Here is a 42,152-nt window from a genome sequence, read left to right as displayed (position 1 = left end):
CCCCCCCCAGCCGATCGGCTGACCGGCTCGGCCGGCCGACGCAGGGCCGGCGTGCGCAGGGCTGACGGCCGCAGGGCTGACGCGTGCAGCAGACCGGGCCGGACCGCGACCGCGGGCCGATCGCGGTCGCCGGTGCCATGATCGGGTCATGCTGCAGCTCGTCGGGGAGTGGCACGTGAGCGTGCGGACGCCCACGACCGCCGCGGACGCGTCCACGCCAGAGCCCGCTGCCGAGACCGAGCGGACCGCCTCGCTGACGTTCGACGGCGACGGGCAGGTCTTCGGCACGGGCGGTGTGAACCGGCTGCGGGGGACCTGGTCGGTCGACGGCGACGAGCTGAGGTTCGGGCCGATGGCCTCGACGCTCATGGCCGGACCGCCCGCCGCGATGCGGCAGGAGGCCGAGCTCCTGCGCCTGCTTGCCGAGCCGCTCGAGCTGCGCGCGGCCGACGGCGCCGCGCTGAGCGCCGCGGACCCGCTGCTCGAGCGGACGGAGGAGGACTCGCCCGCGGCGGTGGTCGAGCTCGTCGCACCGGCGGGGGACGGGTTGGTCCTCACCCGCGCGGACGCCCCGGCGCCGACCGCCTGACGACGGCGGCCGACGCCCCTGCCCGTCAGGGGTAGAGGCCGCGGATCTGGTGCGCCTCCGCGACGCGTCGCACCCCGATCGCGAGCGCGGCGTCGCGCAGCGAGAGCGACTGGTCGCGCGCGGTCTCAGACACGCTCGCGTACGCGGCGTGCATCCGCTGCGCGAGCCGATCAGCGATCTCCTCGGCGGTCCACCAGTACGCCTGGTTGGCCTGCACCCACTCGAAGTACGAGACCACGACGCCGCCCGCGTTCGCGAGGATGTCCGGGACGACGACGATGCCGCGGTCGGCGAGCACGCGGTCGCCCTCGGGCGTCGTGGGCCCGTTGGCTCCCTCGACGACCCACCGCGCCTTGACGCTCGACGCGGTGTCGGCGTCGAGCACGCCCTCGACGGCGGCCGGGATCAGCAGGTCCACGTCGAGGCCGAAGATCTCGTCGTTCGACACCGCGGAGCCGCCCTCGAACGTGCTGACCGGTGCGCCGGTCGCGACGTGCGCGAGCAGCGCCGCGACGTCGAGCCCGTCGTCGTTGCGCGTCCCGCCGTCGACGTCGGTCACCGCGACGACTCGCGTGCCCGCCTCGTGCAGCCAGTGCGCCGCGTGCGAACCGACCTTGCCGAAGCCCTGGACGGCGGCGCGGACCTCGGACAGGTCGACACCGTCGTCGGCGAGCGCGGCGGCCGCAGCGTGCACCACGCCGCGTCCGGTCGCGGTGGCGCGCCCGAGCGAGCCGCCGACGGGCAGCGGCTTGCCGGTGGTGACGCCCGGGATCGTGTAGCCCTGGTTGACCGAGTAGGTGTCCATGACCCAGGCCATCGTCTGCTCGTCGGTGCCGATGTCGGGTGCCATGATGTCCCGCTCGGGGCCGATGATCGGCATGATCTCCGAGGTGTAGCGACGCGTCACCCGTTCGAGCTCGGCGCTCGAGTACTCCCGGGGGTCGATCGCGACCCCGCCCTTCGCACCGCCGTACGGCACGTCGACCACGGCGCACTTCCAGGTCATCCACATCGCGAGTGCGCGGACCTCGTCGATGTCGACCCCCGCGGCGTAGCGCAGACCGCCCTTGCCGGGGCCGCGCGAGATGTTGTGCTGCACGCGGTAGCCGCGGTGCAGCACGATCTCGCCCGAGTCCCGCCGCAGAGGCACGGCGACGTGCATCTCACGACGAGGCGTGGCGAGGATCTCGTGCAGGCCGGGGGAGTAGCCGAGGATCTCGACGGCGGAGGAGAGCTGGGCGAGGGCTGTGGTCAACGGCGACGTCACGCGGGCCACTCTGCCACCGTCACGCCGGGTGGCGCAGATGCACGGCACCGTGGGCGCGTCGCGCACGACCCCCTGCGTCGTGCGTGACGGGGCGCCCTGAGCGGCCCGGGTGGGCGGCTCACGGCCGGGCGTGCGGGCCGCGACGGTCAGGCCGAGGCGCGTACGACGAGCTCGGGGGCGAAGATCAGCGGCTCGCGGGGAAGCTGCTCGCCGTGCAGCTGTGCGAGCAGGCGGTTGCCCGCCGCGCGGGCCATGGACACGACAGGCTGGACGATCGTCGTGAGCGGAGGCGTCGTCGACGTGGCGACGCCGATGTTGTCGTAACCGACCACGGCGATGTCGCCCGGGACTTCCTTGCCGAGCTCCGCGAATGCGGCCAGCGCACCGGCGGCCATGAGGTCCGACGCGATGAAGACGCCGTCGACATCGGGGTACCGCTCCACGAGCTCGTGGGCGAGCCGGGCGCCCGAGGCCAGCGTGAAGTCGCCGTGCAGGACCGCGTCGTCGGACATGCCGGCCCTCCGCACCGCGGAGCGCCAGCCCGTGAGCCGGTCGACGCCTGCGGACATGTCCTGCGGGCCGGCGATGGTCGCGATGCGCGTGACGCCGCGCTCGATCAGGTGGCGTGCGGCCATCTCGCCACCCGCGACGTTGTCGGTGTCGACGAAGTGCACCTCGCGCGGGTCGACGGACAGCGGGCGCCCGACGAAGACGTTCGGGACGCGCGACGACAGCAGCACGCGGTCGAGGTCGTCGGTGCGGTGGTGCGAGACGACGATCGCGCCGTCGACGTGCCCGTTGCGCAGGTAGCGCACCGTGCGCTCGGACTCGCCAGGGCGGGCGATCACGAGCACGACCTGGATGTCGGAGTCGGCGAGCGCCGTGCTGAGACCGTTGAGGGTCCCCGCGAAGAACGGGTCCGACAGGACGCGCTCGTCCGGCTCGGGCACGACGAGTGCGATCGAGTCGGTGCGCTTCGTCACGAGTGAGCGAGCGGCACGGTTGGGGGTGTACCCGAGCTCGGCGACTGCGGCTTCGACTGCGGCCAGCGCGTCCGGGGAGACCCGGAGCCCGCCGTTGATCGCGCGCGAGGCCGTCGACCGGGACACGCCCGCGCGCTCGGCGACCTGCTCGAGTGTCGGCGCAGACGGACGGTCGCCATCGAGGGCGAGGGGTGAGTTCTCGACCACCATCGGTCAGTTCCCTTTCGTGTGCCAGACAGTCGTCCGGGGCCAGGCGCGAGATCGGCGCTCGGGGGCCCCGGGGTCGGGCCGGCAACGCTGCCGGCCCGACCGTCGGCGATCAGCCCTTGACTGCTCCGGCCATGATGCCCGCCACCAGCTGGCGACCGGCGAACGCGAACAGGATGAGCAGCGGCAGGGTCATCAGGAAGACGCCCGCCATGATCAGCGAGTAGTCCACGAAGTAGTTCTGCTGCAGCAGGCGGATCGCCAGTGGCAGCGTCGGGTTCTGGTTGTTGAGCACGATCGACGGCCAGAAGAAGTTGACCCACTGGGCGACGAACGTGAACAGCGCGAGCATCGCGGCTGCCGGCCGGGCGGCGGGCATGGCGATCGACCAGAACGTGCGGAACATCGACGCACCGTCGACGCGGGCTGCCTCGATGAGCTCGTACGGAAGAGCCTCCTCGAGGTACTGCGTCATCCAGAACACACCGAAGGCGCCCACGAGCGACGGCACGATGACCGCCTGCAGGTGCCCGATCCAGTTCAGCTTCGTCATGATGATGTACAGCGGCACCACGCCGAGCTGCGTCGGGATCGCCATCGTCGCGATGACGAAGATCAGCAAGCCCTTACGGCCGGGGAAGCGCAGCTTGGCGAACGCGAACCCGGCGAGCGTCGACAGGAGCACCGTGGACGCCGAGACGACGACCGCGATGATCAGCGAGTTGCCGACGGCCTGCCAGAAGCTGAACGCCTGAGCGTTGATCACGTTCTTGAAGTTCGTGAACAGGCTCGCGTCCGGGAAGAGCTGCGGGAGCGGCTTCTGCGCGATCGACACCGTGTCGGACGAGCCGATCACCAGCGTGTAGTAGATCGGCAGCACGCCGATCACGACGACGAGCGCGAGAAGGATGTAGTTGAACACCCGAGGGCGGCGGTCGTAGCCGCCGACCTTGCGTCCTGACTTGCGGGCGGCGGCGCGCGCAGCACCGCGACCGGCGACCTGCTCGATGGCGGGGATGGAGTTCATCAGGAGTTCCTCTGCGCTTCGTATCGCTTCTGCGCGGCCTTGATCTTCTTCTTCGACGGCGAGGCGTCTCCGGTGGCGATCTTCTTGGTCACGAAGAAGTTGGCCATGCCGATCGCGAGGATCAGCAGGAACAGCAGCCAGGCGATCGCTGCCGCGCGGCCCAGGTTGTACTGGCCGCTCCAGCCCGTGTTGTACAGGTACAGGGTCGTCGTCAGCCACTGACGCGACGCACCACCTGCGCCGGCGGGGTCGAACACGCGCGGCTCGTCGAAGATCTGCAGGCCACCGATGGTCGAGGTGATGACGACGAAGATGACGGTCGCGCGGATCTGCGGGATGGTCACGGAGAAGAACTGACGCGCACGCCCGGCACCGTCGATGATCGCGGCCTCGTACAGCTCGCGCGGGACGGCCTGCATCGCGGCGAGGAAGATCAGCGCGTTGTAGCCCGTCCATCTGAAGTTCACCATGGTGGCGATCGCGATGTGGCTCGAGAGCGGATCGACGTGCCACTGGACCGGGTCGATCCCGATCACGCCCAGCCAGCTGTTGATGAGGCCGGACTGGTCGGCGAACAGCCGGCCGAAGATGAGGCCGACGGCGACGGGGGCGACGACGTACGGCAGCAGCACGCCCATGCGCCAGAAGGTCTTGGCGCGCAGGTTCTGGTCCAGCAGGGCGGCGATGAGGATCGCGGCGATCACCTGGGGGACGGACGAGATCACGAAGATCGAGAGCGTGTTGCGCAGGGACAGCCAGAAGTCCTTCTGCTTGAACACGTCGGCGAAGTTGTCGAAGCCGACGAAGTCACCCTGGCCCTGGAGCAGGTGCCACTTGTGCACGGAGACGTAGCCCGTGTACAGGATCGGGAACAGACCCGTGATGAAGAACAGGATGAAGAACGGGGAGATGTACAGGTAGGGCGAGACCTTGACGTCCCAGCGGCTGAGCGTCTGGGAGAAGCCCACGCGGCGCGGCTGCCGCGGAGCCGGCGCGAGATCGCTCTCGGGCTCGACGGGTGACTGGACGGACATGACCACCTCATGACGGCGTGAGTGGACGCGGCGCCCGGTAAGTGCCGTGCTCCCACGAGGGGAGGGCACCTACCGGGCGCCGCTCGGATCCGGGGCCGACCAGCGTCAGTCGGCCTCTCGGCTGGTCGGGGTCAGGCGCCGGAGCGCCCGACCCCGACCGGGGTCACAGACCCAGCGCGTTGTACGCGTCGAGCGCGCCCTGCCATGCGGCAGCCTGGTCCGCCGACTTGTCGACGTCGACCTTCGTGATCGCGTCAGCGACGGTCGTGTGGATCGAGAAGTAGTTCGGGCCCTTGAACGGGGTGACCTTGATCGCCTGGTAGCGGTTGCCGAAGATCGTGCCGACGGGGGCGTTGTTGAAGAAGTCGTTCGTCGCCGCCGTCAGGGCCGGGTCGGTGAGCGCCTCGGTCTGGCTCGGGAACGTGCCAGCGTTGAGGAACGCCTTGATCTGCGTGGCGGGCGAGGTGAGCCACGCCGCGAGCTCCTTGGCAGCCTCGGCGTTCTTGCCGGCCGCGGGGACCGTCAGGTACGAGCCGCCCCAGTTGCCGCCGCCGCCGGGGAAGACGTCAGCGACGTTCCAACCGGTGATGCCGCCGGCGCGCTCCTCGATCGGGCCCGTCATCCAGGCCGGGCAGAGCATGGTCGCGAAGCCGTTGTTCTGGAACGCGGCGTCCCAGTCACCGGACCACTGGCCGAGGTGGGCCGAGAGCGCCTGGACGTCGGCACCCGTGACCGTCTCGAACAGGCCCTTGACGGCCGAGTTGTCCGCGAGCGGGATCGGCGTGCCGTCGGTGTTCTCGTACGCGGCCTCGAGCTGGTTGACCATGCCCTGGTAGATGGCGTTGGCCGAGTCGAACCACGCGCTGTCCGACTTGTCGGTGAACTGCTTGCCGACCTCGAAGTACTTGTCCCAGGTGGCGCCGTCGCCACCGAGCAGCTCCTTGACCGCCTCAGGCGTGCTCTCGAGGCCGGCAGCCTCGAAGAGGTCCTGGCGGTAGCAGATCGCCTCGGGGCCGACGTCGGTGCCGTAGCCGATGAGCGCGCCGCTGGCCGTCGTGGCCGGCTTCGTCTTGAACTCGGGCCAGCGACCCTCGACGTCCGCCGAGTTGAGGTCGAGGAACTTGTCACCCGACTGCACGAGCTCGGGCAGCCAGTCGATCTCGATGGCCTCGACGTCCGCGAGACCCGCGCCACCGGCGGCGAGCTTCGTCGTGAGGTTGGTACGCGCGTCCTCGGACTTGGCAGCGATCGTCTGCTTCACCGTGACGTTGGGGTGGTCCTTCGAGTACTCGGCGAGCAGCTCGTCCGTGTAGCCGAAGTTGTTGAACGTCGCGACGGTGAGCGTGATGGGCGTCGTGTCGTCGCCCTTCTTGGTCTCGCCGCTCGTCGGGGTGCCGCTGCCGCCGTTGTCGTCGGAGCAAGCGGTCGCCAGGAGGGCGATGCTCGCGACCCCGGCCGTGACGGCCAGGAACTTTCGAGTGGTCTTGCGCACTGTGACTCCCTTGTCAGTCGGACGGCAGCCATGCCGTACCTCACCTGTCGCCTCGGGGCCCGGACATGCACCCGGAACCACGTCGGCGTGGGTCTGAGAGACCCCGCTTGGAAGCGCTCCCCTCCGCAGTCTGCGGGAGCGTTCCCACGCGCTGGGTCACACTGTCGTCGGGCGGCCGCGGGGTGTCAAGGAGGTCGGTGTCCGAGTTGGGCGTGGTAGCGATCCCACACGAGTATCACCGCAGGTCAGGGGTTACTTCCACAGTTCCCACGTTACCGAATCGTTACGGCGCGGAACCGCTTCCGTGACCATCGCCCGACGACGCCCGTGACTCTCCCGGGTGACCGGGAGTGGTCCATCGTGTCGAGCGGGCTGATGGCGCGGCCCGCGTCCAGTCACGCGAGCCGGCGCTGCGCGACCTGTGCCTCCGCCGCGAGCGCCGCGCGGATCGCCCCGGCCGTCGCCTCCTCGACCGCCGCGCCGAACAGCGGGACGCCGGCGCGCAGCTCGCCCTCGTACCGGATCGCGGTCGCGGCGGGTCCGTGGGCGACGAGCGTGACCCGCCCGGCGAGGCGTACGGGCGCGCCGGACACCTCGACGACGACCGTCCCCACGCGGGCGTCCTCGTCGTCCGGTGCTTCCCACGCCTCGACCTGACGCACCTCGATGCGGTCGCCGACGAACGCCCGTACCTGCGGGGGGATCTGCTCGGTGGGCAGCAGGCGCCGGGAGGTGACGGTGAAGGCACCCGGCGCCGCGTGGGGCGCAGCGCCGTGGGGTGCCGCTTCGTCGGGTGCCGTGTCGTCGGGTGCCATGTCGTCGTGCGTGACGTCGACCTGCTCGCACGTCGCGCCGCTGGCGACGACCTTCTCGCGGACGTAGTCCGGGTCGGCGAGCAGGCGCGCGGCCGTGCGCGGGTCGGTCGGCAGGACGAGCATCTCGGACAGGTGCACGGGCGGCCCCCTCGGGTTCCTCGCCGCGGTTCGCGGCGCGGTCGAGCCTAGTAGGGCCACATAGGCTGGGCGGGTGTCCACCCTGAGCGTGCTCGTCGAGCGTCACGGCCCCCTGCCCCCGGCGGACCTCGAGTGGCTGCACCTGCTCGTCGGCGACTGGCAGGTCGTGTCCGACCTCGCGTTCGCCGACCTGGTCCTGTGGCTGCCGACCACCGACGGCGACTTCGTCGCGATCGCGCAGTGCCGCCCGTCGACGGGCGCGACCGTCCACTACGACGACGTCGTCGGGTCCCGCGCACCCGAGGGGCAGCGACCCCAGCTCCAGCGCTCGCTCGACGAGTCGCGCCAGCTGCGCTCGCGCGAGCCCCGGTGGTTCGGGTCGTACGCGGTGCGTGAGGAGGCGATCCCGGTCGTGCGCGACGGGCGACCGATCGCCGTGATCGCCCGGCAGACCAACCTCGGCGGGGCTCGCACGCCCAGCCGGCTCGAGCTGAACTACGTCGAGGCGGCCGACGACGTCTTCGGCATGATCGCGACCGGCGACTTCCCGGCGCCCGACGCGCCCACGGGCCCTCGTCGCGGCGCGCCGCGCGTGGGCGACGGGCTCGTGCGCCTCAACTCCGAGGGGGAGGTGATGTACGCGAGCCCCAACGCGCTGTCGTGCTTCCACCGCCTCGGCGCGCTCGGCGACCTCGTCGGGCGCTCGCTCGTCGAGGTCACGGCCGACCTCATCCCGGAGCAGCGCGCGACGGTCGACGAGTCGATGCCGCTGGTCCTCATGGGCCGCGCGCCGTGGCGCACGGACGTCGAGGTGGGCGGGGTGGCGCTGTCGCTGCGCGCGGTGCCCTTGACCGAGCAGGGCTCGCGCATCGGCGCGGTGCTGCTGTGCCGCGACGTCTCCGAGCTGCGTCGCCGTGAGCGCGAGCTCATCACCAAGGACGCGACGATCCGCGAGATCCACCACCGCGTGAAGAACAACCTGCAGACCGTGGCCGCACTCCTGCGCCTGCAGTCGCGCCGGATGACCTCGCCCGAGGCGCGCGACGCGCTCACCGAGGCGATGCGCCGCGTCGCGACGATCGCCCTCGTGCACGACTCGTTGTCCCAGACGATCGACGAGAGCGTGCCGTTCGACGACCTGGTCGGGCGCAGCCTGCGGCTGGCGGCCGACGCGGCGTCGGCGGGGGCGCACGTGCGCACCACGGTCTCGGGGACGTTCGGCTCGGTGCGTGCCGAGGACGCGACCGCGCTCGCCCTGGTGCTCACCGAGCTCGTGACCAACGCGGTCGAGCACGGCTTCGCGGGACGGGAGTCCGGTGAGGTCCAGGTGATCGTCGAGCGCGACGGCGACGACCTGAGCGTGACGGTGGCCGACAACGGCTCGGGCGTGCCGGAGGGCCGCGGGGCGGGCACGGGGCTGGGCACGCAGATCGTCCAGACGCTCGTCACCAACGAGCTGCGGGGGAGCATCGACTGGCGGCTGCGGCCCGAGGGTGGCACCGCGGTCGTCGTCGAGGTCCAGCTGCGCACGTCGCGCGACGCCGCCCAGGTCGGCTGATGCCCGGACCGGTCTGGCGCCTCGGCCGCGACGAGCGGCTGCGGGAACGACGAAGGGCCGGCCTCGTGGCCGGCCCTTCGTCGAGAGTGCTGTGCGTCAGTCGGTCAGCTCGCGCGGCGCTGGCGCGCGGTGCGGCGCTTGAGGGCGCGGCGCTCGTCCTCCGACAGCCCGCCCCAGACGCCCGCGTCCTGACCCGTCTCGATGGCCCACTTGAGGCACGTGTCGACGACGTCGCAACGACGGCACACGGCCTTGGCCTCCTCGATCTGGAGGAGCGCAGGGCCCGTGTTGCCGATCGGGAAGAACAGCTCGGGGTCCTCGTCGAGACATGCTGCGCGGTGGCGCCAATCCATGCGAACTCTCCTTGGGCGCACGACGACCACGGCACCCTGGTGAGGGCGCGCGCGACGTCGCGGACGTTTCGTTGGGGGGGCTGGGCTGAAGACCTGCTGCATCAAGAGTCACACCCGTTTCCCCATCGCACAAGGGGTTACGAGATGGTTTCGACTCCGTTACGGATGAGGCGTTGATCACACTCGTTCGAGCGTGATCCGCACGTCGTGGATCGATTCGGGCGCTTGTCATGACCGAATTGAGCGGCTCGATGTCATTGGCACCCCTGCCAACGTGGTATGGGTCACGCTGCACCGTCTCGACTGCCGCCGCGGCCGGTCGACGCTGCCCCGCGGGCGGCCGGCCGGGGTGGGCGCCGTAGGCTCGGCCCGTGAGCGCTTCCTCCCCGTCCTCGCCCGCCGCCGGGCGCCCCGCCGCGCTCGTCGTGGTGTGCCTCCTGACGCTCCTGGAGGCTGCGACCGCGGCCGGCCTGGCCGTGGCCTGGGCCGTGGACCTGGTGCGCGGGGTGTCCGTGCGGCCCGCGGCGAGCGTCTTCCTCATCGTGTTCGGGCTCGCGATCGCGTTCGTCCTCGCGGCCGGCGCGCGCGGGCTGTGGCGCGGGCGTCGCTGGGCGCGCTCGCCCGTGATGACCTGGCAGATCATGCTCGTCGTGCTGTCGATCGGGTGGCTCGGTGTCGAGTCGAGCGTGTGGGCGTGGGGCGTGCTCCTGGCGGCCGTCGTCGTGGGCGTCGGCCTGCTGCTGCCCGCGGTCGTCGCGGTGACGACCGGGGCCGCGTCGCGGGCAGACGCCAGCGGCGCCTCGGGTACCCCCTCCGGTACTCCGAAGCGCCGCTGAACGTCTGGCCGCGGCGGCCGGTCAGTCCACCGCGAGCGCCGCGACGGGCGACGTCCGCACGGCCGACCTGGCCGGCAGGACCGAGGCGAGGAGCCCCGCACCGAGCGCGACCGCGATGATCACGCCCACGTCGCCCCACGGCACCGCGAGCCGCGAGTCACCCATCGCACCGAACGCGATCGCCGAGCCGGCCCAGCCGTAGAGCACCCCGAGGATCACGCCCAGCACGGCACCGACACCCGCGATGAGCATGCCCTCGGTCGCGAGGGTCAGCCGCAGGCGCCGCTTGGTCAGGCCGATGGCGCGCAGCGTCGCCGACTCGCGTCGACGCTCGATGACCGACAGCGACAGCGTGTTCGCCACACCGACCAGCGCGATCACGACCGCGACCGCGAGCAGGCCGACGACGATCGCCAGCAGCGTGTCGATGAGCTGCTCGTACTGCGCGCGCAGCGAGATGGGCGACTCGATCACGACGGACTCGTCGGCCAGCGAGTTGCGCACCGCCTCGACCACGGCGACCGCGTCCGCGTCGGATGCGATCCGCGCCCACACGGTGGTCGTCGGCACCTCGCCGACGATCGTGTCGAACGTCGCGGGGGTCAGGTACGCGTAGCCGGGGCGGCCGGTGTCGACCATGACCGGCTCGAGGGTCGAGGGCGTGCCGCCGTCCACCGGCTGTCCCGTGAACTCGTCGATGTGCGTGACCGGCGCGTCAGGTTCGGTCACGTCAGTCGCCACGACGATCCGGTCGTCGCGCGCCGCGGCGGCGATCCGGTCGTCCCGGAGCACGGCCTCGACCTCCGGCGTCAGGGCCCGCGCGGTGAGCCACGCGTCGCCCATGGACACCTCGGCGGTGGGCACGTCGACGGCGCTCTCGATGCCCGGGACCGCCGCGACCGTGCGCGCCACGTCGGCGGGCAGGGGCTCGACGCCGCCGGACGCGCTCGTGACCTCGACGTCGACGTTGTAGTGGGCGTCGAGCTCCGCCGCGAGCGACGCGCGTGCGCTGGCGGCACCCGTGGACATGAGCGCGACGAGCGTCACGCCGATGAGCAGCGCGGTGCTGGTCGCGGCGGTCCGCCGCGGGTTGCGGACCGTGTTCGCGGCCGCCAGTCGCGCCGCCGGACCCGCCTTGCCGAGCAGGCGGCCGACGAGCGCGACCATCAACGGGACCCAGAACACCGCCCCGACGAGGACGCCGACGAACGACACGGCGCCGCCGAGGATGCCGAGGCCGAGCCAGACGATCGCCTCGTCGGGCTTGCCGACCGACCCGAGGAGCGCCATCGCGAGCACGCCGGCCCCGCCGACGGCGAGCGTGAGTGCGAACCCGAGCCGGAGCTTGCCGGCTCGCGAGGCGACGTCGGGCGCGTCGATCGGCCGCAGCGCGGCGACCGGGCTGACCTGCGTGGCGGCGCGAGCCGGCACCAGGGCGGCGAGGACCGTCACCAGGACGCCCACGAGCACCGGCACGAGCAGCACCGAGGGCGTCAGCGTGACGTAGGCGGGCAGGGGCATGTCGTCCTGCATGCGACGCAGCACGGACAGCGCCCCCTGCGCGACGCCCGTGCCGAGCAGCACACCGAGCGCCGAGGCGCCGAGCCCGAGGATCGCGGCTTCGAGCAGCACCGACCGGCGCAGCTGGCCGCGCAGCGCACCGACGCACCGCAGGAGCGCGAGCGTGCGGGCCCGCTGGGCCACGATGACCTGGAACGTGTTCGAGATGACGAGCGCGGCCACGATCAGCGCGACCGCCGCGAACCCGAGGATCGCCGCGACGACGAAGTTGTTGCCGTCGCCCGTCTCCTCGATCTGCGCCTCGGCGGCCTCGTCACGCGTCTTCACGGTGACCGGCACGGCGGACTCGCGGTCGGCCGTCGCCTTCTCCAGCATCGCCGCGACGGCGGCGTGCACCGCGGCCGTGTTCTTCGGGGCGCTGATCAGCGCGCCCTCCGACCCGACCGTCTCCGGGTCGAGGTTGGTCCACTCGAGCATCGAGTCGCGGGTCGCGAGCGTCGCACCGCCGAAGCCGGTCCAGGCGCCGCCCGGGTCGGAGGTGAGGCCCGTGACGTTCGCGTCGGTGGTGTGGTACTCGGGCTCGGCGTTCTCGGGCCACGTGGTCCACGCGACCTCGACGGTCCCGCCCACCTCGACGTCCAGCCGCTTCGCGACGGAGGCCGGCAGGGCGATCTCGTCGGACGCCTCCGGCGCGCGGCCCTCGGTGACCGTCAGGGACGACAGCGAGGGGTCGGAGGCGACCGGCAGCACGAGCTGCCACGAGCGCGCGGCGCCCTTGCTGATCTCGGTGCCGCTGACCAGCACCGGGTCGACCGCGGCGACGCCGGGCACGTCGCGGATCTCGTCGATGAGCCCGGTGACGTCGCCGTCGACCACGAGGTCGGCCTTGGCGAACGACGCGGTCACCGAGTCGTAGCTCGTGCGCTTGATCACGCCGCCGGTGAGCAGCGTCGCCGCGACGAAGGCGGTGCCGATCGCGATCGCGATCGCGGCTGCCGTGAGCCGGCCCAGGCTGCGGCGCATCTGGGCGAGAGTGAGGCGGAGCATCAGGCGTTCACCCCGTCGGCGATGGGCGCCTCGAGCGTGCGCAGGGCCTCGAGGCCGGCGAGCACCGACTCGGGCGTGGGCTCGGCGATGTCCCCGGCGATCCGGCCGTCCGCGAGCAGCACGACGCGGTCGGCGTAGGCGGCGGCGGTCGGGTCGTGCGTGACCATGATGACCGTGCGGCCGAGCTCGCGGACCGAGCGGCGCAGGAACGAGAGCACCTCGGCGCCCGAGCGCGAGTCGAGGTTGCCCGTGGGCTCGTCGGCGAACACGACGTCGGGGCGGGTGACGAGCGCGCGTGCGATCGCGACGCGCTGCTGCTGGCCGCCCGACAGCTCGCTGGGCCGGTGCGTCAGGCGCCCCGTCAGCCCGAGCGTCACGGTGAGCAGGTCGAGCCACTCGCGGTCGACCCGCGTGCCGGCGAGCTCGAGCGGCAGCGTGATGTTCTGCTCCGCGGTGAACATCGGCAGCAGGTTGAACGACTGGAAGACGAACCCGATCCGGTCGCGACGCAGGTGCGTGAGCGCGTCGTCGTCGAGGGCGGTCAGCTCGGTCTCACCGAGGCGCACGGACCCGGACGTCGCGAGGTCGAGCCCCGCGAGCAGGTGCATGAGGGTGGACTTGCCGGACCCGGAGGGGCCCATGATCGCGGTGAAGGCCCCCGCGGCGAAGTCGACGTCGACACCGTCGAGCGCGCGGACCGCAGCGGCCCCCGACCCATAGGTCTTGGTCAGGCCGCGCGCCGACGAGGCGGGGACCGCTCCGGGCGTGCCGGGGGGAACGGCTGCGGGCGTGGAAGAAGACACGGTGCTCCTCGGGTGGGACGGGATCGGTACGTGACCAGGCTAGGAAGAGCGCCGACGCCGCCTCGTCGGCCCGCGGTCTCGTCGTTCCGGCCGCCCGTCATCCCGTGGCATGACGGGCGCTCAGCCCGGGGACCGGTCAGCTGCCCGGTCGGACGAGACCCGCCTCGTACGCGGTGACGACGGCCTGGACCCGGTCGCGCGCGGAGAGCTTGGCCAGGATCCGGCCGACGTGCGCCTTGACGGTCGCCTCGGCGACGAACAGGTCGCGGCCGATCTCGGTGTTCGACCGGCCGCGGGCCATGAGGAGCAGCACCTCGCGCTCGCGCTCGGTGAGCTCGGCGACCATCGCCTGCGCGGGGTTGGGCGTGCCGTCCTCGGACTCGGGCTCGGGCAGCGCCGTGACGAGGTGCTCGATGAGCCGGCGGGTCGACGAGGGCGCGATGACCGCGTCGCCGTGGTGGACCGTGCGGATCGCCGCGAGCATCTCCTCGGGCGGGGCGTCCTTGAGCAGGAAGCCGCTCGCGCCCGCCCGGATGGCCGCGAGCACGTACTCGTCGAGGTCGAACGTCGTCAGCACGATCACGCGCGGGGCGGGGTGCTCGGGCGTGCCGCGCGCGATGATCTGCGCGGTCGCCTCGAGGCCGTCCATGGTCGGCATGCGCACGTCCATCAGGACCACGTCGACGCGGCCGAGCGCGGCCAGCGCGGCCGGCTCGAGCGCGCGCACGGCCTGGGCGCCGTCGCCTGCCTCGAGCACGACCTCGAGGTCGGGCTGGGAGTCGATCACCATGCGGAAGCCCGCGCGCACCAGCTGCTGGTCGTCGACGAGGGCGACCCGGACGACGTGGTCCGCGGTGCTCGACGGGGCGGCGCCGCTCGGCTGCTCGGTCATCGGCTGTGCTCCTGAGTGCTCGGGTCGGGCGTGGAGGTGGTCGTGGGCGCTGCGCCGGCCGCGGTCCCGCCGGCAGGCGTGCTCGCGCCGGCGGGTCCGGTCTCGTCGTCGGGCGCCGTCTCGTCGTCGGGTGCGGCGGGCGTCATCGGTGGGGGCGCGCCGGCCGCACGGCTCGGACCGTAGCCGGAGCGGGTCGGGAACGGCAGCCGGGCGCGCACACGGAACCCGCCGCCCTTGCGCGGCCCGGCGGTGACCTCGCCGCCGAACATCGCGGCCCGCTCGTGCATGCCGCGCAGACCCTGGCCGAGTCCGTCGGAGCCGGCCGACGCGCCGCGTCCGTCGTCGGCGACGTCCAGCTCGATCGCGTCGCGCAGCCACTGCACGACGACGGTCACGCGCGGTGCCGGTCCGGCGTGCTTGAGCACGTTGGTGAGCGACTCCTGCGTGATGCGGTAGACCGCCAGGCCGACGCCGGGCGGCAGCGGGTGGGGCTCGCCCAGGCGCACGAGCGACACGTGCGCGCCGCTGAGCCGGACCTGCTCGACCAGGCGGTTGATGTCGGCCTCGCCCGGCTGGGGCGTGGTCTGGGCCGGTGCGGGCTCGGGCAGCACGCCGGGGCCGTCCGCGGTGGCGCGCAGCCGCCCGTCCTCGGTGCGCAGCACGCCCAGGAGGCGGCGCATGTCGGTCAGGGCCGCACGGCCCGTCTCGGCGATCGTCTCCAGCGCGCGGGTCGCGGCCGGTGGGTCGACCTGGGCGGCGTAGCGTCCGCCGTCCGCCTGGGCGATCACGACGGACAGCGAGTGCGCGACGATGTCGTGCATCTCGCGTGCGATGCGCGCGCGCTCGGCCGACGTGGCGATCTGCGCCTGCTGGTCCCGCTCCTTCTCGAGCCGCTCCGCGCGGTCGACGAGCGCCTCGAGCGTCTCGCGCCGCGAGCGCCGCACGAGGCCGAAGGCCCACACGGTCAGCGAGCTCGAGGCGACGAGCATGCAGATCACGACGACCGCGGACGCGTAGTAGTCGGCCACGAGCTGCAGCGGCAGCACCACGCTCGCGAAGAGCGCCCCGCCGATCGCGACGCGGTGCGCCCAGCGCGGGCCGTGCACCGTGACCGAGTACAGCGCGACGAGCACCGCGAGGTCGGCGGGCAGCACCCCGGGCACCGTGACGAGCTGGACCAGCGCGACGACGTACACGGCGGCGGCCGAGGCCGTGGGCCGGACCCGGCGCCACGCGAGCGGGCCGATGAGCAGCGCGGCCCACAGCAGGAGCGCGGGCTCGCCCAGGGTTGTCCCGGACCCGACCATGGTGAGCGGACCGAGCACGAAGAACAGCAGGAAGGCGCCGGTCGCGTCCACGACGAACCGGTGCGAGTCCTCCCAGCGCACGAGGCGGTCCCAGACGCTCATGCCGCGAGCCTAGGGCGGCGCGGCGGGCGCGTCGTGCGCCCCAGGTCGGACCACGGGCGCCCCGCGCGTGCGACCGTGGGCGCGGACCGGGCACGCCAGCCGGAGCAACCTCACACCCGCGGTGCGGCGCGAGTCCTGGCTGCGGATACCAGCGCGTGACCTAGCATGGGCGAATGACCCAGGTGCTTCTGGCGGAAGACGATCCCGCTATTGCCGAGCCTTTGGCGCGGGCGCTCGGACGTGAAGGCTATGACGTGAGCGTGCAAGGTACCGGTCAAGGGGCGATCGACGGGGCGGCCGCGGCCGATCTCGTCGTGCTCGACCTGGGCCTGCCGGACATGGACGGGCTCGACGTCGCCCGCGCCATCCGGAACCTCGGCCTGACCACGCCGGTGCTGGTGCTGACCGCCCGCGCGGACGAGGTCGACCTGGTCGTCGGGCTCGACGCGGGCGCCGACGACTACGTCACCAAGCCGTTCCGGCTCGCCGAGCTGCTGGCCCGGGTCCGCGCGCTGCTGCGCCGCACCGCGGTCGAGGCGGGCGACGAGGACGAGCTGCACGCGCAGAACGTGCGTGTCGACGTCGCGGCGCACCGCGCGTTCCAGGGTGACCGCGAGCTGCACCTGACGGCCAAGGAGTTCGACCTGCTGCGGGTGCTCGTCGCCTCGGCCGGCAACGTCGTCGCACGCGAGACCCTCATGCGTGAGGTGTGGGACTCGGACCCGACGGGCTCGACCAAGACGCTCGACATGCACGTGTCGTGGCTGCGGCGCAAGCTCGGCGACGACGCGAACGCCCCGCGCTACATCTCGACCGTGCGCGGCATGGGCTTCCGGTTCGAGACCGGCCCCGTGCCCGCGGGGCTGTAGGGGTCGGCGGCGCGTGCGTCGTCGCGTTCTCCAGGCGACCATCGCGGCGGTGACCGTCGCGGTGGTCCTGCTCGGCTTCCCGCTCGCGTTCCTCGGTGCTCAGCTGGTGCGCGAGAACGAGCTGCAGCGGCTCGAGACCCGGGCGCAGTCCGCCGCGCGTGCGGTCGACTTCCGCCTCGGCCTCGGGATCGAGCTGAACGACCAGATGTTCGAGCCGTTCGCCGACGGCTCCGACGGTGAGGTGCCCGCGTCCGTCGTCGTGCACGCGCCCGACGGCACGGTCTACCAGGCCGGGCAGCGGGTCGACGGGCGCAGCCAGTCGGTCGAGGCAGTCTCCGACCAGGGCGCGATGGTCGTGCTGTACGTCTCCTGGTGGGAGGTGTTCTGGCTCAGCGCGCGCGTGATCGCGCTCGTCGTGATCGCGGCGGTCGTCGCGTTCGCCGCGGGCATCGCCATGGCCATCTGGCAGGCGAACCGGCTCGCGGCGCCGCTCGTGTACCTCGCGGCGTCCGCGGAGCAGCTCGGGTCCGGCCAGGTGCGCCCCCAGCTGGAGCCGTCGGGCGTCGAGGAGATCGACCTCGTGGCGTCCGAGCTCGCGCGCAGCGCCGACCGGATGGCGGGCCGCCTCGCGGCCGAGCGCAAGTTCGCCTCCGACGCGTCCCACCAGCTGCGCACCCCGCTCACGGCGCTGTCGATGCGGCTCGAGGAGATCATGCTCGCGTCCGACGACCCGCAGGTGCGCGAGGAGGCGCGGATCAGCCTCGAGCAGGTCGAACGGCTCGTGCGCGTGGTCGACGACCTGCTGATGTCCTCGCGTCGCGCGCAGGGCGGCACGACCGAGGCCGTGCGGCTGCTCGAGGTCGTGCACCAGCAGGAGGAGGAGTGGGAGGCCACGTTCGAGGCGGTCGGTCGGCGCCTCGTCGTCGAGGTCGAGCCCACGACCCAGGTGCTCGCCACGCCCGGAGCCCTCGCGCAGGTGCTCGCGACGCTCATCGAGAACTCGCTGCGGCACGGCGCGGGCACGACGACCGTGCGTTCGCGCTCGGGCGGCGCATCCGGCACGGTCGTGGTCGAGGTGGCCGACGAGGGTGACGGCGTGCCCGACGAGCTCGCCGGCAGGATCTTCGAGCGGGACGTGACGTCGGGCAAGGGGACCGGGCTCGGCCTGGCCCTCGCGCGTGACCTGGCGTCCGCCGACGGTGGCCGCCTCGAGCTCGCCCAGCGCCGGCCCGCCGTCTTCGCGCTCTTCCTGTCCGGCGTGCCCGCCTCCTTGCGGCCCGACGTGGTGCTGCCGCTCGGGGCCGTCGTGTCCTCCCGCCCCGACCGTCGGCGGCGCTGAAACGCTCAGGGCCGCACCCGCCGCACCCGCCCGCTCGGTACTGTGGGCGCTCGCGACGAGCCCGGAAGGACGTGCATGTACCGCCTCGAACCCGCACTCCAGCACTACGCCTGGGGCTCGACGGACGCGATCCCCGGTCTGCTCGGGCTGCCCGCCGACGACCGCCCGGTGTCCGAGGCCTGGTTCGGCGCGCACCCCCTGGCGCCCGCGCGACTGACGGGGGCGAGCGCACCGACGCTGGACGCCTTCGTGAGCCAGGACCCCCGCGCCGTGCTCGGCGACGACGTCGTCGCGCGGTTCGGCCGCGAGCTGCCCTACCTGCTCAAGCTCATCGCCGCGGCCTCGCCGCTCTCGCTGCAGGTGCACCCCTCGCGCGCGCGGGCCAGGGCCGGGTTCGAGCGCGAGGTCCGCGCCGGGGTGGCGCTCGACGCCCCCGAGCGCAGCTACCGCGACGCCAACCACAAGCCCGAGCTCGTGTTCGCGCTGTCGCAGCTCGATGCGATGGTCGGCTTCCGTGCGCCGCGGCGTGCGGCCGAGCTCCTCGTCGGCCTCGAGTCGTCGCTCGCCGAGCAGCTCCAGAAGCTCCTGACGCGTGACCCGTCGCCCGAGGGCGTCCGGGCGGCGTTCGAGTGGCTCCTCGCGCCCGCGACGCGGCCGCACCCCGACGAGGTCGCGGCGCTCGCACGCGCGTGCCAGCGTCGCCTCGACGCGGGTTCGCCGTCCCCGCGCACCGACCGCACGGTGATCCGCCTGAACGCGCAGTACCCGGGCGACCCCGGTGCCGTCACGTCCGTGCTGCTGAACCCGGTCACGCTGCAGCCGGGCGAGGCGCTCTTCGTGCCCGCGGGCGCGGTCCACGCCTACCTCGAGGGGTTCGCGGTCGAGCTCATGGCCAACTCGGACAACGTGCTGCGCGCCGGCCTGACGACCAAGCACGTGGACGTGCCCGAGCTGCTCGACAACCTGGACACGGTGGCCGCGCCCCCGATCCGCATCGCCCCCGAGCACGTGTTCACGGCGACTGACGTGTTCTACGCGCCGGTCGACGACTTCGAGCTCTCGGTCACGCAGCTGCAGGACGAGGTCGGGGAGGTCCGGCTGCCGGGCCGCGGGCCCCGCGTGCTGCTGTGCCTCGACGGCGCGGCGGACCTGCGCGGTGAGGGGGACGGCGCGCTGCGGCTCGAGGCCGGTCAGGCGGCGTTCGTGCCGGCCTCGGACGGGCTGCTCACGGGTCGCGGGTTCGGCCGCGTGGTCCAGGCCGGGGTGCCCTGAGCCGCACCCGCGGCGGAGCCGTCAGTGGCTCTCGTGCTCGTGCTGGTGCTGCTCGTGCAGCTCGTCGGCCGCGACCACCGCACCGAACGGCACGACCGGCTGCACGGCGAGCGCCACCGCGGCCTCGTCGGCCGCGCGCTCGTCGGGCGAGGCGACCTCGTCCTGCTCGCCCGTGAACACCCAGCGTTTGTAGCCCACGTACCGCAGGGCCGTGCCGAGCGCGATGCCGACGAGGTTCGCGATGTTGTCAGGCACCGGGCCGTCGAGGTGCAGCACGTACTGCGAGAACGCCAGGGGAGCGGCGCCCACCGCGAGCCCGAGGCCGTTGACGACCACGAACAGCAGCAGCTCGCGACCGCGGTGCTGCGTGCGGTGCTGCGAGAACGTCCACAGCCGGTTCCCGACCCACGAGACCAGCGTCGCGACGAGCGTCGAGACCACCTTGGCGGTGATCGGCTTCTCCGCGAGCAGCTCGCCCGGGCCGAACCGCAGCAGGTTGAACAGGCCCATGTCGACGACGAAGGCCACGCCCCCCACGGACAGGAAGCGCGCCAGCTCGGCCAGGCGGGCCCGGTGGTCGGGACCCAGCAGGCGGGTCAGCACAGCCGTCGTCACGTTTGCGAGGATAGCCCGCGTCTCCCGCGGACGGGCCGCAGGAGGTCCTGGCTACTCGGTTAGGGTGGGCGCCCGTGAACGCACCTGTGGTGGCCGTGGTCGGAGGCGGGCAGCTCGCCCGCATGATGGTGCCTGCGGCGACCGCCCTGGGGATCCACCTGCGCGTGCTCGTCGAGAGCCCCACGGGGTCCGCGGCACAGGTCGTCGTGGACGCCCCCGTGGGGCAGGCGTCCGACGAGGCCGCGATCTCGGCGATCGCCGAGGGCGCCGACGCGCTGACGTTCGAGCACGAGCACGTCCCGAACGCGCTCCTGGACCGGCTCGCCGCCGCGGGCGTGGCCGTGCGCCCCGACGCCGCGGCGCTCGTGCACGCGCAGGACAAGATCGTCATGCGACGGCGGCTGACCGCACTCGGCGTGCCGTGCCCGCGCTGGGCGCCCGTGACCGAGCGCGACGACCTCGCGGCGTTCCTGGCCGACCAGCCCGACGGCACGGCCGTGGTCAAGACCGCGCGGGGCGGGTACGACGGCAAGGGCGTGCGCGTCGTGGCGTCACCGGACGCGGCCGACGACTGGCTCGCCGCGGCCGCGCGGCCGGGCGGCGTCCCGGTCCTCGTCGAGGAGAAGGTCCCCTACACACGTGAGCTCGCCGTGCTCGTCGCGCGCCGCCCCTCGGGCGAGGTGCGCACGTGGCCGGTGGTCGAGTCCGTGCAGCGCGACGGGGTGTGCGCCGAGGTCGTCGCGCCCGCGCCCGACCTCGCGGACGCGACGCGCGACGAGGCGCTCGCGGTCGCGGTGCGCGTCGCCGAGGGGCTGGGCGTCGTCGGCGTGCTCGCGGTCGAGCTGTTCGAGGTGCCCGGCGCGGCGGGTGAGCCGCCGCGCGTGCTCGTCAACGAGCTCGCGATGCGTCCGCACAACTCGGGCCACTGGACGATCGACGGCGCGGTCACGAGCCAGTTCGAGCAGCACCTGCGCGCGGTCCTGGACCTGCCGCTCGGCGACCCGGCGCCGCGCGCCCGCTGGACGGTCATGGCGAACGTCCTCGGCAGCACGCTCGAGGACCTGACGCACGCGCTGCCGCGCGTCGCGGCGCTCGACCCCGGCGCCAAGGTGCAGCTGTACGGCAAGGACGTGCGACCGGGCCGCAAGCTCGGGCACGTCAACGTCAGCGGCGACGACCTCGACGAGGTGCGCGCCCGCGCGCTCGCCGCGGCTGCGCTGCTGCGCGGTGAGACACTCTGACGCGCGACGACAAGGAGACTTCGATGACCGCAGCAGCCCTGGTGGGCATCGTCATGGGCTCGGACTCCGACTGGCCCGTGATGGAGGCCGCGGCGCAGGTGCTCGCCGAGCTCGGCGTCCCGGTCGAGGTCGACGTGGTCTCGGCGCACCGGCAGCCGGACAAGATGATCGCCTACGGGCGTGACGCGGCCTCGCGCGGGCTGCGCGTGATCGTCGCGGGGGCGGGCGGCGCCGCGCACCTGCCCGGCATGCTCGCGTCCGTCACCACGCTGCCCGTGGTGGGTGTGCCCGTGCCGCTGCGGTACCTCGACGGCATGGACTCGCTGCTGTCGATCGTGCAGATGCCGGCCGGGATCCCTGTCGCGACCGTGTCCGTGGGCGGTGCCCGCAACGCGGGGCTGCTGGCGGCGCGGATCCTCGCCTCGGGCACGGACGACGAGTCCGCCCGGCTGGCCCAGCGGCTCGCGGACTTCAGCGACGACCTGCGCGCGCAGGCCGATGCCAAGGGTGAGCGGCTGCGCGGGCTGGCGTCGGGCCGGCCGGCCACGGGGTTCCAGGCCTGACCCGCCCGTGGCCGGGTCAGGCCCGGTCAGGGCAGGCCGGCGGCCACCAGCTCCTGCTCGAGCACGTCAGCCAGCGACTTCGCGTACGTGGCGGTCAGGTGCGAGCCCTGCCGGTAGACCGTGACCCCGCCGATCACCGGCCAGCCCTTGCCTCCGGGCGTGATCCAGGGCTGGACGTCCGCGACCGGCGTCCCCGTGCGCCCGGCGGCCACGAGCAACGGGGCCGGCTCAGCCTCCTCGACGGACCACTCGCAAGCGGAGACGTCGTCCGCGTGCTTCGCGACGCACGTGATCATGTCCGAAGTCGGCTGACGGTTGTCGGCGACGACCACGGGCTGCCGTCCGGCCTCCTTGAGCTCGGCCAGGACCTCGTCGATCCCGGCCAGCATGACCTCTGCGGAACGTGCGGAGCAGTCGTCGTCGGTGACGCACGCGGCGACGCTGCGCTGGGACACCAGGACGTGGTCGATCGTGTCGTCGGCGACGACGGCCGCGAGGCGTTTGTCGTTCGAGCGCCGGCACGCGTCGTTCGGCACGTCCTGGCCGTCCTGAACCGTGGCACGAGCGATCGGGCAGGCGGACTGCAGCATGGTGACGAGGTGCCAGCCGCGGCGGTCGGCGATGAGCTCGAGCGCATCCAGCCACTGGTGCATCTTCGAGTCGCCGACGACGGCGATGGTCGGGCCGGTCGCGGGGCCGTAGCGGCACACGACCGCGTCCTCCGCGCGGGGCTCGTTGATGCACTTCGTGCCGTCGAGCGAGGCGAGGTCGTCCCCGATGGTGCTCGGTGTCGGCACGAAGCCGGTCGGGCTGCGGTCGTCGGGGTGCCAGCCGTCGGGCGGCACGTCGAGCCCGAGCAGGCGCGCTCCGGGGTGTGTGCGCTCGCTCGCGCTCGCCTGCTCCTGCTCGGCTGCGAGGCGACGATCCGCGATGAACGTGAGTGCGCCCGCCGCCAGGAGCCCGACGAGGATGCAGACGACTCCTGCGACTAGCCCGCGGCGCGGCGTAGCGAGTAGCGATGACGTGTGGAACGGCTGCTCGACGACCCGGTACGCGAGCCAGGCGGGCACGACCGAGAAGCCGATCGCGAGCAGCGCCGTCGGAACCCGCAGCGGCTCGCCGGGTGTGCCCCAGAAGGCCTGCGCACCGATGAGGACCGGCCAGTGCCACAGGTAGAGCGAGTACGACAGCGCGCCGACGTCCTGCATCGGCGCGAGCTCGAGGGGCGCGAGGCGTCCTCGTCCGTCGCCCGTACCGGCGGCGATCACCGCGGCTGCGCCCAGGACGGGAACCAGTGCGGCGATGCCTGGGAAGGGCGTGCGGACGTCGAACAGCACCGCGGCCGCCGCGATCGCCGCGATGCCGACCCAGCCCAGGGCGACACGCACGACGAGCGGGAGCCGCCCGACGCGGGTGAGCCCGACCGCCAGCAGCGCACCGACGGTCAGCTCCCAGAGCCGGGTCGTCGTCACGAAGTAGGCGCGGCCCGGGTCGGCGCCGGTCAGGTGCACCGACCACGCCAGCGACGGCAGGGCGATCACGAGCAGTCCCAGCGCGAGCCGACCGCGCGACAGCACGCCGCTGCGTCGTCGCGACCACCACAGCAACGCGACGATCAGCAGGGGCCAGACGACGTAGAACTGCTCCTCGACCGCGAGCGACCAGAAGTGCTGCAACGGGCTCGAGGCGGTGTCGGCGGCCAGGTAGTCCACGGAGAGCTCCGCGAACCGCCAGTTCACGACGTACAAAGCCGAGGCGACCATGTCACCGGCGACCGCGCGCCACTGCGAGACCGGCAGGACCGCGACGGTGACCGCGGCAACCGCGACGAACACGAGCGCGGTCGCGGGCAGCAGACGTCGCGCACGCCGGGCGTAGAAGCGCGTGAGCGACAGTCGTCCGGAACGCTCGATCTCGCGCACGATCAGGCCGGTGATGAGGAAGCCGGAGATCACGAAGAACACGTCGACGCCGACGTACCCGCCCGGGAGCCCGGGCACCCCCGCGTGGTAGAGCAGGACGAGCACCACGGCGACCGCGCGCAGGCCCTGGATGTCGCGCCGGAACCCCGGTGGGGCCGGGGTCGCCGCGCCCGCGCTGGAGGGGTGGTCCCGCTCGCGCGGGACGGTCATCGTCGCGGAGGTCACGGCGTGGGGTTCCTCCGCGTGCGGTGCTTGGTGACGACGCGCTCGAGCTCCGCGAGGAAGGCCGCGCTCTGCACCGACCAGTCGAACTCGGCGACCGCGGTGGCGCGCCCGGACGCCGACATGCGCTCACGCAGGGCGGGGTCGTCGAGCAGGTGCAGCACGGCGTCGACCGCGACCGACGGCGTCGCGAACGGCACGACGAACCCGCACTCGGCACGCTCGACGAGCGCCTGGGCCAGGGGCAGCGGCGTCGTGACGACGGGCACGCCGTGCGCCATGTACTCGACGACCTTCGTCGGCAGGCTCGCGCGGTAGTTGGGAGTGTCGTGCAGCAGGCTCAGGCCTGCGAGTGCGCCGTCGAGCGCCCTCATCGCGACCTCCGACGACAGGCGGCCGTCCCAGCGGACGTCCCCGGCCGCCACGGCGGCCTGCAGCGCGGTCGTCGTCGGCTCGTCGGCAGGGCCGATCAGGCGCAACGTCACGGCACCGTCGGTGCGTCGGCGCAGCTGGCGGCCCACCTCGATGAGGTCGAGGCCGCCGCGCACGCGCGTGATCGAGCCGACGTAGAGCACGGTGGAGTCACCGCTCGCGCTCACGTCCGCGGGTACCCGGACGGTGTTCGGCACGACCGCGTGCGCCTTGGCGAAGCGCTCCTGGTAGGCGTGCTCGGCGAGGATCAGGTCGAAGTGGCGCTCCGACCAGCGCTCGAGCCAGCGCGCGGCCGCCGAGGCCACGCCGCGCGCGCTCGGCGGCAGCCAGCCCTTGTGCTCGATCGCGCCGGCGGTGTCCTCGTGCACGTCCCACACGACGGCGGGGGTGCTGCGCGACGCGGTCGCGAGCACGAGCTCGGGGTCGTGCAGCAGGACGAGGTCGTGCCGCGGGGACTCGGCGTGCACGAGTCGACGCGCGGCGCGCCACGCCGCGGCCCGCCGCCGGCCGTACGCACGGGGCAGGTCGAGCGCGCGCAGGCGTGCGAGCTGGGGGACCGGTGCGCCGGTCGCGGAGAACGGCGCGGCGTACGTGACGTGCCAGCCGGCGTCGAGCATCGCCGCGATCTGGCGCGCGAAGATCCGGGAGTCGCGGGGGTCGTGCACGATCGTCACCACGAGGACTCGCACCGCGCTCACCCCCTGAGCCGCTTCTTGCGGCGGATGGCTCGCATCACCCGCTCGTAGTGGTCGCAGACCTCGTCGGTCGGCCCGTCCATGCGCAGGAGCCCGCGGTCGATCCAGATCGCACGATCGCACATCTTGCGCACCGTCGTGGTCGAGTGGCTGACCAGGAAGACGGTGCCGGCCTGCTCGCGGATCTCCTCGACCCGGGCCGCGCTCTTGGCGCGGAACTCGACGTCGCCGGTGGACAGCGCCTCGTCGATGATGAGGATGTCCGGCGCGGTCGACGCCGAGATGGCGAACCGCAGCCGCGCGGCCATGCCGGAGGAGTACGTGCGCATGGGGAGGTGCACGAAGTCGCCGATGCCGGCGAAGTCGACGATCCAGTCGTGCAGCTCGTTGACCTCCTTGCGGCTCAGGCCCTTGGCCAGGCCGCCGAGCATGATGTTGCGCTCACCCGACAGCGCGCTCGACAGCGCCGCGTTGACGCCCATGAGCGCGATGTCACCGCGGGCCCAGACCTCACCGCCCGCGGTCGGGATCAGGCCCGCGATCGCGCGCAGCATCGTGCTCTTGCCCGAGCCGTTGCGTCCGATGACCCCGATCGACTCGCCCTCGTAGGCGGCGAAGCTGACCCCGCGCACGGCCGGGACCTCGGTGATGGTGCCGACGTGGCGCGTCACCCGGTCGAGCGCGCGCCCGAGCCGACCCTCGGCCTCGTCGCCGAGCGCGTTGCGCTTGCCGCCGTAGGCCTTGTAGGTCACGCGCAGGTCGCGCACGACGATCGACGGCACACGTCCCTCGGGGACGGGCACGCCGGTGCCGGTCACCTCAGTCGCGTCCATAGCGGCCCTCCGCGCGCCAGAACACGACGACGCCGACGACGAGGAACCCGACGGCCCAGACCCCGCCCCACACCCACAGCAGCGGGTCCTGCGGCACCTCGGCGAGCAGGCACGAGCGCACGAGCTGCAGGAACAGCGCCACGGGCTGGTACTGCATGACCAGGCTCAGGGCGCCGTGCCCGGCGTAGGCGGCGATCGAGAAGAACACGCCCGAGACGTACCGCAGGAGGCGCACCGTGACGGGGATGAGGTTGAGCGCGTCGCGCACGTCGAGCACGAGCCGTGCGCAGATCATGGCCAGCCCCGCGCAGAAGCCGAAGAGCAGCACCATGGCACCGGGCAGGAGCAGCCACTGCCACCGCGGGGGCTCGCCGACGATCGGCAGCAGGACCAGGAGCACGCCGATCGCGGGCAGCAGCAGCAGGAACTCCGCCAGCACCACCGAGACCGGCAGCGCGGCACGTGGGAACCGCACGCTGCGCACGAGCGAGAGGTTGCTGGTGACCGACTTGGCCCCGATCGTCGCGCTGGCCGCGATGAACGAGAAGATGAAGATGCCGACCGACAGGAACGCGGGGTAGTTGTCGACGCCGCGCGACGTGTCGAGCAGCAGCCCGAAGATCAGGAAGTACGAGCCGGCCAGCAGCAGCGGGTTGAGCGCCGCCCACAGCTGTCCGAGGACGTTGTTCTGGTTGCGCTCGTACGCGCGAGCCGTCGCCAGCTCGAGCACGAAGGCACGCCGCTCCCACAGCTGGTGCAGGTAGCGGACGAGACCCGGAGGGGTGTCGACACGCTCCAGCCCGTGCTGCTGGGCGAGCTCCGCCACCTGCGAGGCGGACCACGGGGGGTCGACCTCGGTGGCGGGCCACCGGCGTCCGGTCACAGACGATGTGCCTTCTCGGGGCTCACCACGCCGCGGGTGTCGAAGAACCGCTTCGCACCGGCCACGAGCGCGTCGACGTCGTACACCTTGTGGTTCTGCACGAGGACGACGAGGTCGGCCGCGGCGATCGCGGCGTCGAGGTCCTCCTCGCGCGCCATCGTCGTGCCGTGCACGCCCCAGTTGGTCACGTACGGGTCGTGGAAGCGGACCTCGGCGCCGAGCTCGGTCAGCGACTTGGCGAGGTCGACCGCGGGCGACTCGCGCTGGTCGGCGATGTCGGGCTTGTAGGTGACGCCGAGCAGCAGGATGCTCGCGCCCTTGGTGGCCAGACCGTCGGCGTTGAGGATGTTCTGCGCGCGGCCCGCGACGTAGCGCGGCATCGTCGCGTTGATCTCCTGCGCGAGCTCGACGAATCGGAACGGGTAGCCGAGGCGGCTGCGCACGTTGTAGCTCAGGTAGTTGGGGTCGATCGGGATGCAGTGCCCGCCGACGCCCGGACCGGGGTAGAACGCCTGGAACCCGAACGGCTTGGTCTTGGCGAGCCGGATCACGTCCCACAGGTCGATGCCGAGCTCGTGGCAGAACCGCGCCATCTCGTTGACCAGCGCGATGTTGATGTGCCGGGACGTGTTCTCAAGGAGCTTGGCGGTCTCGGCCTCACGCGTTCCGGACGCCGGCACGACGGTGTCGATGAACTTGCCGTAGAACGTGACGGCGCGCTCGGTGCACTGCGGCGTGCAGCCGCCCACGACCTTCGGCGTGTTCTTGATGCCGTACACCGGGTTGCCCGGGTCCACACGCTCGGGGGAGAACGCGAGGTGGATGTCCTTGCCGACCTCGAGCCCACCGGCCTCGAGCGCGGGCTTGACCAGCTCCTCGGTCGTGCCCGGGTAGGTGGTCGACTCGAGGACGACGAGCGTGCCCGGCTGGAGGTTGCGCGCGACCGTCGCGGTCGCCGAGCGCACCGGGCCCAGGTCCGGGCCGCCGTCCTCGGACAGGGGCGTCGGGACGCAGATGACGATCGACTGCGCGCCCGCCAGCTCGGTCTCGTCCGTCGTCGCACGGAAGCCCGCGGCACGCATCGCGGCCACGTCGGCGTCCGACAGGTCGTCCACGTGGGAGACGCCGGAGTTCAGGCCGTCCACCACGGACTGGTTGACGTCGAAGCCGGTGACCGACAGGCCGGCACGGCTCGCCTCCTGCGCGAGCGGGAGTCCGACGTAGCCCAGTCCGACGATGACGAGATCTGCAGGCATGGTGAGGAGTCTTCCCATCGAAGCGAGATTCGGGGCGGCCGCGCGCGTCGCGCTACACCGTCGAAGATGCTACCCGAGCCCCACCGTGGACCATGCGCGTGCCGGGTCGACTTACCCTTGTCCGGTTCCGGGCGGCGAGCACCGCGGCGCCCGACCGTGATCGAGAGGACCCAGCACGGCGATGACCGCAGTCGACCCGCGGGGTTCACGGAGGCCGCGCACCCGCACGATCGTGGTCTGCGTCGTCGTCGTCCTCGTCGCCGCGCTCGCGTCCGTGACGTTCGCCATGCGAGCGGGCCAGGCGCGGGCCGTGCTCCCGACGCCCGAGCAGGCGGCTTCGGACGTCCCGCAGCTCGACGGGCGCCGCTGCCTCACCGACTCTCGTGCAGCCTCGGTCGTGCTGTGCGCGGTCGGTCCGACCGCCGCGCGCACGACGGTCGCGGTCGTCGGGGACACCGCGGCCGAGCAGCTCCTGCCCGCGCTCGCGCCCCTCGCGGACGCGCGCGGGTGGCGGCTCACCACCGACCTGCGCGACGGGTGCCCACTGGTCGACGCCGCGGTCACGACGGCCGGGGCCGGCCGGGTCGACTGCGGTCGACCGTACGAGTCCCGCCTCGAGCGGCTCGTCGACGACCCGGGGGTGAGTCACGTGCTGCTCGTCGGCACCGCGGGCGCGAAGGCGTGCACGGGCGCGGGCTGCCAGGACCCCGACCGCGCCGTGCTCGAGCGCGAGCTCCGTTCGACGATCCAGGCCCTGCAGCGCGCGGGCAAGGACGTCGTGACGGTCCGCGACCTCCCCGTCCCGCCGCGCGACGTGGTGGCGTGCGTCGAGGCGAGCCCCCGGTCGACCGAGGACTGCGACTTCGCACCGCGTCCCGCGCTCGGCGCGCTGGCGGCTGCCGCACGGCGCGAGCTCGTCCCGGTGGTCGATCTCACGGCGGACCTCTGCCCCGACGCATCCTGCCCAGCCGTCGCCGACGGGGTGCTGCGCTACCGGCCCGACGGGCGCCTGACGGCGACGTACGCGGCCACGCTGAGCTCGCGCCTCGGTTCGGCGCTCGACGCCGCGGGGCTGGCCGCGTCGGACGCCACGAGCGCGCTCGGTGCGCATGCGCTGGGCGACGAGCCGCGGACGTCACCCGCGGGCGAGCCCGTCGACACGGTGGCGTGGATCACCCCGCCGGTGGCGGGCGCGACGCGCGACGAGGCGGACCCGTACCGCGAGGGCTGCCACCAGAACCAGGCGGACCCGACCGCGCTGTCCTGCACGTACGGCGACCCGACGTCGACCACGGTGATCGCGCTCGTCGGCGACTCGCACGCCGCGCAGTGGCAGCCCGCGCTGCGCGCCGTGGCGGAGGCGCACGGCTGGCACCTGCGGACCTACACGAAGTCGGCCTGCCTGTTCGCCGACGTCACGGTCTGGAACGGTGCGCAGGACGGTGCCTACACGTCGTGCGCCGAGTGGACCGCCGAGGTCGTCGACGCGCTGCGTGCGGACCCGCCGACCGTGCTCATCCCGGTCTCGACCGGACGGTACGCACTCGCGGCGGGTGACGGGCCGGTCCGCGGCGACGCGGCGATCGTCGACGGCATGGTCCGCACGTGGAGCGCGGTCGCTGCCGGTGGCACCAGGGTGGTCCCGATCGCCGACACCCCGTGGCTCGAGACCGACATGAAGCACTGCGTCGCGGACCACCTCGAGCGGCTCTCGGAGTGTGCCGTGCCGCGCGCCCCGGCCGTCGCGAAGTCGGCGCAGGCGTGGCAGCGCGCAGCGGTGGCGCGCGTGCCGCGCGCGGAGCTCGTCGACCTCACCGACGTCGTGTGCCCTGCCGACCGCTGCGCACCGGTGATCGGGAACGTCCTCGTCTGGCGCGACTCGCACCACCTCACGGCGACGTACGCGCGGACGACGGCTCCCTTCCTCGACGAGGCGCTCACGCCGCTTGTCCGACCGGCAAGCACCGACCGGTAGGGTTGCGACGTGCAACGACGACTGCTGGTGATGGTGGCGGGCGTCGGGCTCGTCGTGGCTGTGGGGCTCCTCGGAGCCGTCGCCGGATGGGGTCGACTGGTCGACGCCGTCCTCGTCGCGCTCGCCGGGGCCGGGGTGGTCCTCCTGCTCGACCTGCGGCGGCGGGCAGGGGAGTCGGGAGTGCTCTTCCGGCGCGCGGCAGAGCGGGACCGCGAGCTCGCCCGGCAGGTCGGCGGCGTCGTCCGGACGGTCGCGGCGATGAAGGGCTCCGCCGGTCTCGAGGCCCGCCTCCTCGACGCCCTGAAGCCGCTCGCGACGACGCTCGGTGAGTTCGACGAGCGGATCGCCGCACCCGTGCAGCGGGCGCTCGGCCCCGACGGGCAGATGGAGCAGATGGAACGCCGGGTCTTCGGCTCGTTCGAGGCCGAACGGCTCCGGGCCGCCGACCGGCACCGCGAGGTCCTCACGGCGGTGACCGACACCGGCCAGGACGTCCGCGAGCTCAAGAAGTCGGTGACGGCCGGTCACAAGCGCGTGGTCACCGACCTCACGGCGGTCTCGCGCGACGAGACGCGGCAGGTCGAGGCGCTGCTGCAGATCATCCCGGGCCTCGAGGAGCGGCGTGCGCTGCTGCCCCCGACGGGCCGGTGGGCCATGGACGCGAGGTCGGTCGCCCACCTGCTGGACCTCGTGCGCGCGCAGCGGCCGGGCCTGGTCGTCGAGCTCGGCAGCGGCACCTCGTCCGTCTGGCTCGGGTACGAGCTCACGCGGATCGGTGGCCGGCTGACGAGCGTCGACCACGACGAGGTCTTCGCCGGGCTGACGCGTGAGGCGCTGACGCGGCACGGCCTGACCGAGGTCGCGGAGGTGCGGGTGGCGCCGCTCACCGACCTCGACGACTCGGTCTGGTACGACCGCGACGCGCTCGCCGACCTCGACGCGATCGACGTGCTCATCGTCGACGGCCCGCCCGGCTCGCTCGGCGAGCGGGTGCGGAGCGCCGCGATGCCCTTCTTCGCCGAGAGGCTCGCCCCGGGGGCCCTCGTGCTGCTCGACGACTCGGATCGACCGGACGAGGCCGCGATCGCGCAGGAGTGGGCCGAGGAGTTCGGCCTGGAGCGGATCGAGACCGGTGTGTCGCGGCTCGCCGTCCTGCGCCGACCGGCCCGGTAGGTCCGCGCGTCAGGACTCGCCGAGCAGCGCGGCGACCTGCGCCGCGTAGCTCTCGCGGCTGAACCGCTCGCGCACCCGTCGCACCGCCAGCGCCGACTGCGCACGGTAGCGAGCCGGGTCGGCGTAGTACCGGCGGACGAGCGGCATCGTCTGCTCGGGCGTCGCGTAGAGGGCTGCGTCGCCGAAGGTCGCCTGCATGACCTTCGGCAGGATCGCGACGCAGCCGGTGGCGAGCGCCTCGAGCACCGCACGGCCGAAGGCGTCGTACGCCTGCGGGTGCTGGTGGTAGACGAAGAAGTCGATCGAGTTGAGGAACGTCCGGACCGGGAGCTCGTCGGCCGCGAACGTGAGCCAGGACGTCGGCGCGGGCGCCCCGAGGATCTCCTGCACGGCGCGCGTGCCTCCCATGACGCGGACCTCGACCTCGCCGTCGAACGGGTACGCGGCCTTGAGCGCGCGGCTGTCGACCGGCCACTTCATGAGGTCGTCGCGCGAGTGCCGGCCGACGACGGGTCGGGTGGAGCGGAACGTGCTGCGCTCCGTCTCCCACTCGGGCAGGTCCAGCGTGCCGGGAAGGTCGAAGTCGGCGAGCTGACCGGGTTCGACGTCGCCCTCGATCGCCTGGCGCACCGTCGGACCCTGCGGGACCCACAGGGGCTCGCGACCGAACATGAGGCGCGCGTGCCGCGTGACGTCCGCGACGCGATACCGGATGTCGCTCCCGTCACGCTCGGACGGCGCCTGGTTCGCCATGAGGATCACGCGGTCGGCCCGAAGAGCCACCGGGTCCACCGGCGGGAACTGCAGGATCGGGGGGTAGCGCAACGAGAGCAGCCTCGCGTGATCCTCGTCGGTCTCGAGCACCCGGGCGACCACCTGACGGTGGATCAGGTCACGGACCGGCCCGCACAGCGGCATGTCCCGCGCGGTCATGAACCGGGCGGCCTCGAGGTGCATGACCCCGACTGCGCGCCCCGCGGCCGTGAGCGCCATGATCTCCTCGATCATCGACCTCTGCGGGCCGCCGTACGCCCGCCAGTCGCCGGCGATCACGACGTCGAGCTCGCGCGCACGGGGGTTCACCGCGAAGCGCTCGGGCAGGGCGAGCCGCTCGTCGGTCTGGTCGCGGCCGAGGCGCAGCTCGTCGGGTGTGGCCGTCGCGTGCCAGTGCCGGAACTCGCCGATCCACTCGTGTCGCGAGGGGTGCCGCCAGTTGGGCTTGAAGTCCGTCCGGGAGAGGGACGAGCCCCGCCAGCGGACGAGCGAGAGGTGCTTCTCGACGAGGTGCACCGGTTCGCCGGTCATGGCGATCAGACGGTGGCGGTACTCGCTGTCGGCACCTCTGCGCGACGCGGCGTAGTAGCCGAGCCGCTCGGCGACGGTGCGACGGAGGAGGATCGAGGACTCGTTGAGGCGCGACGGGTCGTACTCGGGCTTCTGGAGCCTGAAGTTCTCCTGCAGGCGCAGGCACTTGCTCTGCGACGCCGCGAGCGTCGGGTCGTCCAGCATCGGCTGCATCTGGAGCGCGATCCGCTGCGGGTGCGACCAGTCGTCGTCGTCCTGACCGGTGAGGAACTCGCCGCGCACCAGGTCGAGCGCGGCGTTGCGCGCGACGTACGTGCCACCGTTCTGCGGCATCCGGACCGCGCGGATGCGGTCGTCGAGCGCGGCGATGCTCTCGACGACGGACCAGCCGTCGCCAGGCGAGCAGTCGTCGACGATGACCAGCTCAAGGTTGCGCCAGCTCTGCCGCAGGATCGACTCGACGCTCGTCCGCAGCGTCACCGCGTCGGGCTGGAAGGTCGTCATGATGACGGACACGAGCGGCTGCGTGCCGTCGACCGCGGGCACGTCGAGAGCCAGGCCGTCGAACGGTGTCGGGGCGCCGGGGCGGATGGCCGGAGCGGGGATCTCGCCTTCGGTGAAGTAGCTGTCGAAGAGCTCGCGCCAGGCGTGCTCGTCGGCGAAGGGCGAACCGACGTACGGGTTGGCGAGGTCGGTCCGCAGGGCGCGTGCGTGGCCCTCGGACATCGGGTACGACGCCAGCGCGTCCGCGGCCCCCGCGTAGTCGCCCGCGTCGAACAGGAGAGCGGCGAGCAGGTCGACGTAGGCGGGTTTGCGCTCGCGCGGCGCCTTCTTCAGCGTGCGCCGCAGCAGCGCGACGGCCACCGTCGCGTCGTCGTCGTCGAGCTCTTGCAGCGCGACGGTCCTCGCCAGCGCACCGAGCCAGATGTAGCGCCAGTCCGAGGGCTCCTGCCCGTCGGCGAGCGCGCGGTAGTCCAGCTCGCCCTCGCTCGCGACGTAGGCCAGCAGCTCGCGCAGCGCGCGCGACCGCGTGCGCATCGCGGTCCGGGCCAGCGCCGCCGGCCCGCGGCGGCGGGCGATCACGGCGTAGTCCTCGAGGATTGCTCGGTCGAACCCGGCCTCGCTCACGACGTCCCCCTGCAACGATCGCCCCGGAGCAGTTCCGGGACGTGGCGAATCTACTGCCATGAGCCTGGTCCCCGGTTCCTTCAGCCGGCGACCAGCGCGGCGGCGGGCGTCGCCGCGACCGCCTCCACGAGCCGCGCGTCGAGCGTCCCCGTCAGGGTCGAGACGTAGGTCTGGGTCAGGTGCGAGCCCTGCCGGTAGACCAGGACGTCACCGATCACGGCCGGGCACATCCCGCCCGGGCAGATCACGTCCGAGAGGTCGAGCACGGCCGCGCCGACGGACTCCGCGGCGGCCCGCTGGACCTTACCCGTCGGGTAGGCGGCCTCGAACGCGCAGGTCGAGAGCTGGTCCGGGTGCTGCGCGACGCACTCGTAGACCTCGTCGCCGGGCGAGGCGTTGTTCGTCAGCGCGGCCACCGTGATGCCGGCGTCCTGCAGCTGCGTCCAGCGCTCCTCGAGCCCGGACAGCATCCCGTCCGACGTGCCCGAGCTGCTGCCCGAACCGGCGGGCGCGGCCTTGGAGGCGTTCTGGGAGGTGACGACGAGCGAGGGCTTCTCCTCGAGCAGGATCGAGGTCACCGCGTCGTTCCACTCGTTGCACGCGTCGTACGGCTTGCCGTCCTTGAGGACGTCGGCCGCGGTGAACGCGCACGCCGACTTCGTGTGCGTGATGATCCGCCAGCCGCGGTCCTTGCCGATGGCGTCGAGCGCGGTGATCCACTGCAGCGCCTTGGAGTCGCCGACGAGGGCGACGGTCTCGGTGCCGTTCTCGTCCCCGTAGACGCACTCGACGGGCGTGCTCGAGTCCTGCGAGACCTGGCAGCCCTTGTCGTAGGCGTCCGGGACGTCCGCGGTGGCCTGGTCGGGGCTGGGGGTGATCGACGCGGCGGTGTCGACCTTCCACAGCTCCTTGGCGCCTGCGGGGTCCGCGAGGATCGCGGCCGCGCCGAACGGCTTCGTCGGGTCCGTGCTCGCGCTCGGGCCCGGGTTCGTGGTCACGAGCGGAAGGCAGAGCACCAGGCCGGCGATCGCGGCGGCGAGCGACAGGTTCCCGCCCAGTGACAAGGACAGCCCGTTGGAGCGCGTCAGGCGGGGGGAGAAGCGCACGGGGTTCTCGACGAACCGGTGCGAGAGCCACGCGGGGATGAACGACAGCGCGACGAGCACGAGCCCGCGCTTGGCGCCGAGCTCGCCGTAGTAGGCGGTGCCGCCGACGACGAACAGCCAGTGCCACAGGTACAGCGAGTAGGAGATCCCGCCGACCCAGACGAACGGGCGCCAGGCGAGCACACGGCTCACGCCCGTGTCGGCGGCGCTCACGCCCGCCACGATCAAGGCCGCCGTGGACAGCACCGGGACGAGCGCGAGCGAACCCGGCCACGGGTCGCCTGCGTCGATCAGGAAGCCGGAGTAGGCCAGCCCGAGCGCGCCGAGCACCCCGAGCGCGGCCGCGACGCGGCGGGACAGCGTCTTCCACCACAACGAGGCGACCGCGACGGCCGCGCCGATCCCGAGCTCCCACAGGCGCGTGGTCGTCACGAAGAACGCGGTCGTGGGCGAGGTGGCGGTCTGGTGGATCGACCAGCCGAGGGTGGGCACGACGACGAGCCCGAGCGCGACGCCGAGCGTGGGGCGCAGCGGGAGGCGGAACCGGCGGGCCACGAGCAGGCCGACGATGATCAGCAGCGGCCAGACGATGTAGAACTGCTCCTCGACCGCGAGCGACCAGAAGTGCTGCACGGGAGAGGCGGCGACGTCCTCGGCCAGGTAGTCGACGGACCTGTCGGCCAGGCGCCAGTTCACGACGTAGAACGCGGCCGAGACGATGTCGAGCCCGAACACGCGTCGCTGGGTCAGGGGCAGCAGCCACCAGGTCAGGACCGCGGCCGCGACGAGCACGAGCGCCGCGGCGGGCAGCAGGCGCCTGGCGCGGCGCGCGTAGAACTGGGCGAGGGCGACCTTGCCGGTGCGCTCGATCTCGCGCACCAGGAGCGAGGTGATGAGGAACCCGGAGATCACGAAGAACACGTCGACGCCGACGAAGCCGCCGGGGACCCAGTCCACGCCTGCGTGGTAGATCAGCACCAGGCCGATCGCCACGGCGCGCAGACCCTCGATGTCGGGCCGGAACGCGGTCGAGCGGTGCTTGCCCGGCGTCACCTCGGACCCCTGCGGGGTCAGGGGCTCGACGTGGGCGGTCGACGTGGCGGTCATGCAGCTCCTCGTTCGGGTGACCGCGGCATTCTACGTGGCGCGGGCCGGTGCCCCGCGGGCGGGTAGCCTCGACGCGGGCGGCCGGACCTGCGGCGGGCCGCGTCCCATGACGAGAGGAACAGTACGGTGCGAGCACGAGTCAAGGCCCTCCTTCCCATCGCGGCGGCCGGGGTGCTCGGGGTCGTCGCGGCCGTGCTCGCCCTCGTCGGGCAGGAGGAGGCGGCGCTCGCCCTGGTCGCGCTGCTGGTCACGCTCGTGGCGGTCGTCGCCGTCGACGTGTGGCACCGCACGCGTGACTCTCAGCACATGCAGCGCCTGGCCGCGGAGCGTCAGCACGCGATCGCCGGGCGCCTGGGCGCCTTCCTCGACGACGAGAGCCTCGACTCCGACGGTGTGGAGCGCACCGGGAACAACCTCGTGCACCGGCTCGAGGCGATCGAGCGCCGGGTGGTCGCCGCGCTCGAGTCCGAGCGGCTGCGCTCGGCCGACGAGCGCGCCGAGCTGCTGGCCGAGGTCGCAGAGATCCGCGACGCGACGCGTCAGGCCGGCTGACCGACCGTCCCGGCCACCACGCTCGAGTCGAGCAGCGGCCGCAGCGCCGCGAGGAACGACTCGACCGAGAACCGCTCGCGCGCGAACGCCTGACCGCGTCGGGACTGCAGCAGCCACGCCTGCGGGTCGGCGTGCAGGCCGCGCACCACGTCGGTGACCTCGAGCGTCGCGGCGTACACCGCCGCGTCGCCATAGACCGGCCGGTAGACCTCCGGCACGACGAGCACCGCCCCCGACGCGAGCGCGGCGGCGTGGGTCGTGCGCATGCGCGTCAGCGGCCCCGACTGGTCGACGAAGAACTCGAGCTGACCGAGGTACTCGCGTGCGGACAGGTCGTCGCGCACGTAGACGAGCCACCCGGGCGGCACGGAGCGTCGCCCGAGCATGGCGCGCACGCGCTGGGGCGAGCCGAGCAGGCGCACGTCGATCGAGCCGTCCGCGGGGTAGAGCCGCCGGACCTCGTCGTCCTCCGCTGGCCAGTCCCGACGGTCGTCGGCTCGCTGACCGACGACCGGGGTCGACGAGCGCGGCAGCGCACGCGGGACCGCGAAGCGCGTCGGGTCGGCGAGCATCGGGACGTCGTGCGGCGCGAGCTGCAGGCCGGGCCACGACTGCGCCTCGAGCGAGCAGCGCACGAGCGCGTCGCGCGGCACCCACACGGGCGTGCGGCCGACGATGCGCTCGGCGTTGCGCGTGCAGTCGCGCACCGAGTAGGCCGCCACGTGGTGCGCCGGGTCGACGGGCTCCTGGTCCGCCAGCACGAGGACGCGGTGCACGGTCATCAGCGAGGTCTCGGCGGGCGGGAGCTGCAGGAGCCCCGCCTCGGCGACGACGAGCGTGCCGACCTCGACGTCGTCCTCGTCCAGCAGCAGACGATCCACGGTGCGCGCGTTGATGAGGTCCTGCACCGTCGGGTGCATCTCGAGGCGCCGCCGCACGGGGTAGCGGTTGTCCGGCAGGTGCACGAGCCCCACGCGCAGGCCGGCGCCGAGCAACGCGTCGACCTCGTCGAGCACGGGGTGACGCTCGGCGTCGCTGGCGCGCCAGTCCGCGGCGATCGCGACGTCGTAGCGGTCGGGACGGATCCTGACGGGCTCGTACCGACGGGGCACGACGACGGCCCGGCCGGCCTCGGCGGGGTCGAGACCGTCGCGCACCATGACCTCGTGGGCGCGGGCCGCGGACGCCCAGAACGCCGCGCGCGCGGGGTGGTGCCAGCCCGGCCCGAACTCGCCGCGCGAGAGCGAGGCGATGTCGAGCCGGTACAGCGCCAGGGGCACGTTGATGTCGCGCACCGGCTGCCCGGTGAACGCCTCGACCCGTCGCATCAGCTCGGTGTCAGCACCCTTGCGCGCCTGGACGAACCCGCCGCAGCGCCGCAGGGTGTCCCGACGCGCCATGTACGTGGCCGCATGGCGGCCCGAGACGGGCTGGCCGATGCGGTCGATCTCGAGGTCGGCGGTGACCATGTACGCCAGGACGCGTGTCGCCGTGACCGTCGGGTCGTCGAGGAACGCGCGGACCTGATGCTCGATGCGCCGCGGGTGGGACCAGTCGTCGTCGTCGTTCCCGGTCACGAGCTCGCCGTTCGCGACCGCGAGCGCGGCGTTGCGCGCGAGGTACGTGCCGCCGTTGACCGGCTGCCGCAGCACCCGGATGCGCGGGTCGAGCGACTCGGCCCGCACGAGCACGTCCTCGTACTCCGGGCCCGAGCAGTCGTCGACCACGAGGATCTCGAGGTTGCGCCAGGACTGGTCGGCCAGCGAGCGCAGCGCCCCCAGCAGCTTGGGGCCCGGGCGCCAGGTGGTGACGGTGATCGTGACGAGGGGGCCGTCGGTGATCGCCGGGGGAGCGTCGACCACCAGGCGGTCGAGCGGCTCGTCGTCGCCCGGCCCGACGACCGGGACCTCGAGCCCGTAGCGCGTGAACAGCTCAGCCCAGCCCGCCTGCCACCTCGCGGCGTCCGCGTGCACGCCGCCGGTGAAGGGGTTGGCGAGGTCGAGCTCGAGGTACTGGCGTCCGGGGGTGCTCGCCGGGATCAGGGCGAGCTGCTCGGACGCGGCCGCGGCGTCGCCGAGCGTCTCCAGGAGGCGGGCGTAGAAGAGCCGGTCGGCGGGCTTGAGGCGGCCCGCGGGGACCTGGGCGAACAGCAGGCGCGCGGTCTCCATGTCGTACGGCTCGCCGGTCTGCAGCGCGAGCACGCGCGCGAGCGCGACGAGGCCGCCGGGGCTGAGGTCGTCGGGCAGCGCGCCCGGGGCGGTGCGCAGGCGGCGCACCAGGTCCTCGTAGCGGAGCCGGCCGCGCGTCGCGCGGTGCGCCAGGACGGCGCGCATCGAGCGCGAGCGCGTGCGCAGCGCGTGGGCCTCGACGGCGCGCGAGCCCGGCGCGAGCTGGTCGAGGGAGTCCAGGAGCGTGAAGTCCCGGGGGTAGACGTCCTCGTCGGGCGGGTGGGTCGGGACCGTCACGCGTGCGGTCCCTGCTCGGCGAGGCGCGCCTCGGCCGCCTCGGCCCGGTCGAGCGCCTCGTCGAGCGCGGCCCGCAGCATCGCGAGCTCGACCTCCTGCTGGGCGAGCTTCTGCGTGAGGTGGGTGATCACCACGTTGGCGTCGACGTCCACTAGATCTTCTCCAGCCTGAGCTTGCCGCGCACGACGGACAGCCGATGCAGGTCACCGGACACCTTGTCCTTGAGCACCGGACCGCGGCCCGCCGCGAAGCGCGCGTCGCCCTCGAACCGCACCTCGGCCGTGCGGCGGCTGATCCGCAGCACCCGGCGGGGCTCGCCCGTCTCGTCGGCGTGCGCCGAGACGACGAGGTCGTTCGTCGGCGCGTTGGTCATCTCGACGGACCAACGCTGGTCCGCGGGCGCCCCGGCCCGGTCGACCGCGAACTCGAGGCGCGAACGCGCCACGCGCAGCGTGCCGCGATGCACCGTGAAGTCGGCGCTCGACGTCGCGATGTTGACGTGGTCCTCGCCGTACGGGATCGCGAGCCGCGTCTTCATGAGCCCCGCGGCGTTGGCCACCTCGATGGAGAAGTGGCGGTGCGGCCGGCCGCCGTCGTTCGCCTCGTCGTGCGCGCCCATCCACGCCTTCATGACGGGGTTGTCCGGGTCGGTGTAGTCCCACCAGCCGATGAACGCCTTCGCGGCGGGGTGCCGCCAGCGCAGCTCCATGACGTCGCCCGAGCGGTTGTTCGCGGTGTTGGAGCGCGTGTACGACTCCAGCACGAGCCTGCTCGACCGCGTGCTCTGGCCTCCCGCGTGCTTCGTCGGCGGCGTCCGCAGGTACAGGTCGCCGGTCATCGTCGCCCCGGTGCTCGAGAGCTCGACGGGCGCTGTCCCGTCGCCGGATGGCAGCGTCACAGGAGGTCCTCCTCGGATGGGCGGGTACGCAGCGATTGTCCGTACCCAGCCCCGTGGGCGGCAAATCTGCGCAGGCCAGCCCACCGTACAATCAGCGGGCACACGGAGGGCGCCGCGTCGGCGACCTCGACCCGACGAGAGGACGTCGTGAGCACAGCCCAGCACTACGACGTCCTTCTGGCGTCCGACCTGCGCCTGCCCGGCGGCACCACGGCCAGCATGGCCGAGGAGCTGCGCGCGCAGGCCGCGGCGGGTTACCGCACCGCTCTCCTGCACGTGCCGAGCAGCCTGGCCAACCGGGGTCTGGGCATCGAGCCGCGCCTGCGCCGCTGCCTCGACGACGGCCTCGCCGACCTCGTCGTCGCCGGGACGCCCGTGCACGCGACGCTCGCGGTGCTGCGCAACGCGACCGTGTTCGACGCCGTGCCCGCGAACCTGCCGGTGACCGCGGACCGTGCCCTCGTGCTGGCCAACCACGTGCGCGTCGACGCGGCGCGGGTCCAGCACTACGACGTGGCTGTCACGGACCGGGCCGTGACCGACTGGCTCGGCGTGCGGCCCACCTGGTACCCGATCGGCCCCGCCGTGCGGCCCGGGCTCGAGGCGGTGCGCGACCAGATCGACCTCGCCGACACGGACTGGCTCAACCTGCTCGACGTCGACGAGTGGGCGGTGCCGCGCACGGGCGTCGCCCCCGGCACCGTCCCGGTCATCGGCCGGCACTCGCGCTCGTCGGCGGCCAAGTGGCCCGAGCGCGCCGCCGACCTGCTCGCCGCCTACCCCGACGACGGCTCGGTCCGCGTGCGCGTGCTCGGCGGCGCCGACGCGGTGGCCGACGTGATCGGCCACGTCCCCGCGTCCTGGTCCGTCGAGGAGTTCGGTGCGCGCGACCCGCGCGACTTCGTCGCCGGGCTCGACTTCTTCGTCTACTTCCACCGCAGCGACCTCGTCGAGGCGTACGGCCGCACGATCATGGAGGCGCTCGCGAGCGGTGCCGTGGCGATCCTGCCCGAGCACTTCCGCTCCGTGTTCGGCGACGCGGCGCTCTACACCGCTCCCGAGGGCGTGCAGGGACTCGTGGCGCGCCTCGCGGCCGACCCGGACGCCTACCTCGCGCAGTCCGCGCGGGGCCAGCAGTTCGTCCGCTCGACGCACGGCCACGAGTCGCACGCCGCGCGCCTCGCCGCGCTCATCGGGCCGCCCTCGGGCGAGCCCCGCACGGTGGTGTCGCGGCAGCGCCCCGTCGGCCGCGAACGTGTCATGTTCGTCAGCAGCAACGGCGCCGGGATGGGTCACCTCACCCGCCTGCTGGCCATGGCGAACCGCGCCGACGAGCGGATCGAGCCGATGTTCTTCTCGCTCTCGCAGGCGGTCGGCGTGGTCGAGCAGTACGGGCACCCCTGGGAGTACTGCCCGTCGCGGGGGGACCTGGGCTGCACGGTCGAGGAGTGGAACGAGCTCTTCCCGGTGCGGTTCGCCGAGGTGCTGCGGCGGTACCGGCCGCGTGCGGTCGTGTTCGACGGCACCATGCCGTACGTCGGCATGGTGTCCACGCGCGCCGCGTTCCCGGACATCGCGTTCGTCTGGTCGCGTCGCGGCATGTGGCGCGAGGGCACGACGACCAAGTTCCTCGCCCGCGGCGAGATCTTCGACCTCGTCCTCGAGCCCGGCGAGGTGGCCGCGGCGGCCGACCGCGGGCCGCTCGTCGGCCGTGGCGACAGCACGCACGTCGGCCCGATCACCCTGCTCGACGCGGACGACCTGCTCGACCGGGCCACGGCCCGCGCCGAGCTCGGCATGGACCCCGACGCGCCGGCGCTGCTGCTGAGCCTGGGTGCCGGCAACATCAACGACATCACGTCCGACCTCGACCTGTTCGCGGACGCCGCCGCGGCACTGCCCGGCGGCTGGGTGACCTACGCGACCAAGCCGCCGATCCAGCGGCGCGGCGAGCCCATGCGCGAGCACGTGAAGCCGCTGTCCGTCTACCCGCTCGCCCGCTACCTGCGCGCGTTCGACGCCGCGGTCGTCGCGGCGGGCTACAACAGCTTCCACGAGGTGCTCATGGCCGGTGTGCCGTCCGTCGTCGTGCCGAACCTCGCGACGACGACCGACGACCAGGGGGCGCGCGCGACCTACGCCGACGCGCAGGGCTGGAGCGTCGCGGTCGCCGAGGTGACCGCGCAGTCCGCCGCAGACGCGCTGCGCCGGGTCACCGACCCCGTGTGGTCCGCGGCGGCCTCCGCGAAGGCGCTCGCGGCCTACCCGGCCAACGGTGCGGGCGAGGCCATCCGGCACGTCGAGCGCCTGATCGGGGTCGAGCGATGAGC

35 protein-coding genes (1 of these 35 cut by a window edge) are annotated in these 42,152 nt (G+C 73.1%); 13 read left to right on the top strand and 22 right to left on the bottom strand.

Annotation, left to right across the window (positions count from 1 at the left end):
* Positions 1-148 precede the first annotated feature (148 nt).
* Positions 149-589 carry an META domain-containing protein gene (locus tag CGE01nite_RS04055; protein WP_141369140.1) on the top strand — a complete coding sequence of 147 codons (441 nt, stop codon included), beginning with the start codon at positions 149-151 and terminating at the stop codon, positions 587-589.
* 25 nt (positions 590-614) lie between these two features.
* Here the strand turns inward: CGE01nite_RS04055 and CGE01nite_RS04050 are convergent, their stop codons facing one another.
* The 6 genes from CGE01nite_RS04050 to CGE01nite_RS04025 all read right to left on the bottom strand — a co-directional run bounded on the left by CGE01nite_RS04050 (position 615) and on the right by CGE01nite_RS04025 (position 7,552).
* On the bottom strand, positions 615-1,865 hold the full coding sequence (locus CGE01nite_RS04050) for a Glu/Leu/Phe/Val family dehydrogenase (RefSeq protein ID WP_048344312.1): 1,251 nt from the start codon (positions 1,863-1,865) through the stop codon (positions 615-617).
* Positions 1,866-2,002: 137 nt separating this feature from the next.
* Complete coding sequence (locus tag CGE01nite_RS04045; protein WP_141369138.1) at positions 2,003-3,049, bottom strand: LacI family DNA-binding transcriptional regulator; 1,047 nt, start codon at positions 3,047-3,049, stop codon at positions 2,003-2,005.
* 109 nt (positions 3,050-3,158) lie between these two features.
* Positions 3,159-4,073 carry a carbohydrate ABC transporter permease gene (locus CGE01nite_RS04040; protein WP_048344285.1) on the bottom strand — a complete coding sequence of 305 codons (915 nt, stop codon included), beginning with the start codon at positions 4,071-4,073 and terminating at the stop codon, positions 3,159-3,161.
* Positions 4,073-5,107, bottom strand: coding sequence for a carbohydrate ABC transporter permease (locus CGE01nite_RS04035; protein ID WP_048344284.1), 1,035 nt, complete (start codon positions 5,105-5,107; stop codon positions 4,073-4,075). Before CGE01nite_RS04035 ends, CGE01nite_RS04040 begins: the two co-directional genes overlap by 1 nt.
* Before the next feature lie 163 nt (positions 5,108-5,270).
* Positions 5,271-6,599 (bottom strand): ABC transporter substrate-binding protein, encoded by a 1,329-nt coding sequence (locus CGE01nite_RS04030; protein ID WP_141369136.1) that lies wholly within the window; start codon positions 6,597-6,599, stop codon positions 5,271-5,273.
* A 395-nt stretch (positions 6,600-6,994) separates the two neighbouring features.
* Positions 6,995-7,552: a DUF2505 domain-containing protein gene (locus CGE01nite_RS04025; protein ID WP_141369134.1), complete on the bottom strand. Its 558-nt coding sequence runs from the start codon at positions 7,550-7,552 to the stop codon at positions 6,995-6,997.
* A 73-nt stretch (positions 7,553-7,625) separates the two neighbouring features.
* On the opposite strand from CGE01nite_RS04025, the gene CGE01nite_RS04020 reads away from it, so the two are divergent.
* The gene (locus CGE01nite_RS04020; RefSeq protein WP_053071785.1) at positions 7,626-9,110 is read left to right on the top strand and encodes a sensor histidine kinase; all 1,485 of its coding nucleotides are present in this window, start codon (positions 7,626-7,628) and stop codon (positions 9,108-9,110) included.
* 104 nt (positions 9,111-9,214) lie between these two features.
* Here CGE01nite_RS04020 and CGE01nite_RS04015 read toward each other — a convergent pair whose 3' ends face one another.
* Positions 9,215-9,463 carry a WhiB family transcriptional regulator gene (locus CGE01nite_RS04015; RefSeq protein WP_048344281.1) on the bottom strand — a complete coding sequence of 83 codons (249 nt, stop codon included), beginning with the start codon at positions 9,461-9,463 and terminating at the stop codon, positions 9,215-9,217.
* 371 nt (positions 9,464-9,834) lie between these two features.
* Here CGE01nite_RS04015 and CGE01nite_RS04010 point away from each other — a divergent pair, with 371 nt between their 5' ends.
* Complete coding sequence (locus CGE01nite_RS04010) at positions 9,835-10,299, top strand: hypothetical protein (RefSeq protein WP_141369132.1); 465 nt, start codon at positions 9,835-9,837, stop codon at positions 10,297-10,299.
* A gap of 21 nt (positions 10,300-10,320) precedes the next feature.
* Here the strand turns inward: CGE01nite_RS04010 and CGE01nite_RS04005 are convergent, their stop codons facing one another.
* The 4 genes from CGE01nite_RS04005 to CGE01nite_RS03990 form a co-directional block, all read right to left on the bottom strand.
* On the bottom strand, positions 10,321-12,867 hold the full coding sequence (locus tag CGE01nite_RS04005) for an FtsX-like permease family protein (protein ID WP_048344280.1): 2,547 nt from the start codon (positions 12,865-12,867) through the stop codon (positions 10,321-10,323).
* On the bottom strand, positions 12,867-13,670 hold the full coding sequence (locus CGE01nite_RS04000; protein WP_174773414.1) for an ABC transporter ATP-binding protein: 804 nt from the start codon (positions 13,668-13,670) through the stop codon (positions 12,867-12,869). Before CGE01nite_RS04000 ends, CGE01nite_RS04005 begins: the two co-directional genes overlap by 1 nt.
* Before the next feature lie 136 nt (positions 13,671-13,806).
* Positions 13,807-14,562 (bottom strand): response regulator, encoded by a 756-nt coding sequence (locus CGE01nite_RS03995; RefSeq protein WP_141369128.1) that lies wholly within the window; start codon positions 14,560-14,562, stop codon positions 13,807-13,809.
* Positions 14,559-15,971, bottom strand: coding sequence for a sensor histidine kinase (locus tag CGE01nite_RS03990; protein WP_141369126.1), 1,413 nt, complete (start codon positions 15,969-15,971; stop codon positions 14,559-14,561). Before CGE01nite_RS03990 ends, CGE01nite_RS03995 begins: the two co-directional genes overlap by 4 nt.
* Before the next feature lie 173 nt (positions 15,972-16,144).
* On the opposite strand from CGE01nite_RS03990, the gene CGE01nite_RS03985 reads away from it, so the two are divergent.
* The 3 genes from CGE01nite_RS03985 to manA all read left to right on the top strand — a co-directional run bounded on the left by CGE01nite_RS03985 (position 16,145) and on the right by manA (position 19,451).
* The gene (locus CGE01nite_RS03985) at positions 16,145-16,840 is read left to right on the top strand and encodes a response regulator transcription factor (RefSeq protein ID WP_048344277.1); all 696 of its coding nucleotides are present in this window, start codon (positions 16,145-16,147) and stop codon (positions 16,838-16,840) included.
* A 13-nt stretch (positions 16,841-16,853) separates the two neighbouring features.
* Positions 16,854-18,179 carry a sensor histidine kinase gene (locus CGE01nite_RS03980; protein ID WP_048344276.1) on the top strand — a complete coding sequence of 442 codons (1,326 nt, stop codon included), beginning with the start codon at positions 16,854-16,856 and terminating at the stop codon, positions 18,177-18,179.
* A 75-nt stretch (positions 18,180-18,254) separates the two neighbouring features.
* Positions 18,255-19,451, top strand: coding sequence for a mannose-6-phosphate isomerase, class I (manA, locus tag CGE01nite_RS03975; RefSeq protein WP_141369124.1), 1,197 nt, complete (start codon positions 18,255-18,257; stop codon positions 19,449-19,451).
* A 21-nt stretch (positions 19,452-19,472) separates the two neighbouring features.
* Here manA and CGE01nite_RS03970 read toward each other — a convergent pair whose 3' ends face one another.
* Positions 19,473-20,066: a GtrA family protein gene (locus CGE01nite_RS03970; protein ID WP_229747388.1), complete on the bottom strand. Its 594-nt coding sequence runs from the start codon at positions 20,064-20,066 to the stop codon at positions 19,473-19,475.
* Positions 20,067-20,140: 74 nt separating this feature from the next.
* Between CGE01nite_RS03970 and CGE01nite_RS03965 the strand changes: the two genes are divergently transcribed.
* Entirely contained in the window at positions 20,141-21,307 is a 1,167-nt protein-coding gene (locus CGE01nite_RS03965; RefSeq protein WP_048344274.1) for a 5-(carboxyamino)imidazole ribonucleotide synthase, read from the top strand.
* A gap of 23 nt (positions 21,308-21,330) precedes the next feature.
* Positions 21,331-21,870 (top strand): 5-(carboxyamino)imidazole ribonucleotide mutase, encoded by a 540-nt coding sequence (gene purE, locus CGE01nite_RS03960; RefSeq protein WP_141369122.1) that lies wholly within the window; start codon positions 21,331-21,333, stop codon positions 21,868-21,870.
* 26 nt (positions 21,871-21,896) lie between these two features.
* Here the strand turns inward: purE and CGE01nite_RS03955 are convergent, their stop codons facing one another.
* From CGE01nite_RS03955 to CGE01nite_RS03935, 5 genes are read right to left on the bottom strand one after another with little or no spacing between them, the layout of a single operon-like run.
* Entirely contained in the window at positions 21,897-24,017 is a 2,121-nt protein-coding gene (locus CGE01nite_RS03955) for an acyltransferase family protein (RefSeq protein WP_053071784.1), read from the bottom strand.
* The gene (locus tag CGE01nite_RS03950) at positions 24,014-25,144 is read right to left on the bottom strand and encodes a glycosyltransferase family 4 protein (protein ID WP_048344272.1); all 1,131 of its coding nucleotides are present in this window, start codon (positions 25,142-25,144) and stop codon (positions 24,014-24,016) included. The genes CGE01nite_RS03955 and CGE01nite_RS03950 overlap by 4 nt, the downstream gene beginning before the upstream one ends.
* Complete coding sequence (locus tag CGE01nite_RS03945; protein WP_141369120.1) at positions 25,141-25,974, bottom strand: ABC transporter ATP-binding protein; 834 nt, start codon at positions 25,972-25,974, stop codon at positions 25,141-25,143. The genes CGE01nite_RS03950 and CGE01nite_RS03945 overlap by 4 nt, the downstream gene beginning before the upstream one ends.
* Positions 25,961-26,857: an ABC transporter permease gene (locus CGE01nite_RS03940; RefSeq protein WP_048344270.1), complete on the bottom strand. Its 897-nt coding sequence runs from the start codon at positions 26,855-26,857 to the stop codon at positions 25,961-25,963. Before CGE01nite_RS03940 ends, CGE01nite_RS03945 begins: the two co-directional genes overlap by 14 nt.
* Positions 26,854-28,113 (bottom strand): nucleotide sugar dehydrogenase, encoded by a 1,260-nt coding sequence (locus CGE01nite_RS03935; RefSeq protein WP_141369118.1) that lies wholly within the window; start codon positions 28,111-28,113, stop codon positions 26,854-26,856. Before CGE01nite_RS03935 ends, CGE01nite_RS03940 begins: the two co-directional genes overlap by 4 nt.
* A 181-nt stretch (positions 28,114-28,294) precedes the next feature.
* Here CGE01nite_RS03935 and CGE01nite_RS03930 point away from each other — a divergent pair, with 181 nt between their 5' ends.
* Both CGE01nite_RS03930 and CGE01nite_RS03925 read left to right on the top strand, forming a co-directional pair.
* Positions 28,295-30,088, top strand: coding sequence for an SGNH hydrolase domain-containing protein (locus tag CGE01nite_RS03930; protein ID WP_141369116.1), 1,794 nt, complete (start codon positions 28,295-28,297; stop codon positions 30,086-30,088).
* Between the two features lie 9 nt (positions 30,089-30,097).
* A complete protein-coding gene (locus tag CGE01nite_RS03925) occupies positions 30,098-31,261 on the top strand; it encodes a class I SAM-dependent methyltransferase (RefSeq protein ID WP_141369114.1) in 1,164 nt (387 codons plus the stop codon).
* 9 nt (positions 31,262-31,270) lie between these two features.
* Here the strand turns inward: CGE01nite_RS03925 and CGE01nite_RS03920 are convergent, their stop codons facing one another.
* Positions 31,271-33,694 (bottom strand): glycosyltransferase, encoded by a 2,424-nt coding sequence (locus CGE01nite_RS03920; RefSeq protein ID WP_170210888.1) that lies wholly within the window; start codon positions 33,692-33,694, stop codon positions 31,271-31,273.
* 80 nt (positions 33,695-33,774) lie between these two features.
* The gene (locus CGE01nite_RS03915; RefSeq protein ID WP_141369110.1) at positions 33,775-35,907 is read right to left on the bottom strand and encodes an acyltransferase family protein; all 2,133 of its coding nucleotides are present in this window, start codon (positions 35,905-35,907) and stop codon (positions 33,775-33,777) included.
* A gap of 126 nt (positions 35,908-36,033) precedes the next feature.
* Here CGE01nite_RS03915 and CGE01nite_RS16895 point away from each other — a divergent pair, with 126 nt between their 5' ends.
* Positions 36,034-36,459, top strand: coding sequence for a hypothetical protein (locus CGE01nite_RS16895; RefSeq protein ID WP_048344267.1), 426 nt, complete (start codon positions 36,034-36,036; stop codon positions 36,457-36,459).
* Here the strand turns inward: CGE01nite_RS16895 and CGE01nite_RS03910 are convergent.
* Genes CGE01nite_RS03910 through CGE01nite_RS03905 form a run of 3 tightly spaced genes read right to left on the bottom strand, consistent with a single transcriptional unit; the run spans position 36,447 to position 39,822 of the window.
* Positions 36,447-38,924 (bottom strand): glycosyltransferase family A protein, encoded by a 2,478-nt coding sequence (locus tag CGE01nite_RS03910; RefSeq protein WP_141369107.1) that lies wholly within the window; start codon positions 38,922-38,924, stop codon positions 36,447-36,449. The two genes, CGE01nite_RS16895 and CGE01nite_RS03910, sit on opposite strands and share 13 nt — an antisense overlap.
* Positions 38,921-39,076 (bottom strand): hypothetical protein, encoded by a 156-nt coding sequence (locus CGE01nite_RS16890; protein WP_156186690.1) that lies wholly within the window; start codon positions 39,074-39,076, stop codon positions 38,921-38,923. Before CGE01nite_RS16890 ends, CGE01nite_RS03910 begins: the two co-directional genes overlap by 4 nt.
* Positions 39,076-39,822 carry a hypothetical protein gene (locus tag CGE01nite_RS03905; protein ID WP_141369105.1) on the bottom strand — a complete coding sequence of 249 codons (747 nt, stop codon included), beginning with the start codon at positions 39,820-39,822 and terminating at the stop codon, positions 39,076-39,078. The genes CGE01nite_RS16890 and CGE01nite_RS03905 overlap by 1 nt, the downstream gene beginning before the upstream one ends.
* A 147-nt stretch (positions 39,823-39,969) precedes the next feature.
* Here CGE01nite_RS03905 and CGE01nite_RS03900 point away from each other — a divergent pair, with 147 nt between their 5' ends.
* Positions 39,970-42,150 carry a glycosyltransferase family protein gene (locus CGE01nite_RS03900; RefSeq protein WP_141369103.1) on the top strand — a complete coding sequence of 727 codons (2,181 nt, stop codon included), beginning with the start codon at positions 39,970-39,972 and terminating at the stop codon, positions 42,148-42,150.
* Positions 42,147-42,152 carry the 5' end (the start) of a hypothetical protein gene (locus CGE01nite_RS03895; RefSeq protein ID WP_141369101.1) on the top strand. The gene runs 567 nt beyond the window's last position, so only the first 6 of its 573 coding nucleotides appear in the window; the start codon lies at positions 42,147-42,149; its stop codon lies beyond the right edge, outside the window. Before CGE01nite_RS03900 ends, CGE01nite_RS03895 begins: the two co-directional genes overlap by 4 nt.

This window comes from Cellulomonas gelida, assembly GCF_006538725.1.
Lineage (GTDB): Bacteria > Actinomycetota > Actinomycetes > Actinomycetales > Cellulomonadaceae > Cellulomonas > Cellulomonas gelida.
The sequence above is the reverse complement of the archived record's forward strand: the minus strand, read 5'-3'. Positions and strand labels throughout refer to the sequence as shown.

Bases quoted from the DNA above. Each gene is read 5' to 3' on its own strand.
- CGE01nite_RS04055 (WP_141369140.1), top strand. From the start codon at position 149: ATGCTGCAGCTCGTCGGGGAGTGGCACGTGAGCGTGCGGACGCCCACG.
- CGE01nite_RS04045 (WP_141369138.1), bottom strand. From the start codon at position 3,049: ATGGTGGTCGAGAACTCACCCCTCGCCCTCGATGGCGACCGTCCGTCT.
- CGE01nite_RS04040 (WP_048344285.1), bottom strand. From the start codon at position 4,073: ATGAACTCCATCCCCGCCATCGAGCAGGTCGCCGGTCGCGGTGCTGCG.
- CGE01nite_RS04035 (WP_048344284.1), bottom strand. From the start codon at position 5,107: ATGTCCGTCCAGTCACCCGTCGAGCCCGAGAGCGATCTCGCGCCGGCT.
- CGE01nite_RS04015 (WP_048344281.1), bottom strand. From the start codon at position 9,463: ATGGATTGGCGCCACCGCGCAGCATGTCTCGACGAGGACCCCGAGCTG.
- CGE01nite_RS04005 (WP_048344280.1), bottom strand. From the start codon at position 12,867: ATGCTCCGCCTCACTCTCGCCCAGATGCGCCGCAGCCTGGGCCGGCTC.
- CGE01nite_RS03995 (WP_141369128.1), bottom strand. From the start codon at position 14,562: ATGACCGAGCAGCCGAGCGGCGCCGCCCCGTCGAGCACCGCGGACCAC.
- CGE01nite_RS03990 (WP_141369126.1), bottom strand. From the start codon at position 15,971: ATGAGCGTCTGGGACCGCCTCGTGCGCTGGGAGGACTCGCACCGGTTC.
- CGE01nite_RS03985 (WP_048344277.1), top strand. From the start codon at position 16,145: ATGACCCAGGTGCTTCTGGCGGAAGACGATCCCGCTATTGCCGAGCCT.
- manA (WP_141369124.1), top strand. From the start codon at position 18,255: ATGTACCGCCTCGAACCCGCACTCCAGCACTACGCCTGGGGCTCGACG.
- purE (WP_141369122.1), top strand. From the start codon at position 21,331: ATGACCGCAGCAGCCCTGGTGGGCATCGTCATGGGCTCGGACTCCGAC.
- CGE01nite_RS03945 (WP_141369120.1), bottom strand. From the start codon at position 25,974: ATGGACGCGACTGAGGTGACCGGCACCGGCGTGCCCGTCCCCGAGGGA.
- CGE01nite_RS03935 (WP_141369118.1), bottom strand. From the start codon at position 28,113: ATGCCTGCAGATCTCGTCATCGTCGGACTGGGCTACGTCGGACTCCCG.
- CGE01nite_RS03930 (WP_141369116.1), top strand. From the start codon at position 28,295: ATGACCGCAGTCGACCCGCGGGGTTCACGGAGGCCGCGCACCCGCACG.
- CGE01nite_RS03915 (WP_141369110.1), bottom strand. From the start codon at position 35,907: ATGACCGCCACGTCGACCGCCCACGTCGAGCCCCTGACCCCGCAGGGG.